A 57,671-nucleotide genomic window follows, 5' to 3' on the forward strand; every position below is an offset into this window, starting at 1 on the left:
CGAAGTTCTTCTTCCGTAATAAAATGAACAATCGTATCGTAATCTGCGAAGTAATCAGGCATCGTAACAATCGTTTCACGTACTTGATCTGCACTAGCTCCTTCTTCAAGAACGACATAACATTCACGTGTATGTTTATCTTTTGTCGAAAGCTCAGGGTGCTCACCGTTACGCACACGATTGATCGCATCTTCAGCTGGCAATGTGTACTGAACGCCTGCTTTCACGCCGTCAACACGACGCACTGCATCGGAGTGACCTTGACTTAATCCTTTACCCCAGAACGTATACGTTTCACCTTCTGGCAAAATGGATTCACCCATTAAACGATTGATCGAAAATAAACCCGGATCCCATCCGACAGAAATGATAGCTGTTGTTCCTGCCTCTTTAGCTACTTCATCAACTGCCGCGAAATACTCTGGAATCTTGGCATGCGTGTCGAAGCTATCTACCGTTGTAAAGTGTTTCGCAAGGGCTGGCCCTTGTTCTGGCAAATCATTTTTAGAACCACCGCATAAAATCAAGACATCAATATCATCTTTAAATGATTCTATTTCATCCAGCTTATGAACAGGTACTTGCTCTGAAAGTAATTGTACGTCTTTTGGCTCTCTGCGCGTGAATACACCAACTAATGTCATATCTTTATTTTGACTGATTGCTGACTCTACTCCACGCCCTAAATTACCGTAACCAGCGATACCTACTCGAATTTCTTTCGTCAAGATCACTCATCCCCTTATGCTTTGTTGTTTACGTTTTTCATTTTACCGTGAAGGATGATAGATTGCGAATATTTATCTTTGAGCAGTTCGGTTCTATTCGAAAAGTTTCATGTTAAAATAGATAGGAGTTGAATTTTTTGTAAAGTGAGGATCTTTTATGCGCTTTTTTGTCTATCTAATTGTTTTCTTCTCGTTCTTTGATTTATTTTCACAGTTACCGATCATGAGTCCGTTCGCTACAGGTCTCGGCGCTTCTGCTTTTATCGTCGGATTATCGGTCGGTATTTACTCGTTTGCGAATATTTTCGGTAATATCATTTCAGGTATTTTGACAGATCGTAGAGGACCATTCTATATTCTATTATTTGGTTTGTTCACATCCGCTTTGTCGTTGTTCTCATATGGATTGATTTCTGGTTCAGGATCATTAATTGGCATTCGTTTTGTGCACGGCTTAACGGAAGGTTTGATCATTCCAGCTGCCTTCACGTTTCTAGCTAACGGTTCCGAACGTTCCAAGCGTGGTAGAAATGCTGCGATCTCAGGTGCGTTTGTCGGACTTGCTGCCATTTTCGGACCTGCTTATAGTGGGATCGTTTCCGTTAAGACAAGCGTTGTGACCATCATGGCCATCAATGGGGTCTTCATGGTTCTGCTAACAATTGGCGCCGTTATTTTTTTACGTTCGTTTACATACGTAAGAAAAGTAAAGACAGCGAAACAAAAAGCAGTCAAGCCGTTAGCGTTTTTCCGCCACCCAGGTATCATACGAGCTTTTCTTGGGGCGTTCTTCCTGATGTTTTCACAAGGCGTGTTGGCCTTAGTACTCCCACTAAAGGTCGAGTACCTTCAGTTTGATGCAAAAACGACAGGCATGCTGCTAAGTGTTTTCGGTTTAGTTGCTGTGTTGATTTTCGTTTTGCCGATCAATCGTATTTTTGATATCGCTCGTCCGATGGTCACATTGGCAATCGGCTTGATTTTGATGAGTGGCAGTATGTTGTTCTTATCACTAGTTGACGAACTATCATTGATGATGTTGGCGATGGTCGTCTATGGAACCGGATTTGCATTCCTGTTCCCTTCTATTAACTCATTGCTTATTGATTCCACAGAACCCGAAACAAGAGGGAAAGCGTACGGATTCTTCTATGCATTCTTCTCGTTTGGCGTGGTAGTAGGATCTAGCGCTATTGGTATATTGGACTTGGAATTCCATCATGCCTTTATGCTTGCAAGTGCGATTTTGTTGATCGCAGCCATTTTTACATTAATCGGTTTGCGAAAAGATACTCGTCCATTCGAGGGTCAACGCTCTGCACAGTAAATAGGATAAAAAAGGTATGTCTGTTGAAGTCATTTGACTTTAATGGGCATACCTTTTTATATGGAGATTGTCGATTAATAAGTGATTTTTAAACTCGTTAAGTTCAAAAGCAAGCGCGGGGAAAAAGTGAGTTACTTAGTTAGTACGAAGGGATGGAAGCTCCAGTTGGGGGACGCTTTCCCATGGGCCCGCGGTGAGCCAACCAGTTCGCTTTGCTCTCTTTGGTTGTCTCACCTGATCGGGCTGATCCATCGGGAGTCGCCCCCAACTTCCGCTTCCATCCTACATTGATAGTGGAGATACTTGTATCACTCAATGAAGGTAGCGTGTGAATTATTATTTTATCTTAACTTATTTAAATTCAAATCTAGAAGTTCAAAATTCATTAAAACACTTATTTCAATATGCAATAAAAAGTATTATCTTCTTACACTGCAAGGGATTGGCGCTACGGAGTGGAGACTCCCGCGGGAATAGCATGAGCCTTGAGACCCCGCAGGAAAGCAGTCCTCCCTACCGCCAATCCCAAACCCAACACCACTCCTAGCCTTTTTACTTCATTATCATAGTCTTAAAATTAAAAAAGACATCACAAGGAGTCGAAAAGCAACGACTTCCTGTGATGTTTCCTATTTACGCTTGCTGCGTTGAAAATGAATCGATAATCTCAAGGAATACTTCCCCGTAACGTTCAAGCTTTGTTTCGCCTATCCCTTGCACGGTTAATAACTCTTCATTAGTAGCAGGCATTTTCGCTACCATATCTCGTAATGTCTTGTCCGAGAAAATAACGAATGGTGGGACACCAGCTTCTTGCGCCAGTTTCAAGCGCATCGCTCGTAGTTCGTTGAATAACGGATCGTCCTTAGCGACGATAGTTGTCACCATCTCGCCTTTACGCCAGACTTTTACTTTTCCTAGTAAGACATCTTTCCCATCTTCACTGACGAAAATAGTTGGATACGGTCCACTTTCAACTTGTAGGTAATTCTTTGAAATCAAAAATTCGATAAAATCTGCCACGTCTTTGGCATTGCGCCCTTTCATCAAACCATATGTCGAAAGCTCATCAAAGTTCAATTCTTTGAGCTTCTTATTTCTCGATCCTGTCAGCACTTGCGCTACCATCGTCTTACCGAAGCGTTGCCCCATACGAATAACACAGGAAAGCACTTTTTGCGTATCCACTGTTACATCAAACTGTTCGCGCGTGTCGGTACAGTTACCGCAACGACCACAATCTTCCACATCATCTTCGCCGAAATACTTGATGATATGTTTTTGCAGACAGCCTTCCGTATGGCAGTAATCTACCATCACTTGCATCTTCTTGATTTCATTCGATACACGGGAAGGTTCGGGAGACTGTTCGATGAGGAAGCGTTGTGTTAAGACGTCTTGCGAAGAGAATAACAAATAACAATCACTGTCGAGCCCGTCACGCCCTGCCCTTCCAGCTTCCTGATAATAACTCTCCATATTCTTCGGCATTTGATAATGAATGACGTAGCGAATATTGGATTTATCGATTCCCATACCGAACGCGTTAGTTGCGACCATCACGCGTGCATCTTCCATGATGAATCGGTCTTGTTGCTGTTGGCGTTCATCAATGGGTAACCCTGCATGATACTTTGCAGCTGGGATACCACTTTTTTCAAGTAATAAATAAACTTGCTCCACTGCTTTTCTAGTAGCGGCATAAATAATGCCCGATTCATTTTTGTTTTTCTGAACATATTCTTTAACGAATTGGTCTCGATTTTGACCTTTGACTACAGAGAACACCAAATTGCTTCTTTCGAAACCAGTTACGACGCGACTTACAGGCGGGATATGCAATTGTTGGCATATATCATCCTGTACTTCGGGTGTAGCCGTTGCGGTTAGTGCAAGAACAATGGGCCGGTTGTTTAAATAATCAAAGATACGATGGATATTTCGGTAACTCGGCCGGAAATCATGTCCCCATTGTGAAATACAATGCGCTTCGTCGATCGCAATTAGCGGAATCGTCATCCGCTGTAATTGATTAAGAAAGGATTCGGAATCCAATCGCTCTGGAGCCACATATAATAGTTTATATTTCCCTTCAAGCGCGTTATCCATCGTGCCAAAGTATTCTTCCGATGATAATGTACTGTTAATATATGCCGCTGGAATACCCAACTGATGCAATGCATCGACTTGGTCCTTCATCAAAGATATCAGCGGCGAAATGACAAGAACAGTTCCTTCCATCGCTAGCGCAGGTACTTGATAACAGACAGACTTACCACCACCTGTTGGCATGACGCAAAGTGAGTCATCACCTTGTAGTACTTGATCAATAACTCGCCGCTGCCCTTCTCGAAACGCTGAATAACCAAAATACTTTTCCAATATATCTAACGGATTTTGAATGATCGCCACCACCTTCCCTTAGTTACTAGTTTTGTTATTAAAATAATAAACGTTCTTCTTCTCTGCTATGTAATTCATTCACCACGATTAAGCCGTTGAATTTCTGCATAATTTCAGTTGTGACGGTTGGATCCTCCTCACGTAATGCCTCGATATCTGCAACGAGGATTCGCATCAAATCGTGGTCGCGTGTAAGCTGGATAATGTCTCGCGCAAGCTCTGGCTTCTCTTGCATTACCTGTTTATAAAAGCCTTCTTCTTCAGCATCCGCATGACTGATCACGCGCGTCTTCCAATAATCTAGTAAATGATCGCAAGCCTGCTGAACCATTTCCGTTTCACCTTGTTCTACATATTCTAGTAAATCATCTGTTTTCATTACGGCACCAGAAAGTCCACCTTCATGAATGGCTTTATGTGAATGAAGCTGTCTTAATGCGGGTCCTGACATACTGACCACTCCTTCTAGTTTTCCTTAAGCATAACAGAATTCCTGAGTCAGTGATAGCTTCCTACAATGAAAAGAGCCTTACAGAAAATTCTCTGCAAGACACTTTTCACACTTTCGCTATACGAATACGACTGACCATAAGCCATGCAAGTATACACATATAAATCACAAAGTAAGGTGCAATTAAATACGGAACTACGAAGTAACTCAATGTAAGCAAGACACCAGCTGCTGTTATAGGCATGCCATAATAGGAGCCATCGAATTCTTCGACGTTATAGCGAGCTAAACGGACTGCGCCTGCCAAAATATAAAAAATTACAGCGGACAAACCAATCCACATCGTATCAGACAACGCGGTGTCATAGAGTAGAATAGCAGGTGCTACACCGAATGAAACTAAATCGCTGAGTGAATCAAGTTCTTTACCAAATGCCGACTCTGCCTGATAATGCCTGGCCACCATTCCATCGAACCGATCAAATAATGCTGCGAAAAATATGAACATCAGACTCATATGTGCATGATCTTGAAGCACAAGTAATATCGCTATAATCCCTAAACTTAAATTAAAAAGTGTTATGATATTCGCCAACTGGGATTTTAGTTTAGTATAATTAAAATATCTAGATGAAAACAAGTTACGACCTCCTCGTACACTTCTTTAGTATATGCTTTAAATGAAAGGAAGAAAAGATGAAAACACGTATTTTTAAATCATTTGTTGAATTAACTGGGTCACCGGTCAGTTCGGCTTTGCTTAAACAAGTCACTACCTCACGTATTAGTAAACCGTTAATAAAGCCTTTTGCGTCATTCTATCATATTCAAGTAGACGAAGCGGAATACCCAATAGAACATTATAAAAGTCTCAATGACTTTTTCACCCGTTCATTACGGACTGGTAAGAGACCAATTGATAGTAATCAAAAGACTTTAATCTCTCCAGTTGACGGTGTTTTGAGCGACTCAGGCATTATAGATACACAACAACAATTTAGCGTGAAAGATAAAACATACAGTCTAGCTTCATTGCTTGGCGGCACAGAAAAAGCTGCCCGCTATACGAATGGCTATTATTATCTATTCTATCTTTCTCCTAGACATTATCATCATTTCCATTATCCTATTTCTGGAACGTTAATAAATCGCTATGCATTAGGTTCTACTTCATATCCAGTAAATGATTTAGGAATTCGTATGCGTAACGATGTATTTTCTTCTAACCATAGGGTCATTTCGGAACTCTTGACTGATTACGGACATGTAGCTGTCGTCAAAGTAGGCGCCTTAAATGTAAACAGTGTCCGCATTGCAAATTCTGAAACTACTTGTGAAAAAGGGCAAGATTTTGGTCATTTTGCATTTGGATCTACTGTTATTTTATTCATTGAACAAAATGATGTATTTAAGCCAGAAAAAATATCGTTTACGGAAGTTCAAGTTGGTGATAGGATCGGAGAATGGCAATCTTAAGTAGATGAGGTTTTCTGATGGAACATCTTCAAGAATATATAGTGCAGTATGGCTATCTTTCTATATTTTTATTTTTGGCTCTTGGTATTTTTGGACTTCCTTTGCCGGATGAAGTGCTTGTAGCATTCGCCGGTTATTTAACTTCAGCAGGTACGTTTCAATTTGCCTTCACAATCATTTTCACACTATCCGGAGTCATGGTCGGAACATTGTTCACCTATATGATTGGCAGAAAACTTGGTAAACCATTAATCCATCGTTTTGGAAATCACTTATTCCTTACGCCCCATCGTATGCACAAGATCGAGCGATGGTTTATGACTTACGGCTCGTGGACGGTGACATTTGGATACTTTGTTCCAGGTATGCGCCATTTCATTTGCTATATTTCGGGGATGAGCGGTATGAGTGTTAAACGATATGTGTTGTTTGCTACACCCGGTGTGATTGTTTCGACTACAGTTTGCTTGTTACTTGGCTATTTCATTCATCTACCTTTTTTCTAAGCGATAGTGAGATGAAAGCAAAAGGCATAGTTTATTAACAATGCCTTTTGCCTTCACGATATTAGAATTTAAAACGACGATGTCCTTTGTGTTACAGAAAGGACATCGTCGTTTTTTCACTTGTTCATGATAGTCACCGTAATTCAAGAAGTTTATATACCTTGATCTAATGCATATAGCTGCTGATATCTTTCATTTGTAGCTAATAATTCTTTATGTGTTCCGTTCATAATGACTTCCCCATCATCCATGAAAATAATACGATCCATTTTTTCCATGCCCATTAAGTGATGTGTGATCCATACGACCGTTTTATCTTCTAGAGAGTGATGAAGCGTTTCTACAAGAGAGTGCTCTGTCACCGGATCCAAACCGACAGTCGGCTCATCCAAAATGACAACTGGCGTTTGTTTCAATAAAATTCGTGCCAAAGCAATCCGTTGACGCTCTCCACCTGAGAATCGTTGCCCTGTTTCTTCCATTTGAGTTTTCAAGCCTTCTGGTAGTGATTGCAAATACTCAAATAAACCAACTTGTTCAGCTACCCGCTGCACATCTTCGAAAGTAGCAGATGCGTCACCAAGTTTTATATTATTTTGAACTGTTGTTGCGAAAAGGTATGGCTTTTGATTCAAAACGCTCATAATTTCAAATATAGAATCTCCATAGAGTGAAGCAGCTTGTTCATTGACATGTACCTGTCCGTCTGTCGGTTGAACGGTTCCAAGTAATAACTGGATAAGAGTGGACTTTCCTGCACCACTCTTACCAAGTACCGCAACTTTTTCTCCTGGTTGAATCGTCAGTGAGATATTCTGTACCGCATTTTCTTTCTGGCTTTCATAACGATAACTAACATTGTCGAGGACTATAGACACTTCATCTATATTACCTAGCTCTATTGCAATTTGTTCCTCAGCAGTGTTTTGCTGATGAATAGTATCAATCCTCTGCAAAGAAGCTTCATAAGCAGGTAAACGTTCGATCGCGAATGACACTGGGATCAGGCCTTCTAAAATCGGCAACGTAACCAATGTAAATGCAGCGATATACGTAGGTGCCAACGAACCTGCTGCGGCTTGCTGTCCTGCCCAAACTCCGACGACTAAGACCAGTAATCCCGAGAAAATTTGCAATTGCATCGTCCGAGATTGTTGCCAATACGCCAGCTTTTTATCAATGGCATGGCTTGCATGACTTTCTTCTTTAAATGACGCAAGGAATTGTTCTTTTCTGCCACTTATGATCCAATCACGTAAACCAAAAACACCTTCTGTCATCGTATTATACAATTGACTGTGAAGTTTTTTCGATTGCAGCTGGTTTTTCTTCATCATATAGAGTGAAAGCATAGGATACATAAACGTCACGATTGCTAGTAACACAGCCATAATAAGCGCAAATTTCCAGTCATAGACAGCTAGTACAATCACAGAGAAACTGAATAAGAATAATCCAATGACTGTCGGAAACAACGTACGGATATACACATCCTGTAAATGTTCAATATCATCCGCTAGTGCACCAAGTAAATCTCCCGTTTGAAAACGTGAACGAATGAATAATGCTTGCGGCTCCAGTACGTGATATAGCTGTACCCGCATATCGGCAATAATTTTCAATACGGCATTATGGCCAAGCAAACGCTCTACATATCGTAAGGCTGCACGCGAAATACCGAATGTCCGAACTGCCACGATCGGAATATAAACGAGTAATATCGTTTCAGGCCTTTCCGATGTACGGGATATTAAATATCCTGATGTGAAGGTCAACATCGCAGCCGAAAGAATAGTCAGTGTTCCGAGAAGTATAGTAGATAGTATGGTTTTGTTATATTTACGGGCATAGGGAAGTATATGTTGTTGGTACAAGTTCATACAGCATGCCCCCTTCCACGCGCTTCAAGTAAACGACAGTAGGCTCCATCTCGCTGCAATAATTGTTCGTGAGAGCCTGTTTCCACCACTTTACCATTTTCAAGTACTACAATGGTATCCATTTCCTGCATCCAATGAATCCGATGCGTAGCAAACACAACGAGTTTATCTTCGAGAAGCGGTAAGATCATTTGCTTTAATTCATGCTCTGTTTCAATATCCAAATGTGCAGTCGGCTCATCGAATAATAATATTTGACGACGTTGCAGTAACGAACGAGCTAGCGCAATCCGTTGTTCTTCTCCACCACTCAAAACTCTTCCACCTGCTCCGATCCGTTCTTCATAACCTGCCGGGAACGTTGCGATCAACTGATCCAGACCTACCCGCTCCGCCGCATCTTGTACTTCCTGCAATGTAGCATCTGGTTCATAGAAGCGAATATTTCCGATAACAGTATCCGGAAAAATCGTAGGATGTTGTGGAATATAAGCGATTTGTTTTTGCCAATCAGCAATAGCTAAGTGCGGTAATACTTGTCCGTCCAGTATGCAACTTCCATCAGTCGGAAGTGTGAAACCTGATAAGACATCAATAAGTGTTGATTTTCCTGCTCCCGAGTGACCAATGACGCCTACTTTTGTAAATCCTTGTAACTCTAAATCCAATCCTTCAAAAATCATTTGTTCATCGATTTTGACTTCGACATTTCGTAACTCCATCTTTGACTTGTCGTTCCAAGCAGCAATCGGCGAAACCATCACTGGCTGAACAACTGTTTCCTCTTCTAAGATACTGTGGATTTGTAAGCTTGCATCCTTGCCGTCAGCTGTCGCATGGAAGTCATTCCCTAACTCTCTAACAGGCGAGAAAAACTCTGGCGCCAAAATCAAAATAGCAAGTGACGGTTCAAGAAGAATCTGTCCATTAATCAATCGCAGACCCAGTTCAACCGCCACTACCGCTACGGAAAGACTCGCAAAGAAATCCAATGAAAATGAAGACAGAAACGCGTAGCGCAATGATCGATTCGTTGCAATACGATATTTATTACTGACTATAGCAATAGATTGCTCATGTGCTCGGCTACGCCCTAAGTATTTCAGTGTCACAATTCCCCGTAATGAATCGACAAAGTGCCGTGAAAGTAAGCGGTACGTATCCATCTGTTCATCAATTTTCTTCTTAGAAACCAATCCGATCAGTATTAAGAAAATGATCAGAATCGGCAAAACTATAATGAGTGTCACAGCAGACATGATATCTAAAGTAAAGACATATACCACAATGACAAAAGGAACAATAGCCATCGCTAACGTCCGTGGTATGAGCAATTCTAGATACTTTCTGAACTTCGGAACACCTTCCAAACCAAGTGTTACCAAGTGTCCAGAACCATATTTTCCAACTACTTGAGGACCAAGGTCAAAGATTTTCTTCAGTAATTGTTGCTCATAATCCTTTGCTGTTAGATCGGCAAAACGATACGAAATACGTTCCTTCGCCCATTGGATCACATGACGTACACTGTTTGCTACGACAAAAATCACAAATGACCGAAGTGCTTCACTCCAGTCTGCACCTTGGAACAATTGTGTAATCGCTTTTGCTAAATAGATCGCTTGAATAACAATGGCGATTGACTGAACTACAGTAAGTAGTCCAATCAATGCCATCACTTGTTTACTTCCTTTGTATTGAAGCAAGTATTTATCCATTAGTATTCTAGATGCTCCTTATCACCTGTCAACCGTTTACGGAACACGTAATAACTCCAAATTGTATACGCCAAAACGATTGGCACCATAGTAAACGCTACGATCGTCATGATTTTCAATGAATAGTCTCCTGAAGCCGCATCTGCAATCAACATATTAAATGCAGGATCCATTGAACTGATCATCACATTCGGGAATAGCGCGATGAAAAAATTAGCCATGATAATGATTAACACTAAACCAGTCATCGTAAAGCTCAGTCCTTCTCGTTTTGATTTCAAGAAGAAGAACAGTAAACCGTACAATATAACTGCCAGACCATACGTTGGAATCAAAATAGCGCCATGATCTGCAAAGGCATCTGTATCCAAATACGTAAAGATGATAAACAATATGAGGAATACACCAGTCAATGCATACACTTTACGTGCAGTTGCATTTGCTCGCTCACGTAACTCCCCTACAGTTTTTAAGCCGATGAACAGCAAACCATGCAGATACGATAACAGAACAAACGTCACACCGCCAATAACTGTGTAGACATTTACAAAATCAGTAAAGCTTGCATACATGTTCATATCTCCATCAATCGGTAATCCGCGAATTAAACTCGTGAAGAACACGCCAAATAGGAATGGCGGTAAAATACTACCGATGAATACTGCCCAGTCCCACGTCTTGACCCAAGCTTTCGAATCGACCTTATTACGAAACTCGAATGCTACGCCCCGTATGATGAAGGCTAGCAACAAAATAACAAACGGTAAGTAGAAACCACTAAATGCTGTTGCATACCAGTGTGGGAATGCAGCGAACATCGCACCACCCGCAGTAATCAGCCATACTTCATTAGCATCCCAAACGGGTCCAATTGTATTCATGACAACTCGTTTTTCCAAATCATTACGTGCTAAGAACTTCGTACTCATTCCGACACCGAAGTCAAATCCTTCTAAGAAGATAAACCCTATGAATAGGACAGCGATCAATATAAACCAAATATCACTTAATGGCATGTCCCGCACCTCCTGTTTCAAACGGATCTGTTGCTGATACATCCTCTTCCGGTTGTTCTTCCGGACCACGCTGGATGAATTTCACGAACAATACGACCATGATGATACCGAGGATCGTATAGATGGTAGAAAAGGAAATAAGTGAAAACAGAATCTGCCCTGCTGAAACGTTTGGTGAAATACCATCAGCCGTTTTCATCAAACCGTTGACTACCCATGGCTGTCGTCCCATTTCAGACATAATCCAACCAAATGAATTCCCTATAAACGGTAGGAAGATACCCACTACTAGAAGTCGTAAGAACCAAACGGACTCAACAATTTTCTTCCGGAACATTAGGAACAAACCAAGTGCACCTAACCCAAGTAGTGTACCGCCTGTGACCACCATTATACGGAAACTCCAGAAAGTCGTCTTAACAGGTGGAAGATATTCCCCTTCCCCATGCTGTTCAATCATTTGTTGTTCCAATGCGTTCATACCTTGTACTTTCCCTTTAAACTCACTGTATGTTAAATAGCTCAACATATAAGGTATATCAATTCGTTTCGTTGTCTCTCGATTTTCCACATCAATCTTTGCAAACAATGTCCATGCAGCCGGATCTCCACTATCTTCCCATAGCGCTTCTGCCGCGGCCATCTTCATTGGTTGTGCATGCATCAAGTACTGAGCTTGTGCGTGACCCGTAAATGCAATTCCGAGACCCGATAACATACCGATGACTAATGAAATTGCCAGAGACTTTTTAAAGAAGTCTACATTACGTTTTTTAATCAAATACCATGCGCTAACACCGACTACGAAAAATGCACCAGTAGCAAAACTTCCGAAAATCGTATGCGGGAACGCAACCCATAATTTTTCATTTGTCAGCAAGGCGACCACATCATTCATTTCCGCACGGCCATTTTGTAATACATAACCTGTTGGATTTTGCATAAATGAGTTAGCTGCCAAAATCCAAAATGCGGACATGACCGTTCCGATAGATACTAACCAAATACAAGCTAAATGTAATTTCTTCGGTAGCTTGTTCCAACCGAAGATCCAAATTCCGATAAACGTAGATTCTAAGAAAAATGCTAGTAAAGCTTCAACTGCTAGTGGAGCACCAAAGATGTCTCCAACAAATCTAGAGTAAGCCGACCAGTTCATCCCAAATTGAAACTCTTGAATGATTCCAGTCACTACGCCAATCGCGAAGTTGATCAGAAAGAAAACACTCCAGAACTTCGTCATTTTTAAGTAGATTTCATCTTTCTTCACTACATACATCGTTTGCATGATCGCTATAATCAGTGCTAGGCCGATGGACAAAGGGACGAAAATGAAATGGAACAATGTAGTAGATGCGAATTGGATTCTCGCTAATAAGACTTCTTCCAACATTTTGTTGATCTCCTTTCGAACTGTCTTTCTACTACCTAGAATAACGCAGAACGAAAATTAGTTCGTGAACTATGTACGATATTCCTGTTACAAATCTGCAAACTTATGACGAAATCGTCTAGAAGTTATGGCGGCTTTGTAACAACGCGTAAAAGATGGAGATTCGACCCGATTTCAGTGATTTTCCTCTTACAATCTACGGTTGTAAGCTGGGATTTCTGTTGTAGTTGCGAATGCTTTATATTCTATTATTAGGAAGAGGACTAAATTGAGCGGGTAACGAGTATTATAGAGCGGGTGTTTCGTAGGTATGAGCGGTTAGAACATGCCATAGAGCGGGTATGCAAGAACTATGAGCGATTGACGAAAGCTTTGAGCGGTTAAGACGTTACTATGATCATTTGTAAATTCACTATGCCTCCTTACAATACGATAATCCTCCAATGTAAAAAAACGACCAGCTCCCCCTTTAAAATAGGAAGCCAGTCGTTTTAATTAGATGTTATCTATTATTTTCATAATCTCATCATAATCAGGATGTCCTTTGTGGAGATATATAATGAAGTGATCTACATTCTTTACGGCCAACTGCTCGGTCTTACTGCCGATATACACAGGAAGATTGCCGGTTTCTTCAACTATATCAAGGCGCTTGTCAGAGGGATCTAGTTTATAGAGATGTAATGGAAGTAATGCGTCTCCATTGATCGTTAATACCATGCCACTTTCCGCTCTGAACATATCAATCGCAGCTTCATCTGGTTCGCTTACTGTTAAACCCACCTGTTCTAGCTGACTCACTACTTTTTGATATAACTCTTCATCATCCACTGCTGCAACGATGACTTCCTCTTCTTCTGGAGTTTCAGGAGTCAGTTCGGGTGTTTTCTCTGGTGGTGCTGTTTCTTCTTTATCATTGCATGCGACTAATACCACTGATAAACAGCTTAGTACAATGGCATAAAGAAACCATTTTTTCATAGTGCTCATATATCGATATCCTTTCTATGCGAAACATTTTCTATCATTATTATACATCATTCTACAATTATACTTAATATAAATCGTATTTCTAGACAATTAGTTGGCGACAAATTATGATAAATATACAGTACATAATAACCTGTACTTATTAGTAGTTATTATTAATTGATAATAATTATAAATAAGGCTTTATTTTTTGATTAAGCTTTGATATAATAGTATTCATAGGTTACTAACCAACAACTGAGGAGGAATGTATTTTGAATAACAATGATAATAATTCTCAAAAAAGAAAATTGACGACTGCTGCGGGTGCACCTGTAGTTGATAACCAAAACTCTATGTCAGCGGGTCCAAGAGGTCCACTTCTATTACAAGATGTATGGTTACTTGAAAAACTAGCGCACTTCGACCGTGAAGTGATTCCTGAACGTCGTATGCACGCAAAAGGATCTGGAGCCTACGGTACTTTCACTGTAACGCATGATATTACAAAGTATACGAAAGCAAAGTTATTTTCAGAGATTGGTAAACAGACTGAGATGTTCGCACGCTTCTCCACTGTTGCAGGCGAACGTGGTGCAGCAGATGCAGAGCGCGATATCCGCGGATTTTCTTTGAAGTTCTATACTGAAGAAGGTAACTGGGACATGGTCGGAAACAATACGCCTGTATTCTTCTTCCGTGATCCATTGCAATTCCCTGACTTGAATCATGCCGTAAAACGTGATCCACGTACAAACTTACGTAGCCCGAAAAACAACTGGGATTTCTGGACTGGACTTCCTGAAGCATTACACCAAATCACTATTGTCATGAGCGACCGTGGTATTCCTCGTTCATTCCGTGAAATGCACGGTTTCGGTAGCCATACATTCAGTATGATTAATGAAAACAATGAACGCCACTGGGTGAAGTTCCACTTCCGTTCCCAGCAAGGTATTGAAAACATGACAGATGAAGAGGCTGCAGCAACAGTTGCATCAGATCGTGAAAGTTCACAACGCGACTTGCTAACTAATATCGACAATGGCAATTTTCCTAAATGGAAAATGTACATTCAAGTGATGACAGAAGAACAAGCAATGGAAATGCCATACAATCCATTCGACTTAACAAAAGTTTGGTATAAAAAAGACTTCCCATTAATCGAAGTCGGTGAATTCGAATTAAATCGCAATCCTGAAAACTACTTTGCAGAAGTAGAACAAGCTGCCTTTACTCCAGCAGCAGTCGTTCCAGGCATTGGATTCTCACCTGATAAAATGTTACAAGCTCGTCTATTCTCTTATGGCGATGCGCAACGTTATCGTCTAGGTGTCAATCACCACCAGATTCCTGTTAACGCACCAAAATGTCCGTTCCATAGTTTCCACCGCGATGGTGCAATGCGTGTGGATGGCAATATGGGCTCTACTACTCACTACGAGCCAAACAGCTATGGTGAGTGGCAAGAACAACCAGACTTCAAAGAGCCACCGCTAAAAATTCACGGCGACGCAGATCACTGGGACTTCCGTGAAGATGACGATGATTACTTCACACAGCCTGGTAAGTTGTTCAATATTTTGAACTTAGAAGAGCAACAGCGTTTATTTGAGAACACTGCACGGAATATGGGTGACGCTCCGAAAGAGATCAAAATCAAGCATATTCGTCACTGTTACTTAGCAGACCCGAAATACGGTGAAGGTGTAGCGAAAGCATTGGATATTCCGATGGCGGACGTAGATATTGAAAATACAACAACAATTGTAGAACAATAAAATTATATGAAAAACCGCTTGGAGCAAATCTCCAAGCGGTTTTTGTATTTTACGCTTTATCCCCTACACCATTTAATATATTGGCAATTAAAAGGCCAAGGACGATGGCGATAACACTCATGACAAACGGCGTACCACTTTCAGGCATGCCAGGGTAAATCACAAAAATCGAACCGATGATTAATCCCATGATGATGGCAAACATTCCGGTATGGAAATTGGCAAGAAGGTAGCGTATTAATTTACTGCTAATTACAAACCCAAAGACTATTCCACAACCCGTCGCGATGATAATTGGTATGTTAAAGTCTGAAATTGCCGTAATGACTGAGGCATAAACGCCTAACAATAGTAGAATAAATGATCCACTGACACCTGGTAACAGCATCGCCATACTACCTGCCCAGCCCGATAGGAAAAGGATAACGGTATTTTTCACTGTTAAATGTGTAATCGTAATGGGATCAATAGGATTCATAAAAGCTGTAGAAGCTAATGCTGCTGCCACTACTACCATCAATAAAATATGATGAAATTTAAAGTTCTTTCTCAGTCCTGCTTGCTTTGAAACAAATGGAATGACACCAACAATTAATCCTAAAAAGAAGTATTGAGTTGGTTCATGATAATGCTTCAGTAAATAAGAGATCACTTTACTGAATAGAATGATCGTCGCTCCCATTCCGATACCAAGAGGAAGGAGAAACCCTATATGTTTCTTCCAGTCTTTACTAAAAAATCCACTTATCGAAATAAGCAATCGATCATAGATCCCTAATATAAATGCAATCGTTCCGCCACTTACTCCGGGAACCAGGTCACTGATGCCCATTAAAAAACCGCGGTATAAATTTCTCCATTCCATGCTAATTGTTCCCCCAATGATTTCATTCCGTTTAGTATATCATGCAGTGTTGTACTAATAATAGTTCACCACTACTTATTTTCTTCATATGTTACAGCTATTTGGACAGCATATGAACTTCTATACGTAAATAGGACTTTACAAAACAAAAGTTGTTCCATTGTTAGACAAAAACAATGAAACAACTTCACATTAATAATCGTCCATTTCAGATACTGTCACGAATTTATAACCTTGAGACTGCAGATTTTCGAGTACTGCGTCCAGTCCATCTGCTGTGGATTTATGAATATCATGCATTAAAATTATACTTCCTGCTCGGGTAGCTTCCATAACATGTTCTAATAACAGCTCTGGATCATGATGCTCCCAGTCTAATGTATCCACATTCCATAACACTACAGGTAATTTCGTACTTTCTCGTACTCGATCATCAACAGCCCCATATGGAGGTCTGAAAACAGTTGCAGGTTGTCCTGTTATCGCTTCAATGATATCGGATGTACCTTTCACTTCACTTTGAAGTGCAACATCAGTAACCCCTGTCAAGGAAGGATGATTCCAAGAATGGTTACCTATCTCATGTCCAGCTTCAGCTACCTTCTTGGCAATTGAAGGATATGAATGAACTCTATTGCCCAGCATAAAGAATGTAGCTTTTGCATTATATTTCTCGAGCGTCTCTAAAATCCTGACTGTATAGTTTGGATCCGGACCATCATCAAACGTCAAAGCGATGGTTTTTTCTTTCTTATTATCTTCTGTCGCCACTTGGAATTCCTTTGCTAAGAAGGAATTCAATTTTCGTAGTGGGATTTCTACTGTTGCCGGTCCAGCTTGCTTCTTTGTGAATTCACCAGTTCCAAAATAAAGAATTAACGAATCGTCTGTTAAAGCGAAGTTACGATAGTTTACCCACATTGGTTCAGTAGGTTGCCATACACTTTCCTTAATCACATCATCTTGCAGTGACGGACTATGATATATTTCGTTACGCACTACACTCGCAATTCGTTTTAGCTTTTCCAGATCATGATCTACAATATCTTCAATCGTTAGTTCGTCCCCTGTTTCAGGATTGATATGAAATGTTTGTATTTCCTTGTGACTATCTTGATCAGCAAAGTACGTAACAGCTTGCATAACAAAAGAATAATTTCCCGAAAGATGCTGGAGTGTTTCAAAAGATACATCTAACTTAGACACTCTATTTTTCTTTTGTTGTTTATTGGCATAAGCCGTTTTCAATTCATCTACAGAGTCTAACACTTGCTGATTAAAGCCATCGTACTCTGTTAGCGGATAACGAATGACAAAAGGATACTGTGATTCATTGGCTTTCTCAGATAAATTTTTTATACCTGGGTAGGGTGATGTACTCGACTCTACCGACACTTTCTGCTTCGGTGCAGGTATGACTTCATGTGTTACCTGTTTAGTAGAGCTAGTATCTTTAGTTTTCATTACATTCACTATTAATAATAGCGTAATAGACACCAATGTTATGATTGTGATAATTAACGCACTATCGATCCATACTGATCGACGTCTTTTATTTGAATCTTTCATGAAAGGACTCCTTTACTACTCACTGCCTAGCACTGATTGAACATCACAGTTTACTAGCGACAGAACTACTATACCCTTTACGATCAAAAAGTATTCTGTATTCAACTCATACATTTTACAATGAGCTATCTTTAATTATAATCGACATGTATGAAAGTATTTCCATCTCCTAGTATACAACAAATTAGTGATGATACAAAGCTGTGTTTAGTTGTGTTTAGTTGTGTTTCGCTTTCAAAAAGGGCATTTAGGTGAAATAACTTTTGAATCCTTTGCTCGAAAATGAAATTATGCTATACTATTCTGGGCCCGATTCTTGCAAATTCGGGTTCAAGGGACACACGATCCCTTTGTACACACCGATCTCGGCTGTTGTCTATTGCAAAGATCAAACAGAAGGCGGTAATTTACATGGAAAAGAAAGACTATCGAGTATTATTGTTTTATAAGTATGTAACAATTGAAGAGCCAGAAGAGTTTGCAGCTTCACATTTGGAATTCTGTAAAGAAACTGGTTTAAAAGGACGTATTCTTGTAGGAGTGGAAGGCATCAACGGTACTTGTTCCGGAACAATCGAACAAACGGATGCGTATATGGAGCATATGAAAGCTGATCCACGTTTTGCTGATGTATGGTTTAAAATTGATGAAACAGATGGCCACGCATTCAAGAAAATGCACGTTCGCTTCCGTCCAGAGATTGTCAATCTTAGCTTACCTGAAGATGTCAATCCGTTGGAAATTACGGGTGAATATTTAGAACCTGAAGAGTTCTTACAGCAAATGCAAGATGAAAACACCATTGTATTAGATGCTCGTAATGATTACGAGTATGACCTAGGTCATTTCCGTGGCGCAATCCGCCCGGATATCGAAAACTTCCGTGATCTTCCTGAATGGGTAATGGAAAACAAAGAACAACTTGAAGGCAAGAAAATTCTTGCGTATTGTACGGGTGGGATTCGTTGTGAGAAGTTCACTGGCTGGTTGAAACGTGAAGGATTCGAAGATGTAGCCCATTTGCACGGCGGTATCGTTTCTTACGGTAAAGACCCTAAAGCAAAAGGACAGTTATGGGACGGTCAATGCTACGTATTTGATGAGCGTATTGCAGTTCCAATTAACCAAGTAGAACATGTCATCGTAGGCCGCGATCATTTTGACGGCACACCATGTGAACGCTATGTAAACTGTGCAAACCCGGAGTGTAATGCGAAAATTCTATGCTCAGAAGAGAACGAGCACTTCTATATGCGCAGTTGTTCAGACGATTGCCGTACACATCCTCGTAACCGTTATTTTGTGGAACACGATATGACAGTGGATGAATACGACGCACGAATGGCAAAAATTGAAGCAGCACGCACGCACGAAACCATTTCTTAATACATGAACAGCCAGCATCCTCTTATAGGAGCTGGCTTTTTACTTTATTATGTAACGACTTACGCTAGTTTCCATTTGTTGCTCTGCAACCATTTAACCAAACTTGCCTGCAATATAATCTTTCGTCTCAGAATTTAATGGGTTATTAAATATTGCCGCTGTCTGTCCATACTCTTTTACTTCACCATTTAGAAAGAAAGCTGTGAAATCAGATATTCGTGCGGCTTGTTGCATATTATGCGTGACGATGATGATCGTATAGTGCTCTTTTAACGTTTGGATTAGTTCCTCCACTTTAGCAGTAGAGATTGGATCTAGAGCTGAAGTAGGTTCATCCATTAATAATATCTCCGGCTTGGTCGCTAAAGTTCGTGCGATCGTTAAGCGTTGCTGTTGCCCGCCTGAAAGTCCTGTAGCAGACTGATCTAAGTGATCTTTTACTTCGTCCCACAAAGCAGCTGCGCGCAGGTTCTCTTCCACAATTTCATCCAGTACTTTTTTATTTCTTTCTCCATGAATACGAGGCCCATACGCAATGTTTTCATAAATCGATACCGGAAAGACAGATGCATGTTGAAATACCATTCCAACCTTCTTTCGCAATTCTACTGGATCAATAGATGATTCTGTTATATTTTCTTTACCGATCCAAATTGCTCCTTCGGTCTTCACTCCAGGAATTAAATCGTTCATACGATTCATTGTCCGCAAAAAAGTTGATTTTCCACATCCTGATGGCCCTATAAGCGCAGTGATTTTCTTCTCTTCAAACTTCAGATTGATATCTTTTAGTGCATGGTGAGTATCATAATAGAATTGCAGATTTTCTGTTTGTATGACTGATTGTTCGATAGTTTCCACTACATTCATTTCAATCTCCCCTATCCAATGCGTCCGTTCATATAATGTGCGGTTTGTTCATGACGTGGATTAGTAAAAATTTGTTCAGTGGGTCCATGCTCAATGACTCGCCCCATATAAAAATATGCTACTTCATCCGAGATCCGTGCGGCTTGCTGCATATTATGTGTAACGATCACAATCGTATAGTCTTTTTTTAATTGTGAAATCAGTTCTTCGATTTTTGCTGTCGAGACTGGATCAAGTGCAGATGCAGGTTCATCTAGTAATAAAACGCTCGGCTGCAGTGCAAGTGCTCTAGCGATACAAAGACGTTGTTGCTGCCCACCTGAAAGGCGCAAAGCAGATGTATGTAATTGATCTTTTACTTCTTCCCATAGTGCCGCTTTTTTCAGATTCTCTTCTACAATTCTTTGTAATTCCTTCTTATCTTTCACTCCGTAGCGCATGGGTCCAGCTGCTACGTTTTTAAAAATAGATTTGGCAAACGGTACGGGTCTTTGAAATACCATTCCAATCTGTTTACGTATTTCATGTAAATTTACATGGGGTGAGTGCAGATCTACCCCTTCGTAATAGATCGCTCCTTTTGTACGACAGGAGTCGATATCATCATTCATCCGATTAATAGAACGCAGAAAAGTGGATTTCCCACAGCCCGACGGACCGATTAATGCCGTGACGGATTGTTTTGGAAATGATAGACTGACTTGATCCACAGCACAATGCCCACCATAATATACCGATAAATCAGTAGTTTGTAACACGGAACTGTGTTGTAAGTCGGGACTGTCAGCTAGTTTAATGCTATTCGTCCTCATTGTGACAGGCTGTAAAGCGACCGATTGCATAAAGATCCTCCTTTTAGTTAGCACCCATTTTTTTAAACAACAAGTTCCCGATAAAGCGTGATGTGAAATTAAAGAATAAAATCGAGATGATCAATAATGCCGCCGCGCCGTCAGAGATTGCCGCTGCGTCCGGCATAATTCCTTCACCATTAATTTTCCAAATGTGAACCGCCATGGTTTCAGCCGGTCTAAATGGATTTAAAGGAGATGTTGGTGACAACGGATTCCAATTGGTGAAATCTATAATTGGTGTGCTCATTCCCGCTGTATAAATCAAGGCGGCCGCCTCTCCGAATACTCTTCCTGATGCCAGTATGACACCGGTCACAATGCCAGGTAGTGCCGCCGGAAGTATGATGGTCGTAATGGTTTCCCATTTTGAAAAACCAAGCGCCCAGCCTGCTTCGCGCTGTGATTTCGGCACGTTATGAATAGACTGCTCAATGACTCGCACGAGTAATGGCAAATTGAATACCGAAAGTGCGAAGGCACCTGATAAAATGGAAAAACCCCATCCCATATACAAAACGAAGAAGAGAAATCCGAATAATCCTACCACTATGGAAGGTAATGAAGACAGCACTTCAATCAGTACGCGAATACAACGTATGACCCAGTGGTCTTTTGCATACTCCGCTAAATAAATACCAGCCCCAATTGCAATCGGCACCGAAATAATAAGTGTCAAAACTAGTAAGTAAAAGGAATTAAATAGTTGTGGTCCTACCCCCCCACCCTCTTTGAAAATCTGAGGTGGAGACGTGATGAATTGCCAACTAAGTTGAGGTATACCTTTTACAAAGACAAATCCAAGCAATCCTGCCAAAACTGTAATGATGATGCCTACAATGACATATAATCCAGCCGTGGCGAGTTGATCTTTCCTTTTAGCAGACATTAGCTACTTTTCCCCTTTCCAATCATTCGCACGGTGATCGTGAAGAAAAGCGACATCAGTAAAAGTACAAGCGCTAGTGACCAAAGTGCATTATTTTCTGCTTGTCCCATCACTGTATATCCCATGCCCATCGTTAAAATACTAGTGACTGTAGAGGCCGGTTCAAACAATGAATGCGGGATGACAGAAGCATTCCCAATGACCATCTGTACAGCTAGGGCTTCACCAAATGCTCGCGCCATTCCAAAAATGACAGCCATCATTAAGCCGGGTTTCGCTGTTTTCAATACCACTTTACAAATCATTTGCCATCTTGTTGAACCAAGCGCCAGTGACGCTTCGCGTAATGAACGTGGCACCGCCTGAATAGCATCCAGTGCTAAACTCGTAACTGTCGGTAAGATCATGACCGATAGCACAATAGTCCCCGCAGCAATACCAAATCCGCTACCTGGAAATAGACCGCGTAAAAAAGGAACGACGACAGTTAATCCGATAAATCCATAGACAACGGAAGGAATACCTACTAACAACTCGATCACTGGCTGCATGATTCTCTTGCCCGCATTTGGCGCAATCTCGCTCATGAAAATGGCTGCGCCAATGGCAAGCGGTCCCGCAATTAGGGCGGATATTCCTGTAACCGCTAATGAACCTGCTAAAAATGGTAAGGCCCCAATAATAGGCTGACCCAGGGAATTTACTTCCGCTGGGTTCCAAGTCGTACCTGTGAAAAAGTCTTTAACACTTCCATCATTTATGATGAACGTAGATACACCTTTCGAAAAAACTAGAAATAGAATCGCTGCAGTGATGGTTGCAGTCAAAGCCACTGAGAGAAAGGTAAGCCATTTACCAATTCGCTCCATACGCATTTTATTACTTTTTCTATACAATGGATGTTCCGTCTCTTTGATCATCTTCGCCATCATGTACGCTCCTTTCAAGAGTGGAGAGAAGTGCAAGTTTCTATCATTTTTTCGTGATAGTTCCTTCCGCATCTCGTTCTACTTGCATCCCCGTTACCGGTAAGTAGTCCATTTCAGGAAGGAGTGTTTCTTGTACATCATCCGAAAGCATATAATCGATCAAGTCCTTGGCGAGACCTGTTGCTTCTCCATTTGTATACATATGCTGGTAAGCCCAAATTTCCCATGTATTTGACTCCACGTTTTCTTGGTTTGGCGCAACACCATTAACCTGTAGAGCTGTAGTCGTTTGATCGAAATAAGAAAATGCTAAATAGCTGATTGCTCCCGGTGTTTCACTGACAATCTTTCGTACCGTCCCCGAAGAGTCTTGTTCTTGTGCCTCGATTGGTTGTTTTCCTTGCAACGCAATGGTTTCAAAAGTAGCCCGTGTCCCAGATCCTTTTGCACGGTTGATGACAATAATCTCTTGATCGATTCCACCAAGCTCTTTCCAGTTTTTGATTTCTCCTGTAAAGATTCCAAGTAGTTCTTCAGTGGTAACGTCTTCAACGCCTGTATCTGGATGACTTACTGGACCCATTCCAACAACCGCCACTTTATAATCGACTAAGTTCGTCGCGTCCACGCCTTCTTTTTCTTCTGCGAATATATCCGAGTTGCCAATATCTACTGCACCTTCGCTAATTTTACTTAAACCAGTTCCGCTCCCTCCACCTTGGACATTAATAACGGACCCTGGATTTTTTGCCGAATACTGCTGTGCTGCTGCTTCTACTAAAGGTTGTAGTGCACTTGACCCTACTGCCGTGATGGGTTCAGTTTCTTGTTTTGCTTCTTCTTTTTCACTATCGCTCGCTTTCGTACTACTACAAGCCGCGATTACCCACGTACAAATTAAAACAAATGCCAATACAGTTATTCGATTACGTTTCCTCATCACTGTGCCCCCTAGGATTTATCGTTTTAGTAATAACTCTCTACTGCTTCTTTACTATAAGCAATGGATATTAAAGAGTGATGGATGAAACGTAAAGGTTCTGTAAAGGTTCTGTATAAATAGATACTACTCTAGATTTTTAAAACCTAAGAGGGAATAATAAAAAGCCGAAGACGCAATCCTATATGGATTCGACTTCAGCCTACGTATGTATCTACAGTATTTAGTTTGTTACTTCTTCAAATTTATAACCAAATCCCCTGACAGTCTTAATATAGACTGGACTTTTTGTATCGGGTTCGATTTTTTCCCTCAGGTGACTGATATGAACATCTACGATCCTAGAATCTCCAGTGTAGTCATAGTTCCATATCGCATTTAACAACTGCTCGCGGTGTAGTACCTTTCCTGAATGTCGCATTAAGTATAAAAGGAGTTCAAATTCTTTTGGTGTTAATTCTAATGGGCTTCCATCTAAAAAGGCTTCAATTCTTTCTGGATGAACTAGTAAACTTCCATGACTAAGTTCAGCTTCCGATTCTTTTCCTTGAATAGAATCCTGTAACTCTATTCTGCGCAAGATCGCTTTCACACGGGCAAGTACTTCTCGTGGACTGAATGGTTTTGTTAAGTAGTCATCTGCTCCAAGTTCCAGTCCAAGGACTTTATCAAATTCATCGCCTTTTGCCGTCAACATTAAAATAGGTGTATGAATCTTTTCCTGGCGAAGTTTTTTGCATACATCCATGCCATCCATTCCGGGCAGCATAATATCGAGCAATAGTAAATCTGGTTCTTCAGAAAGAGTCATCGAAATTGCTGCATTACCATCTCGGGCTATGTAAACAGTGTATCCTGCCTGCTCCAAGTTGTATTGCAAAAGAGTAGCTATTGACTTTTCATCTTCTACAACCAAAACCTTTTTCATTTGGTTAGCTCCTTTACAGCTAGATCATTAATTTTTCTGAAAGTCTACGTCTCTACTCTACTTTGACGTCAAGAAAATGTCCACTCAAATCATTATTGAATATTCATTAATCGACTCATTTAAATGAATCCTGATGACCTTTTCATGTCAGTGCAATTAATTGACATCCATACTGCATGCTAGTAACCTTGTACTTAAGCTTACTATTAGTTAGTTGATAAGTTGAAATGTAGATAAAACTGGAGGAATTACTATGACACAAGAAATGCAAAGAGAAATTCATTTAGCAAACCGACCGAAAGGCTTGCCTACTATGGAAGCCTTCAATTTTGTAGAAAAACCTATGCCTGAGCTAAAAGACAATGAAGTTCTTGTTCGTACGCTATATGTATCTGTTGATCCGTACATGCGAGGAAGAATGATAGATGCAAAATCTTATATTCCGCCTTTTAAACTAGATGAAGTGATTACCGGTGGGGTTGTTGGTGAAGTTACAAAGTCTACTTCTGATTCATTCAAACCTGGAGATTTTGTTGTTGGGAACTTGAATTGGGCAGAATATACGGCAGCTGCTGAGAAAGAAGTACGTAAAATCGATCCAAATATCGCCCCTATCACTACACATTTAGGTATTCTTGGCATGACAGGCCTAACTGCATACTTCGGGTTACTCGATATAGGTAAGCCACAAGAAGGTGAAACAGTCGTCGTTTCTGGCGCTGCCGGAGCAGTTGGTTCAGTTGTGGGCCAAATCGCCAAAATGAAAGGTGCTAAAGTAATCGGAATTGCAGGCTCCCAGGAGAAGATCGAGTACTTGAAAAATGAACTCGGCTTTGATGAGGCAGTCAATTATAAACTAGATAGCTTCAAAGAAGACTTAGCTAAAGCTACAGCTGACGGTGTAGATGTCTATTTCGATAATGTAGGCGGTGAAGTGACGGATGCAGTCTTCACATTACTTAATAAACATGCACGAATTGCACTATGCGGCGCTATTTCCTCTTACAATAAAGAAGGACAAGACGTAGGTCCTCGTATTCAATCTACGATGATCAAAACAAGTGCTTTGATGAAAGGCTTTACCGTAGGAGATTATGCGGCAGACTTCGCTACTGCATCAACTGATTTAGGTACATGGCTTTCTGAAGGTAAATTGAAGTATGAAGAAACGATTGTTGAAGGCTTCGATAATATTCCAGATGCGTTTCTTGGTTTATTCGATGGAACAAATTTAGGTAAACAACTGGTCAAAGTCGCTGATTCTGAAACGACAAAGTGATCATCGACTCACAATGAAAAAGGCTATCTCGAGAATTATCTCGGGATAGCCTTTTATCGTCCTTGTAAAAAAACACCTTGTACAGTGAAAAACTCTCCATACAAGGTGCTTACTATTTTATTAACCGAATATGCTCGTGCTGTGCAACGGTTGTACTTTTGCCTTCGGATCTAGGAACGCTTTCGCGTGGCTAATTGCAACAGGTGCTTCGCCCATACCGACCGCAATCAATTTCACTTTGCCATCGTATGTTGTGACATCACCAGCTGCATAAATGCCTTCGATATTCGTCTCCATGCGAGAGTTAACCTTAATAGAATTACGATCCATTTCTAATCCCCAGTCTTTCAATGGGCCGAGTGAGGAAATATTGCCGTAGTTAACTACAACATGATCGAATTCAAGTTCTTTCACGCTACCGTCTTTTTCTTTCAGTACAACTTTATCCAATGTGTCTCCGTCGCCCTGTAACTCACTTACAGCATGCGAAGTTAAAACATTGACACTAGACGCGCGCAGTTGATTGACACTTGTTTCATGCGCAGTGAAACGTTCTCTACGGTGAACAAGTGTTACCTGACTTGCGATATCTTCAAGCATTAATGCCCAGTCCAGTGCAGAGTCTCCCCCACCACAAACACAAATATTTTGATCTTTAAACATAGACAAGTCTTTGATACCATAGTGTAATGTCTTGCCTTCAAAAGTAGGTTCTTCTTTCAATCCGATTTTACGCGGTTGAAAAGCTCCTATTCCTGCAGTCAATAAAATGGTACGTGTCAAATGCTGTCCTTTATCCGTCGTTAAAACAAAGTGATCGTCCTTCTTTTCGATGGACATCGCTGCTTCACCTAAACAAATCTCAGGCTTTGCATAGTGCGCTTGTGTCACTAAGTTTGCCACCAAATCCTTCGCCAAAATTTTAGGGAATCCGCCTACATCATAAATGTATTTATCAGGATATAGTTCGATCAATTGGCCGCCCAGCTGTGGCAAACTATCGATAATTTTGACAGACATCTCACGCATTCCCGCGTAGAATGAAGAAAATAATCCAGTTGGGCCTCCGCCGATAATCGTAATATCCACTATTTCTTGATTCATTTAAAACACTCCTATAATTAATTCTTTAATGAAAAGCTATTGGGGTGTACCACTTATATTTCTCTAGTCTATTATCCCCTATTCTAAAGAGAATAACATCTATTTTGTATTCAGATTTCAGGGAAATGTTCCATGCAGTATTGCTCTGCTGACGCTTGTTCTTCTTCGTCCCACTCAACGTCAAATGGACTTTCCGTTGCCAATTCATAAAATTGGTATGTTAACATCTTTCGCTGGCCATCCTTCACAGAATATAGCAAACGTAAGCCAGTACCCTCTTCATTGAACAGTTCATCTTCTTCATCGAACTTAACTGTCAATAGAAATTCGTAGCGCTGACCATCGATAATACCTGTTGGATCGACCAATTCTTGTACTTTACCATTTAAAATTTGCATTAAATTTCTCCTTCTTCCCGCTCACTTAGAGTTTACTCTCTCTATCCTACATCATTTCATAAGATTGTGGCAATTTATGAACGTCATTTTTGGTTAATTGTTTGCTTTTCTTTACTGGTTGCTAGAAAATGAAGGGATAGTCACACTATATACGAACTAGGAGGAGTACAATGCTTACTTTTGAAGATTACGAGTATACTCGCCCAGATATTGAAAAACTACAAATAGAATTTAAGACGGCACTTGAACAGTTTAAGCAGGCAAACTCATTCGAAGATCAAGCCAAAATTATGGAGCATATAAACATGTTGACGAGTGATTACAGTACGGCAGAAAACATCATGTATATACGTTCTTCGGTTGATACGAATGACAGCTTCTATCAAGATGAACGGGATTATTTTGATGAGATTGGACCACAATTCCAAGCTTTGCAAAGCGATTATTACCAAGCCGTCATCACCACACCCTTCCGAGCACAATTGGAAGAGAGATGGGGTCCACAGCTATTTAAACTTGCGGAGAATGCCGTTCATTCATATTCTGATGAAGTCTTGCCACTTTTACAACAAGAAAATAAACTAGTTTCTGAATACTCCACCCTTGTCGCTTCTGCACAAATCGAATTCCAAGGCGAAATGTTGACATTGGCACAACTTGGACCCTTTAAAGAGTCACTCGATCGTACGGTTAGAAAAGACGCTATGATTGCTACGGCTGATTTTTATGCGTCAAACGAAGATCATTTCGACAGGATTTTTGATCGACTCGTGGCAGTACGTCATGAAATTGCTACAAAGCTCGGATTTAAGAGCTTTACAGAACTCGGATACATACGTATGGATCGAATCGGCTATGATGCACATATGATGGAAAACTTCCGTAATCAGATTCGAACACATGTAGTGCCATTAGCCGAGAAGATTCGAGCTATGCAAAGTAGAAGAATAGGCATTTCTCAGATGAAGTTTTATGATGAACCATTGCATTACGCTGAGGGAAACCCTCAACCTAAAGGTTCTCCTGAATGGATTTTAGAAAATGGGCAAAAAATGTATCAGGAGTTATCGCGTGAAACCGGACGCTTTTTCGATTATATGAAACGAAAAAACTTATTGGATTTGGTAGCAAAAAAGGGCAAAGAAGCTGGCGGCTATTGTACATTTATAGAAAATTATGATTCACCGTTTATCTTCTCTAACTTTAATGGAACTTCAGGTGATATTGATGTTTTGACACATGAAGCAGGCCATGCGTTCCAAGTTTATTCTAGTCGTTCGATTGGCATCCCTGAATATATATGGCCAACGACTGAAGCAGCAGAAATTCATTCCATGAGTATGGAGTTTTTCACTTGGTTCTGGATGGATCACTTTTTTGGCAGTGATGCAGAACGTTATCGCTATGCGCACTTACTTGAAAGTGTATTGTTTTTACCTTATGGAGTGGCGGTGGATGAGTTTCAACAACGCATTTATGACCATCCTGAAATGACACCAAGTGAACGCAAAGCCGTATGGAAGGATCTTGAGAACTTGTATTTACCTAATCGGGATTATGATGGACATCCCTATTTGGAACACGGCGGTTTTTGGCAGAGACAAGGTCATATCTATGAAGTACCGTTTTATTATATTGATTATGCTTTGGCGCAAATCTGTGCTCTCCAATTTTGGCAACGCTCACTAAACGATTTTGACGAAGCATGGACAGACTATTTGGCACTATGTCAATTGGGCGGAAGTAAATCATTCTTGGAACTCGTTGCAACAGCCCACTTAAGATCACCATTTGAAGACGGGACTATTGAGTCGATCATGGATTTCGTTAGTGAATGGCTAGTTGATCATAAGATATTTTAATTATTGCGAATACAAAAAAGGATGTACAGAATGTCATGTTGACGACTTTCTGTACATCCTTTTTATGAATCAACTTTTGATAAAAAAAGCAAAAAGCCGTAATGGCTCTTTGCTAATTATTTTTTACTATGGGAAGAATATTACATTAACCCTTTCGCATTACCAGCCGAATCGACATCCATATTGAGTGCTGCCGGTTTTTTTGGTAAACCAGGCATAGTCATGATGTCGCCTGTTAGACAAACTAAGAATCCTGCACCAAGTTTCGGTAAAATATTGCGGATTGTAATTGAAAAGTCTGTCGGACGTCCTAACTTTTTTGGATCGTCGGAAAACGAGTACTGAGTCTTCGCCATACAGACCGGCAATAGATCCCAGCCATTCTTTTTGATTTCGGCTAAATCTTTCTTTGCTTGATCGGTCAATACGATGCCCGTGCCACCATATACTTTTTGAACAATCGCTGTAAGTTTTTCTTCTACTGATTGCTCTACTTCATAGATCGGTGCGAAATTATTTGGCTCTTCCATCACTTTTAGGACTTCTTTTGCCAATGCTTCCCCGCCTGCTCCACCGTCTTGCCAGACATCAGTTAAAGCCATTTTCACGTCATGATCCTGGCACCACTTCTGGACTTTCTGCAATTCATTATCGGAGTCCCCTACAAAACGATTAAGCGCGACGACAGGCTGCACTCCGAACGATAGAATCGTCTCAACATGCTTTTCCAAATTGACTAAACCATTTTCTACAGCTTGACTATTCTCAGCTTTTAATTCCTGCTTGGCTACTCCGCCATGCATTTTGAGCGCACGAATTGTTGTCACAAGAACGACTGCATCCGGTTGGAATTTACCGATGCGTGCTTTAATGTCCATAAACTTTTCTGCGCCTAAATCCGATCCGAATCCTGCTTCCGTCACGACATAGTCAGCCAGATTACGCGCTGTATTCGTTGCGATCAATGAATTACAACCATGCGCAATATTTGCAAACGGGCCACCGTGAATTAAAGCTGGCGTACCTTCGATCGTTTGGACGAGATTGGGTTTGAATGCATCTTTAAGCAGAAGCGTCAACGCACCCTCTACACCTAAATCACGCACAGTCACAGCTTCTTTTTCATACGTATAGCCAATCACAATATCGGACAAGCGCTCTTTCAAGTCTTGCAAACTAGTCGCCAGACAGAATACAGCCATGATTTCAGATGCAACTGTAATATCGAAGCCATCTTCGCGTGGCACGCCTTGTGATGGCCCACCTAAACCAATTGTCACATGACGAAGCGCACGGTCATTCATATCCATGACGCGTTTCCAAGTAATGCGGCGAGGATCAATGTGTAACACATTCCCCTGATGCAAATGGTTATCAATCATAGCGCTCAACGCATTATTAACCGTTGTAATGGCATGAAGGTCTCCAGTGAAGTGCAGATTGATGTCTTCCATAGGCAGTACTTGTGAGAAGCCACCGCCCGTTGCTCCACCTTTGACACCCATTACCGGTCCTAATGAAGGTTCACGTAATGCAACCACTGTTTTCTTACCTAAACGGGAAAGTGCGTCACCAAGACCAACAGTCACTGTCGATTTTCCTTCTCCAGCCGGTGTTGGACTTGTAGCAGTTACGAGTATAACTTTGGCTTGTGAAGTTTGTTTTGGAATGAGGTCTACATTGATTTTCGCTTTGTATTTACCATATAGCTCTAGCGCATCCAATGGAATTCCTGCTTTGTCTGCAATGTCTTCAATTGGTTGCATAGTTGCTTTTGAAGCAATTTCCAAATCTGTCAGTGTCTTTACTTCTTTCGTCACTACTTCCACTGCCTTTCTATACCGGTTATATTGTTTAATTCGAAATGGCCAAAACGATTTTACCGAATTGTACACTGTCATCTAGCTTAGTAAATGCCTCATTTGCTTTTTTAAGAGGGATCACTGAATCAATCACAGGATGAATTTGATGTTCTTCAACTAATGCTAACATATCCCGTAATTCTTCACGACTTCCCATCGTAGTGCCTAGTAACGAATACTGACCATAAAAGAATTCGCGTAAGTTCAGTTCGACGGTATCTTCTGTCGTTGCACCAAACACTACGATCCGACCACCTTTTTTAAGAATTTCAAGAGAACGATTGAATGTTGCTCTTCCCACACTCTCAATCACAAGATCCACACGTTCATCTTTTAGTTCTGTTGGCCAATCACTATTCGTATCAAGCGCTACATCTGCACCAATTTTTATTGCGTGTTTTCTTTTATCTTCACTTCTTGAAGATACGATAACACGCGCTCCCATTTTCTTCGCAAATTGAATCATATAGGTCGCGACTCCACTTCCTGCTCCAGGAATAAAGACGGTTTGTCCTTCTTCTATACGGCCCCTCGTCACCAATGCTCGATAACCTGTAAGCCCTGCTAGAGCGATGACTGCAGATTCATTCCATGTAAGATGTGATGGCTTTTTCTCTAGCTGTTCTGAGGAAATGCAAATCTTCTCAGCAAACGTACCATGATCCGGCATACCTAGAATATCAAATTCAGCCGGTGGCGCATCGCTTTCTTCGAACCATCGAAGTGATGGATTGATAATGACTTCATCTCCAACATTCCAACCGGTTACACCTTCTCCGATTGATTCGATCGTACCTGCGCCGTCTGAGCCTAATGCCAATGGTTCTTTAGCGTCTCCACGTCGTTTAGGTATAGCAGTATCACGCCGATTGAGTCCTGCCGTTTTCAATGCGACAATTACTTCACCGTTTCCAGCTGAGGGATCGGCGATATCTGTATAGTGCAACTCACCATTTTCATGAACGAATGCTTTCAATCAATTCATCCTCCTTGGGTTTATCTACGATTCTATCATAACGCATTTCTTTCTATTTTCCTATATTTCACGCTATTTGATTATTAATTATTTGGGAATAATGGGGGTGGTTGACGAGGTGTTAGGGGTGGGGATTTGCGCTTCGGAGGGGACGCTTTCTGGAGGGTGGGCGGTGAACCACACCCCTTCGCTTCGCTCGCTGGGTGTTTCACCTGTCCCACTGATCCTCCCAGAGCCCCTCCTACGAGCCAATCCCTTGCAATGTGAGTAAGTGATACTTTTTGTTGTGCATTAAAATAAGTGTTGTAATGAGTTTTGAACTGTACAACTTGAAACTAAAGAGGTTAAGACAAAACAATAACTCACCACTTACAGTGAGTGATCTAAGTACTAGCACTATCAAAGTAGGATGGAAGCGGGAGTTGGCGGTGAGGTGCAAAGATGTGCTCCTAACGCTTCGCTTTTACTCGCAAAAGCCGTTCTTCGTTTCAGCTCTTCCCGCAGGCGCATGGGAAAGCGTCCGCCAACTGGAACTTCAATCCCTTCGTACCCTCTATGCTTATCCCACTTATATTTTTAAACGTCAGGTCTATGTAAAAACGATGCCCCTCGAAGTGTAATTACTTCAAGGGACATCGTTTTATAGTGTACGTCTTTTATATTTAGCAAGCTCTAGTAGTTCTAGTACATCTTTCTTAGGAAGACGGATAGCTAACTCCATCAGCTCTTTTTCAGCCGAACGACGTCCTTTTCCGCTGCGATACTTCTCTTTATTCACCGCGTCGATTTCTGCATATAGCTCATCAATTTCTGTTGGCCATTTACCAGAGGTTTCGACATTCATCGTTTCACGAAGACGATCATAGAGTGATTCTACTGTATTACCTGTTGCTTTGAAGTATGGAGTAAATGTTACCTCACCCATAATTAACTCATCGGTAGAAACAGAAAAACGCTCTGAAATTTTAGCGATCCATGCAGCGGACGGTGCGTTCTTACCACGCTCCCAATCTTTAATTCGGCTAGCCGATGTGCCGATTGCCGCGCCAAATGCCATCATCGATAGTCCTCGACGTTCTCTCAGTGCCTTTAAACGCAATCCAAAATCATCCTTACTCCATTCGTTCAACGAAATACCCCCTGTATGACCTGTATTATATTAATTTTATTATCAAAACAGTCTTTTTGTCAATTTATTTATTTATGAAATTCTTACTATAGTTAAAATTACGATGAAGTGAATGGTACTGTTTAATATCCACTTCTTTGGCGTGCGTAGTTCTCTTCATTTTTATCAATATATGCTTGAATAATTTGTTCTTCAGTAAATCCGAGCGTATTCGCAAGCACACCGTAGTTCACCCAGATTTTTTTATAATCATCAAATGTTAATGAATCCAAAAATGCATAAATAGATTGGCCTGTTTGAATGAATTGTTGTGTCAGATTTTGATCTGTAGCCTCACCTGCTGGCCATTCTTCCAATCCGTCAAAGCTTTTTTCGATTCCTAAAGACAATAAGAAATGAATAGAATCTACATATTCTTCTAAAATGACGTCATCTGCTGAAGGACCTTTTGTGCTCCAGAATTTAAAACAACGTGTTTCGTTAGCTAACTCCGAAAGTTCGACTACTAATGCCAAACCTCTTTCAGTAAACGTCTCATTCGTTTGATGATTTTTTTGAATATATGTATCGAGCGCTCTTTGCATTTCAAATAGTTGATGTAATTTCATTCAAATTCCCTCCACCATTTTATTATAAAATGAATCCTTTTCTCATGCTCATCCGTATAGTAAAGTACTATATCGTTTGCAGGAGCTGATTTCATGGTTTTATTGATCCGCGTCTTTATTATAGCACTTGTGATTTATTTATTTTATGCCGGAATTCGCTATTTGACAGACGCTAAGCGAAAGCTGGATGAAGCGTATGAAAAAGAACAATATTATTTTTATGATGACGTTAAAAACATCCGTAAAAACTTCTTTATTACGTATAAAGGTGCGATGTTTGAAGGTGAGAAATATCTAGGCACCACGACTGATTCCTTTGATGTTGTTTCCATTTTCATTTGGGTGAAAAATGAAGCAAAGTTACAAGGTATGACGAAAGAGGACTTTCATTTCCTTGAATCCGAAGTACGGACGAATTATCCTCATGCCGAGATCAATTGGAAGAACCCCATTGAACAATTAATGAAATCTTGAGTTGACGGAAATAGCTTAGAAAAGCTATTTCCGCTTTTTTATATCAAAATGTCATTGTTGTTGGCAATTTCACACCATATATAGCAAGTAGCAACACGATATCAATCATCATTAGAAGTAGAAATCCAATACGGAAATTGGTCTTTCTTGTTTTGTGATGAAAGAATTGCATGCCAAAGTACGCACCCACTCCACCGCCAAGCAATGCTAGTAGCCATAAGTTTCGTTCTGGCACACGTTGCTTTTTCTTTTGAGCTTGTCTTTTATCGTATCCCATTGCCCCAAATGCCCAGAGTGACAGGATGACCATATAAATCAATAGAGTTTGCGCCATTTCAGCCATTCCTCCATACGAAAAAATCCACCTTCATTTCCATATAAGAATGAAAACGAAAGTGGATTTTGGTTCATCTTATTTTGCTACAGATTTTTTTGCTGTTTCTGCAAGTTGTGCAAATGCTGGTGCATCTGTCACTGCAAGTTCTGCAAGCATCTTACGGTTAACATCGATGCCAGCTACTTTCAAGCCGTGCATTAATGTGCTGTATGAAATACCATTCACACGAGCAGCCGCGTTGATACGTGTAATCCATAGTCTACGGAAATCACGTTTTTTGTTACGACGGTCACGGTAAGCATAGTTATAAGATTTCATTACCTGTTGGTTTGCTACCTTATAAAGTCTATGTTTTGAACCAAAATAACCTTTTGCTAATTTCAATACTTTTTTATGACGCTTGCGCGTTACTGTTCCACCTTTTACGCGTGGCATAGTGCATTACCTCCTGCTTATCCTATAAGTGTGTGTTCGGTCTTACTTCATGTTTGTTAGCATTTCGCGAATACGCTTGTAATCGCCTGAAGAAACTAGTGAAGACTTACGTAAGTGACGCTTAGCCTTCGTAGATTTGTTAGCAAATAGGTGACTTGTGTAAGCACGGCCACGTTTTAATTTACCAGATCCAGTTCTTTTGAAACGTTTCGCGGAACCGCGGTGAGTTTTCATTTTTGGCATGTTCTGTTCCTCCTAAATTGTTCGTGTTACTGTTACTCTTACTGTTTCTCGGCAAGTGGGGCAAGTATTAAGAACATGCTCCGACCTTCCATTTTTGGTTTAACTTCAACAGTTGCAACTTCTTTGCAAGCTTCTGCAAAGCGATCAAGTACTCGTTGGCCAATTTCTTTGTGCGTAATCGCACGACCGCGGAAACGAATCGAAGCTTTTACCTTATCCCCATTTTCAAGGAACTTGATTCCGTTACGAAGTTTCGTTTGGAAATCATGCTCATCAATTGTAGGGCTAAGTCGAACTTCTTTTACGTTGATGATCTTTTGATTCTTACGTACTTCACGCTCTTTCTTTTGCTGTTCGAACTTGAACTTTCCATGGTCCATAACACGAGCTACTGGGGGCTTCGCTTGTGGAGCAACAAGAACTAAGTCCAGGTTTGCTTGAGCAGCAATATCTAAAGCTTCATTACGTGTTTTGATACCGAGTTGTTCGCCGTTGTGATCAATTAATCGCAACTCACGTGCTCTGATACCATCATTTACGTACATGTCTTTGCTAATAGTAATCCACCTCCGAATATTGTCTCGTGAATACATGTTTTGGTATATCGGACATTCCGATTTCAAAGTCCCATAGGTCTATTCATTTTACAAAATAAAAAAAGTAGACAAATATGATTTGTCTACCCGCGTAAGTATACTATGCTAGTACGCATAGATATAAACTTATTGTGCTAACCTGGCAACAACTTCATTGCGTCGATCAGGTGAGAAGCGGGTAGCCTCTTCTTATACCACAAACTGTATTCAGTTAACCTTATTAATAATAACATCTTTAGTATCAAGTGTCAATAACTCTGCAGATCTCATTGTCGGATGCACAGGTTATGTTTGAATTAATTCAACTTTTTAAGTATAGCTTATTATACATTGGATTGCAACTACTATTTTCAAAACTTTAGAAAAGCGGAATAAATAACAGCTATAACCCCACTTCAACGCTTGCGGCTGGTTAACGCGATTGAACCCAGACAAGATGAACCCTTGTCTGGCACATCGCTACGCCTACCGCATAAAGCCTTGTGTAATAAGTGGAAAGCATTCCTAAAAAACAGATCCAAGGTGCTTATTTCTTCTTTTAGTCTTTCTTCACGTCTTCTTTGATTAGCTCAAGGAACGCGTCGAATGACATACTTTCAGAATTTTGTTCACCGTATTTACGAACGTTGACTTCGCCGGCTTCCATTTCACGATCTCCTAGTACAAGCATATACGGAACCTTTTGTACTTGCGCTTCACGGATTTTATAGCCAATCTTCTCGTCACGGCTGTCTACGTCTACTCGGAACCCTGCCAATATCAGTTTCTCTTTAACGTCCTCGGCATAATCAAAGTGAACGTCAGGTGATACTGGGATGAGTTCTACTTGGATTGGCGCTAACCATGTTGGGAAAGCTCCTTTGTATTCTTCAATTAAGAAGGCAACAAAACGTTCCATTGTAGAAACGACACCTCTATGAATGACGACTGGACGATGTTGCTTCCCGTCTTCCCCGATGTACGTAAGGTCGAAGCGTTCAGGTAATAAGAAGTCCAGTTGTGCAGTGGAAAGTGTTTCTTCCATGCCAATTGCTGTTTTAACTTGTACATCCAGTTTCGGACCGTAGAATGCTGCTTCGCCTTCTTCTTCTGTATACGGAAGCTCCATCTCATCCATTGCTTCTTTTAACATCGTTTGTGCGCGTTCCCACATTTCATCGTCATCAAAATATTTCGTTGTATCTTCAGGATCGCGATACGATAGACGGAATGAATAATCTTTGATGTTGAAGTCTTTATATACTTCGATGATCAACATGACAACACGTTTAAACTCTTCTTTAATCTGATCTGGACGCACGAAGATATGCGCATCATTCAATGTCATTCCGCGAACACGCTGAAGACCTGAAAGTGCTCCTGACATTTCATAACGGTGCATTGTGCCGAGTTCTGCCAAACGTAGTGGCAAGTTACGATACGAATGAATACCATTTTTATAAATCATCATATGGTGAGGACAGTTCATTGGACGTAAAACAAGATCTTCGTTATCCATGCTCATAATTGGGAACATGCTATCTTGATAATGATCCAAGTGACCTGAAGTTTTGTAGAGATCTAAACTTCCAAGTACCGGTGTATACACGTGCTGATAGCCTAGTCTTTCTTCTTTATCTACAATATAACGCTCTACTACACGTCGAATTGTTGCGCCTTTTGGCAACCATAATGGTAGACCTTGTCCAACTTTTTGTGAATTCGTGAAGAGATTCAATTCTTTACCGATTTTACGGTGATCACGCTCTTTCGCTTCTTCGAGCATACGCAAGTGTTCTTTCAGCTCGTCTTTTTTGAAGAAAGCTGTTCCGTAGATACGCTGTAGCATTTTGTTATCAGAGTTTCCTCTCCAATAAGCTCCTGCAATGCTTAACAATTTAAATTCTTTTAGTTTACCTGTAGACGGGACGTGAATACCACGGCATAGGTCGAAGAATTCTCCTTGTTCATAAATGGACACTTGTTGATCTTCAGGAATTGCTTCAAGAAGTTCCAATTTGTATTCATCATCTATTTCTTTAAAACGTTTTTCGGCTTCAGCGCGGGATACATCGTGACGAATGACCGGCAAGTTTTCACCGATGATGCGTTTCATTTCTTTTTCTAATTCAGGTAAGTCTTCAGCTGTAATTGGTGTAGGTGAATCAATATCATAATAGAATCCATTTTCGATAGTAGGTCCTATTCCAAGTTTAGCATCAGGGAATTTACGTTTGACGGCTTGTGCCAAAAGGTGAGCCGTACTATGGCGCAGAATTTCCAATGCTTCATCTGATGTTGGCGTAATGATACTAATATCTCCATCTGTATGGATTGGTGATTTCAAATCGATCAGCTGATCTCCAATTTTCCCTGCCAATGCGCTTTTACGCAATCCAGGACTAATGGAGCCTGCAATTTCTTCTGTTGTGACGCCATCCTCGAATTCTTTTACTGCTCCATCTGGAAATGTTAAATGAATATTTTCTGGCATGTGTATGACTTCCTTTCTTTTTTTGAACGCAAAAAAGCCCCATCCCTAAAGGGACGAGGCTTGAGCTCGTGGTTCCACCCTTCTTCCTTCCATTCGCAAAAACGCGAAAAGACCGAAGCTTTCGATCGGCTAACGGGCCGCTACCGTCATCAGCTACTTCATTTCACTGATGCTGCTTGGAGGTGGTAAATTTATCTTCTGCCTACAAGGGTTTCAGCCGTGCCCTTGTTCTCTGGATAGGTGAAAAATAAATTATTGTCCTCTTCGATGCATTTTAACATTTTATGAATGTTGAACTGTGTAATAGTATAGAAAAGTCTGAGCGTAATTGCAAGTGTAATTGAATAATTCTTTCAACAAAGCATTTTTTTTAGGAGAAATTAATCCCGCCAGTTCTCCCCACCCAGTTTAAATGGCTGGCTGACCATGCGAATTCTTTCCATAATACGTGCAGCTTTAATAGGCTCTTTTTCTCCACGTTGACTCGTTGTAAGATGATGTTCTAATTCATCATAATTAAAGTTGGACGTAAAGAATACGGGTAGCTTTTCCGCCATACGGTACTGTAGGATTGTGCCAAGCACTTCGTCCCGTGTCCACGTCGACATCGTTTCTGCCCCTATATCATCGAGCATCAAGACAGGAGCTCGCTTCACAAATTCCACTTTTTCGTCCAATGTTTGGTTTTGAATAGATTGCTTCATCTCACGCAGGAATTCCGGCACATAGACGACAACAGTCTGTATACGTCGAGTGGCTAATTCATTCGCCAACGCACCTAAAATGAAGGACTTACCAATACCAAAATTACCGAATAGATAGAATCCCCTTTCAGGAACCTTACCGGCAGAATCGATTTGATTCAAGAAATCTTTAGCAGCCCGCATCACGACAACGCGACTATCCTCCGACAGGAAATTCACATCAGCTAGACGTGCTTCCATCACTTCTTTAGGCATGTACATACTATTCACCATTCTCGAGATGTTTTTACGCTCGTCTTCCAACTGTTTAGTAGGACAGACTATGTAATCAATATCAATTAGGCGCTGTGCGATGACTAATTTCGGCTCAAAGCCTTTCATGACATTAATACACCCTTCGAGATTCGGACAGCGCTCACAAGCGTGGGAAGCTGTTGTGAATTCATATAATTTCCCTAGGCTGCGATTGACCACTTCTGTATTGACCTCATCGGAATGATCGTTAATAAATTGTTGTACAGACGGATCTTCCATAACTTCCGTTTTAAGCTCGTCGTATTTTTGGGCTAATGAAGGAGCATTCACTACGCGTTTCATCGCATCCCCAATTCGTTCCATATTACTTCACCTCTGATTCTTGAATCCCCAATTCTTTCAATAACTTCTGGCGTTCTTCCTCCACATTAAAGTCATCAAGTTTTTCGGATTTCTTATTCTTTTTATCACGCTTTGAAAACCATTCCGGAACTTTTTCTTCTCTCGTTGGCTTTCGATTTCTAGGCGTCGACTGCTTTCCTTCTTTGAGCCATTTCATGTATTGATCATGTTCTTCTCTTGATAGCTTCAAAGCGGTTTTCGCATCGTTTACTTGTTTATTCGCCCAATGAGAAGCGATTCGTTCCACAAAACTGCTCGTGATTTTGCCATCATTACGTAGCATTACATATTGTAGCAAAACATTGACGACACCAACTGGAAATTTATGCAGATTGATTAATCGTTCTGCAAGTTGAATATCTACAAGGAATGGTTCTTTTTTGCTGACTTTGCGTAACATCTCTTTCGGTGGTGTATGTTCCAAATAGAATAGCAATTCTTCGTCACGACTCATATTCTCTTTTGGCACTTCATCAACGATCGGCTGTGTAAACACCGACTGTAATTTAGGTGGTTGCTTTGACGTATTCATCTTATAAAACTCCGCAGCCGCCTTACGAACTTTTTCTTCTGTTAGCTGATGATTTTCATCCATTGCAATCATCACGACCTTTTGCATATCAAGCGGACTCAGTGAATACAAGAAAGCTAGCATCGCAATCATTTCCTGAGAAATAGATCGTAACGAAGCTTTAGGGATCATTTGTTCTGAAAGTCCGTTATAAAATAAATCAAAATTAAAATTCGCTACATAAAATGGTATGCCTGGAGGTTCACTCTTTCCTTGAAAGTGCATTCCTGCAGTCAATTCCATCGCTTGATCGCCTCTTGCTGGTTTATAGACATCTAAAAATGTCCGTGATATATCTTGATACTCCTCTTTCGCAATAGGCTCCTCTAAAAATCGGCCACGCAACTGACGATAGGGTTGCTCTCCGATTTTACTGAATAAAAATGTAGATAGGAGCGGATCACTGAAAAAAGAAGGTGCATCGAGAGGCGGTAATAATTCGTAAAGGAAAGACCGCTTATCTATTTCTTGTTTCTTCTTATAGGTACGTAATAACCCAATAGCTTCCAATGAAATCCTTGCTTCAAAAATGGCTTGAAGTGGGAAAGAAGACATATTCATTAAATAATAGTGGGTATGTTCTTGCGGTTCTCTGCTCTCCGCATCTGTCCAAAGTGTCATAAACAAACTGACCGCTTCAGGACCGATAAGTGGCTGGTAAAATAGCGTGAGCATCTGTCGGTCATACGCAGAGAACGGATGTGCTAATTTCACTTCGAAGGAATCGACAGGCTGCAACTCTGTATAAAGCATTTTAACAATCGCCTCCCCTTCTAGATCAACATCTTACTCTTGTTCATCTTTCCTGTTTTGCAATTGTTGCAACTCGTCAATAAAGACTGTGATGTCTTTGTAATGTCGGTAGACAGACGCAAATCGTACATACGCCACTTCATCTACATCCACTAGTCGTTCCATCACCATTTCTCCTACTTGTTCAGAATCTATTTCGACATTTCCTGAGCTTCTTAGTTCTTTTTCGATAGAACTGACGATATCTTTTAATTGTTCGATCGGAACCGCACGTTTTTCACACGCGCGAATTAATCCTCTTAGCAATTTTTCACTGCTGAACTCTTCTCGTGTCTTATCTTTCTTTACGACAACTAGCGGAGAATGCTCTACTTTTTCAAATGTCGTGAAACGAAAACTGCATTTTTCGCATTCACGTCTTCGTCGAATGGAGCGGTTTTCTTCCGCTGGCCGCGAATCAATTACACGTGTTCCGTTATAGTGACAAGCTGGACATAACATAGTTAGTTCCTCCGCATTTTCATTAGTACTTTTCATTATAACAGAAACTATCCATACAACAACAAACGGATATAGAAAAGCACTTCATCCCGTAAGATGAAGTGCTGATTCGTTCATTAAGAAGTTACTTTGTCCGTTAATGCAGCAGCGACTTTTTTCGCCAATTGCACAACACGTGCTGAATAACCCCACTCATTATCATACCAAGCAAGCACTTTGATTTTACGATCGCCCATGACCATGGTAGAAAGTCCATCAAGTGTTGCAGATTCTGTAGTCGTATTGAAGTCAATTGATACAAGAGGTTCTGTAGTAAAGCGAAGAATGCCTTTCATCGGGCCTTCTGCTGCTTTACGGAACGCGTTGTTCACTTCTTCAACCGTCACATCTTTTTCTACGTCCACTACCAAGTCCACAAGGGAAACATTCGGTGTCGGGATACGCAATGCCAAACCATGAATCTTTCCTTCAAGCTCAGGAAGTACAAGAGACAACGCTTTTGCAGCACCTGTTGAAGTAGGAATGATGGACTCTCCACAAGAACGCGCGCGGCGTAAATCTTTATGAGGGTTGTCCAGGTTCTTCTGATCATTCGTATATGCGTGTACAGTTGTCATTAAGCCGTTTACAATACCGAATTCATCATTCAATACTTTTGCAACTGGCGCTAAACAGTTGGTTGTACAACTAGCATTAGAAATTACACTATGTTTGTTCACATCTAATTTGTCGTCATTCACTCCGATTACAACGGTTACGTCTTCATTTTTACCTGGAGCTGTTAAAATTACTTTCTTTGCTCCGGATTCCAAGTGAAGTGCTGCTTTGTCACGAGAGTTGAATACACCTGTTGATTCTATAACGATATCTACGCCAAGTTCTTTCCAAGGCAATTTCGAAGGGTCACGCTCAGTAATTAATTGTACACGTTTGCCGTTAACAATGATCGCGTTTTCTTCCGCTACGATTTCACCATCGAACACTCCGTGTGTGGAGTCGTATTTCAAGAGATGTGCAATCGTTTCAGCTGGATATGTCGCATTGACAGCAACTAGATTAACATCGTCTTCCTTGATAATCTGGCGGAATACCATCCGTCCAATACGGCCGAGTCCGTTAATTGCAATTTTTGTAGTCATTAAAGGGATCCTCCTGCATGTATGTTATACTTTATATCCTTAATCGTTCATTAGTATAACACATTTTATCATTATGCCAACACTATTACACATTAAATTTACAAATTATTTCTCCACGCTCATGATCTCGGTACAGCTTGCCAGTTTTCAAGGATTGTATCTAGCTGCTTTTCGGTTTCTTCCACTCTATCGTTATTGTGAATAACCGCGTCAGCGCCTTGTTCTTTGATATCCATATCCAGCTGCGATGCAATTCTGACATCTGCTTCTGCTTCCGTCAATTCATTGCGTGCCATTAGTCTCTGCTTTTGAATTTCCTTCGTAACAGAAACTACGACAATCTTCTCCACATAGTCCTGAAGTTTACTTTCAAACAGTAAAGGGATGTCCATGATGATCGTTTCATAGCCTTGCGTTAAATAATCTTCTTTCTGACTGACCATTCGCCCTCTGATTGCAGGATGCATCAATTCATTTAACTGTTGTCGCTTCACTTCATCGCCAAAAATAACCGCACCGAGCTGTTCGCGATTGAGTGTACCATCTTCCCGTAACACCTCTTCACCGAATGTCTGTTGGATTTTATCAAGCAATGGACTGCCTGGCTCCACCACTTCTCTCGCGATTACATCCGCATCGACAATAGGGTAACCTTTTTCACGCAACATATTGGCTACAGTACTTTTCCCACTTGCAATACTTCCTGTTAATCCGATAATCACGTTCATCACTCCTTATTTTTGGCAAGCTGGACAATAGACAGACGTTCTACCTGCAATCTGCTTACTCTTAGTCGGTGTGTCACATGCTAAACATGTTTTTTTACCGTACATATGCAGTCGATCTTGCATCGTGCCCGCGTTGCCGTTAACTGAACGATAATCGGATATTGTACTACCACCCGCATCGATACTTTCTTGCAAAACACGTACAATTTCTTCAAACAATAAAACTTTGCGCTTCTTGCTGATCCGCTCCGCTGAGCGCCCCGGATGGATCTTCATATGAAACAGCGCTTCTGTAGCATAAATATTGCCGCATCCCGAAATCACTTTGCCATCCATGATGACTTCTTTGATCGGTTTTCTTTTATACTTCGGAGTTTCTGCCATCGATAAAAAATGGTTCAGGGCTTCATCAGAAAAAGGTTCTGGTGCCATCTCTAACAAAGGAGGAAAATCTTCTTCCGCCTGCAGTAGACGCATTTCGCCAAATCTTCGTATATCCGAGTAGACTAGTAATCCGCCATCTTCCATTTCTAAAAAGACATGCGCATGCTTGCGAAATTTCTCTTCTGTAATTTCGTCAGGAGAATCTACGACAAACCAAGCGCCCGTCATGCCAAGATGGCTGACGAGCAAGTATGGTTGATTTTCTTTCATTAAATGAAAATAAATATATTTACTGCGACGCACAATTTTCTCGACTTGCATATTTTCCATGCCGTGGAGAAAGTCGTCTACAGATTTCCCTTTAATAATCGTTTCTTTTCCAGCTGTTTTAGAAATGACGACGGTATCCGATACAGATAGTTGCTTCACCGTCCGCCCTTCCACGAGCGGTGCAAGGTCTCGCACCACTCCTTCTACTTCCGGTAGTTCTGGCATCTATATTCACTCACTTCGTTTCGTACCAAGACTTGCCATAATTCCAATCGACTTTCAAAGGAACATCCAGTTGAATCGTTTGTTCCATGACTTCCGGTACGATTTCTTTTAGTTTCTCCAACTCTTCCATAGGCGCCTCAAAGATCAACTCATCATGCACTTGTAGTAGCATACGCGCTTGCATATTTTCTTTTTCAAGTCTGGCATCCATATCAATCATCGCTTGTTTAATGATGTCTGCAGCAGTTCCTTGGATCGGTGTATTCATCGCTGTACGCTCTGCGAACCCGCGCAAGTTAAAATTCGAACTCGTAATATCCGGCAAATACCGTCTACGTTTCAATAGTGTCGTCACATAGCCTTTTTGCTTGGCGTCAATAATACTGTCATCCATATACTGTTTGACGCCTGGGAAACTCGCTAAATACGTATCGATAAATTCCCCTGCTTCTTTACGGGTAATATTTAAACTTTGTGATAATCCATAATCACTGATGCCATAGACGATACCAAAGTTGACTGCTTTTGCAGCGCGACGCATATTGCTATCGACTTCTTCTTGCTTCACACCAAAAACATCCATGGCGGTTTTCGTATGAATATCCGCGCCCTGCCGGAATGCTTCTATCAATTTTTCATCTTGCGAAATATGTGCAAGTACACGCAATTCAATTTGTGAATAGTCGGCCGCAAACATAATCCATTCTGTTTCAGATGGAATGAATGCTGCACGTATTTTGCGTCCTTCTTCCAAACGAATCGGGATATTTTGCAAGTTCGGATTGATCGAGCTCAATCTTCCTGTCTGTGTTAAGGCTTGCTGGAAACGTGTATGGATTTTTCCGTCTTCATGAATTTCTTTCGTTAGTCCTTCAATATATGTGGAATTTAATTTACCAAGCTGTCTGTATAGTAAAATGTGTTGAATGATTTCATGTTCGCTTTCGAGCTTCTCTAACACATCCGCAGCTGTCGAGTAGCCTGTCTTTGTTTTCTTGATAGGAGTTAATCCGATTTTCTCAAATAAAATGACGCCGAGTTGTTTAGGCGAATTAATATTAAATTTCTCGCCAGCCATTTCATAGATCGTCTTCTCGATGACCGCCAGACGTTCCGATAACTGCTCGCCTATCGTTTTCAGCACGTCTACGTCCGTTTTCACACCGGTTACTTCCATTTTCCCGAGAATCTTTGCTAACGGTAATTCTAGGTCATGGAACAAGTCTTGCTGTTCATTGTCCTCCAACTGTTTTGTAACAACTGGATGCAACTCCCACACCGCATGTGCTTTTCTCGCAGTATGGTTAGCAAGTTGTTCAGGTGCCGGTACAGTCCGTTTAGCTCCTTTGCCATAGACTGCTTCATCACTTTCTACACCATGATAGCCAAATGAACGAGCAATTTCTGAAACTTCATTTGTTGAGAATGAAGGGTTGACGATGTACGCCGCCAGCATAAGATCGAATTCTGCACCATTTAGCTCCATACCTAATCGCGCAATTGCTGCATAGGCTGATTTAGAATCTGAAACATATTTACGCGTTGCATGGTCCGCAATCCAGTTTTTAAAGAGATCAGACGATGTAGCTAATTCCGTAGAAATGAAATACGTATCTGTTTCATTCGACAGACCTATACCTAAAATATCTTGAGATAAATAATTATCACCATCGATTTCGACATGCACAGACATCGTATCCGTCAGCATCTCGGAAGTAATCTCTTCTACAGTGTGAACAGCGATTTCTTCTAGTGGTTGAACTTCGACAGATACATCCATCTTTTCAAGCAATGATTTAAATTGTAATTCTTTATATAGTTGTATAACTTCTTCTTCGTTACGTCCAACAAAGTCCAAATCATTCAATGACACCGTAATCGGTGCGTGAACTTCAATTGTCGCGAGTTCTTTACTCATGAACGCTTGGTCTTTATTGTTCACAAGATTTTCTTTCATTTTCTTTGCCGTGATTTGATCGATCGATTCATAGACCGCTTCTACAGAACCATATTCCTTCAATAATTTCAGTGCTGTTTTTTCACCAATTCCAGGTACACCTGGGATATTGTCGGATGCATCGCCCATCAAACCTTTCATGTCGATGATCTGCAATGGTGCAATACCATATTTCTCTTCGATATGGGCTGGTGTGTATTTTTCAAGATCGGTAATGCCTTTTCTTGTGATGCATACGGTCGTCTGATCATTCGCAAGTTGTGTTAAATCTTTATCTCCCGAAATGATGACGACTTCTGCTTCCGCATCACTGCACTCTCTGCTTAATGTCCCGATAATATCATCGGCTTCATATAAATCGAGTTCATACTGCGTAATGCCGAATGCTTCAATTAGTTTACGAATATACGGGAACTGCTCCGATAGCTCTGGTGGAGTTTTTTGACGTCCGCCTTTGTATTCTGTATACGTACTGTGGCGGAATGTTGTTTTGCCTGCATCCCAAGCTACGATCACATGCGTCGGTTTTTCATTCGCTAAGATGGTCTCTAACATCATCGTAAAACCATATACCGCGTTTGTATGAACACCTTTTTCGTTCGTTAATAAAGGTAAAGCGAAAAATGCACGATAGGCTAAGCTGTTACCATCCAATAAGACGACTTTCTTTTTCGTCAAAATTCATCCCACTCCTTCATGTTCGTCACTATAAAAAAACGTCATTTTCATCTAGTTTACCACGTTTGGCAACTCGAATGAAAATGACGCACTTATGATTACTCGATATTGCCGGTTAATAGCTTGGCATATGGAGAATCTGCTGGAAGGATGATCATCGTTTCGTCATCCACGACTTTCGTATAAGACTGAAGTGTTCTATACAGTTTGTAGAATTCAGGATCTTTTGCATACGCATTATTATAGATTTTTGCAGCTTCTGCCTCACCTTGAGCAGTGACAATCGCTGCTTCTTTTTTCGCTTTCGCTAACATTTCCTGCACTTCACGATCTGTTTCCGCTTCAATCTTCTGCTTTTCTGCGTCACCTTCTGAAAGGTATGATTGCGCAGTCGAATCACGTTCTGAAATCATCCGTGTGTAGATAGATTGTTCGTTTTCTTCAGGTAAATCAATACGCTTCATACGGACATCCACTACTTTGATTCCATAATTACCATCGTCCAAGAACTTATTTACTTTGGCCGTGACATCATCATTCAAGCTTCCGCGAGAAGAATCTTCGTCATTGACGACATTGACATAATCGAGACGTCCCATTTCATTACGGACAACAGAATAAATAAATTCTTCCATTCTTGCTTCCGCATTGACGATATTACGTGCGTTAGAAATCATTTTCGCAGGATCAGTAATATGCCATATTGCATAGTTATCAATGATGATCCGCTTCTTATCTTTTGTATTGATTTCAGCTTCTGACACGTTAGAAGTCATTCGGTTTTTTGGCAATGTACTAACACTTTGAATGAATGGTATTTTCATATTCATACCAGGTTTTTCGATAATTCGTGTAATCTCACCAAACTGACGAACGACACGGTACTCATTCTCTTTTACAATAAATAGGTTAGATAACAGAATAACGAGAATCGCAAAAACAACTGTTAGCGAGATAATGAGTTTCGTATACTTTTTCATATCAAACGCTTTTTTCGGTCGCATCTGTGTAACTTTAGGATCTGATTCCGGTCCTGGCTTCTGTGCACTTCTTTTTTGATCAGTTTCCCCCATCTTCTTGAGGGCCTCTTCTATCTTCTTGAAAGGGTTTTGTTCGTTACTCATGAAGCTTTCCCTCCTTTTTCAGCTGACTTATCCTTTTCTTCCGTTACAGGCGGCTGATCTTTTTGCAATTGTTGGAGTGGTAAATACTTCATCGTTTCTCCGCTATCGTTCATGATGTAAAGGTTTGCTTTAGGTAATACTTGCTCTAGCGTCTCAATGATCAAACGCTCGCGAGTGATATCTTTACTTTTTGCGTATTCATTATATAAATCGCTGAATACCGCCACGTCACCACGTGCTTGTTCTATACGTGCGGTCTTTTTCCCTTGTGCTTGGGATTTGATCGCGTCACGTTCACCAATCGCTTCTTTCGTTCTCTGGTTTTCATACTTTTTCGCTTCGTTAATCTTCGTGTTTTTTGTTTCACGCGCATCCGTTACAGCGGTAAATGCTGCACGTACTTCTGCGTTCGGTAATTCAACGTCTTGTAGCTTTACGCCTTGTACCGCGACACCGATATCATATTTTTCTACTAAGCTAGTCAATAAATCACGTGTCTTTGCTTCAATTTCAGCTTTTCCATCCGTTAAAGCCGCATCGATTGTGGAACTACCGATGACAGATCGAATAGAAGCTGACGCCGCATCCCTTAAGATCTCGATAGGATCTTCTGCATTGAATAAATACTTCTTCGGATCAACAATACGCCACTGCACTGTCAAATCGGTCAGAACGATGTATTCATCCCCTGTAATCATCTTCGTTTCCTTATCTACGATTTCACCCGACTTATCTTGCTTGTAACCGAAATGGATACTATACGTTTCCTTGGATAAAATCTCTGTCTTCTGAATCGGCCAAGGTAATTTAAAATGTAGACCTGAGTCCGTCACAGGTGCGCCAGCTTGCCCGAACGAAATGACGACAGCTTGTTCAGATTCGTCTACTGTGTACCACGTGGTAAAGACGATCAATAAAAGTACTAATCCGGTGATAAACAAACCGAATGTCACCAGGAGTCTTTTTGTGCTCATAACTGTTCCCCCTTTTCTATGTATGACTACTGTACGGAACAGTAGTCTAGTAAGTTTCAAATTCTTTACTACATTTATTCATGTGTAGGTAGCTGAATACGGAAAACTGTACCAACACCCACTTCACTGTCCACTGTGACAGTGCCTTGATGCGCTTCAGCAATGTGTTTCACAATCGCAAGACCTAATCCTGTGCCGCCTGACTCCCTGCTTCTGGCACGATCTACACGGTAAAAACGTTCAAAGAGACGCGGTAGCTCTGAAGACATAATACCAATCCCTTGGTCACGAACCGTAATTTCTACGTACTCTTCAATTTCTTCTACAGAAACCGTCACAATCGTTTTTTCTTGCGAGTAGGCAATGGCATTATTCAATAAGTTCACCATCACTTGCACTAAACGATCATGATCTGCAGGAATGACTAATTGGTCTGGCATTTGCAAATCGATTCGCATATCTTTTTCCTGAACTCTTGCTTGAACGATTTTGATGGACTGTTCGACTACCTCCACCACATCAACCGGTTTTCGTATAATTTCAAAACTTCCACGTTCCATACTGGATAAGCGCAATAAATCCTCAATCAATAATTGCAGACGATTACTTTCTTTATACATAATCCCCAGGAATTCACGTTTCATCACAGGATCTTCTACCGCGCCATCCAGCAACATTTCTGAAAAACCTTTAATTGACGTCACAGGTGTTTTTAATTCATGAGACACATTCGCCACGAAATCCTTCCGTATTTGTTCAAGACGAACCAACTCTGTAATGTCGTGCATAATGATAACGATTCCAAGCCAGTTACCGTTTTCACCTATTACAGGAGCACCGTACACTTCTAAATGGCAAATGCCTTCTGCAAGTAATACCTCAGATTGGAATGTACGCACTTCTTCAGTTAAAAATATCGTTTCAATTTCTTTTTCAATATCTGAAGGCAAACCGATATCTTTAAACGTTTTCCCCATCAACTCTTCTCCATTGCGATCGAATGTTTCTTCAAAGACGCGGTTGACCAAATTCACTGCACCTTGTCTTCCAAACATTAATAGACTGCTACCAATGCTACTGACCAATGTTTTTAAACGCTCTTGTTCCATTGCGCGAAGTGCAGAGTTCCCTTGTAATTTTTGTGCGACTTGATTAATGGAATTCGTTAGTTGATGATTGATTTCACTGTCTTCATTATGCGCACGCGCCAAATAATTCCCTCGTGCCAATTGATGCACAACACCTGTGAAGTGATCAATCGGCTTAATATACTGTTGAAGAATTTTTGCCATAACAAACATCATGACAACAAATACTAAAACTAGCGTAAACAGTAAGTAGACCCAATAAGTTTGTTGTATGGTCGCATCCACATTTTCTCCAAATAAATGAAAAAATTGTCCTAAGATAATTCCTAGCACAATTAGTAAAATAGATAAAATGACTGCAGATGCTGTTAAAATTCTTCCGTAATAGTACTTCATCTAGTTTTGCTCCCCGAACTTGTAACCGACGCCTCTCATCGTTTTAATATAGCGCGGCTTCCTCGTATTTTCTTCGATTTTATCGCGCAGATGACTCACGTGCACATCCACAATTCTTGAATCTCCTGCAAATTCGTAATTCCACACCGCTTGCAGCAACTGATCACGAGAGAACACTCGATTCGGATGCTTCATGAAATAAACAAGCAACTCAAATTCTTTCGGTGTAAATTCTAGTGGTTTCTCGTCTAAATAGACTTCTAAGCGCTCAGGATACACCGTCAGCTGCCCGGCAACCAATTTCTTTTCCTTCATATGGTTGCGCTCACCTGTACGCCTAAGAACCGCACGAACTCTTGCCGCCACTTCACGTGGACTAAAAGGCTTGGTCATATAATCATCGGCACCCATTTCTAGTCCGACGATTTTATCCATCTCTTCTCCTTTAGCAGTCAACATGATAATAGGTGTTTCAATATCCTCTTTTCTCAGCATACGGCAGACTTCTAATCCGTCTATTTTGGGCAACATTAAATCCAGGATAATCAAATCAGGCTGTTCATCTAAAACTTTCTCCACGGCTTCTTCTCCATCATTTGCGAGTACCGTTTTATAGTCCGCTTGTTGCAATGTGAATTCAAGCAGTTTTTGTATAGACAGTTCATCTTCCACAATCAAAATCTTTTGCTGTTTAATTCCCATCCGCGGCTTCCTTCGTTTGCGCAAGTTTGACAGGCAACTTTTGTGGAGCGATAACCACAACTTCCCCACTCATAATTCGTTCTCCTTCTTGATCCGTCGCATGTACTTGGATGGTTACTTGGTTCGACTGAATTTCAAGCTTTGTCACTTCCAGAACGAACTCAACAATTGAGTAATGATAGACAGGTTTAGGAAAATGCAGTTGCTGATTAATTATGTGCGCGCCTGGTCCAGGCATATGTTTTGAAATAGCTGCTGTCACGATCCCCGTCAACATGATGGGTGGAACAATGGGCTGTCCATATATCGTCTCCGCTGCGTAATCATGTTGTAGATAAAGCGGATTGGCATCATTCGTCAATCCTAGATAGAGCATTAAGTCTTTATCTTCAATTTTCTCGGTCAAGTGTAGCCTCTCGCCGATTTCTAATTCTGTAATATCTTTTCCTATCAATTTCCGTCTACTTTTCAACAAATAAATCCCTCCTATATTTCTACAGTCATCAATGAAAAAGCTGAAAATTACTTCAATAATTAAATTATAACAATCCGTGCATGAAAAATCGAGCTAACAAGAAAAAAGATCGGACGGCTAGATAGCTGTCCGATCTTTAACCTATAATTTTACGCTAGAACACTCATTACTGTACGGACAGAGTCAGCGGACTTTTGAAGCCCCATTTTCTCATCGTCCGTTAATTCGAGCTCTATAATTCTTTCGATACCGCCTGCACCTAAAACCGTCGGCACTCCTAAATAAATCCCGTTCATACCGTATTCGCCTTCTAAAAACGCAATAGATGGTAATACACGTTTTTGGTCTTTCAAAATAGCTTCTGTCATTTCAACCAATGCAGCAGCTGGCGCATAATATGCAGATCCATTGCCTAGCAGATTGACGATTTCAGCTCCACCTTTACGTGTACGTTCTACAATTTCTTCTAGACGACCAGCAGAGATCAAGTTTTCTAAAGGTACACCGCCAGCAGTCGAGTAACGAACTAGAGGCACCATATCATCTCCATGACCACCCAGAACGAATCCTGTTACATCTTTCACTGATAGATTCAATTCTTGTGCGACAAACGTCCGGAAACGAGCTGTATCCAGCACACCTGACTGACCGATAACACGTTCTTTAGGAAATCCGGATGCTTTGTATACCGTATACGTCATGGCGTCCACTGGATTTGTCAGAACGATAATCTTCGTATCAGGAGAATACTTTATAATTTCAGCTGTTACGGATTTCATTACTTTTTGATTTGTCTGTACTAAGTCGTCGCGGCTCATTCCAGGTTTACGCGCAATACCCGCGGTAATGACAACTACATCAGAATCTTTTGTATCCTCGTAATTGGATGTACCGATGATGTTGGCATCAAACCCTTGAACCGGACCAGCTTCCAACATGTCTAACGCTTTGCCCTTCGTCGGATTTTCCATTGGTGGAATATCTACGATGACGACATCACATAATTCTTTTTGAGCTAAAAGGAATGCAGTTGTTGCTCCAGTAAAACCAGATCCGATAACCGATACTTTTTTACGCTTCAATGACATGCAAAACTCTCCTTTTTCAGAACAAATTAGTAGAAAAGAGGGGGATTCACATCCCCCTCTTTCGTTAATGCTTATAGGTTTTTGATTAGTGCATCTGCGAATCCAGAAGTGCTTACTTCTTCTGCATTGTCCATTAGACGTGCGAAGTCGTATGTCACTACTTTAGATGCGATAGACTTTTCGATAGAAGCAGTGATTAGATCTGCCGCTTCAGTCCAGCCAAGGTGTTGAAGCATCATAGTACCTGATAGCAATAGGGATGAAGGGTTAACTTTATCCAATCCTGCATACTTAGGTGCTGTACCATGAGTAGCTTCAAAGATAGCATGTCCTGTTTCGTAGTTAATGTTCGCTCCCGGAGCAATTCCGATTCCGCCTACTTGTGCAGCAAGTGCATCAGAAATATAGTCTCCGTTCAAGTTCATTGTAGCTACTACGTCGAACTCTTTAGGACGTGTAAGGATTTGTTGCAAGAAGATATCAGCAATTGCATCTTTAACGATGATTTTGCCAGCTGCTTCTGCATCAGATTGTGCTTTGTTTGCAGCATCTGTTCCTTCAGCGTCTTTAATACGATCATATTGTCTCCATGTGAATACTTTGTCGCCGAATTCTTCTTCAGCTAACTCGTAAGCCCAGCTTGCGAATGCGCCTTCTGTGAACTTCATGATGTTACCTTTGTGTACAATTGTTAGAGACTTGCGTCCTTCTTCAATTGTATAGTTCAATGCAGAACGTACTAAACGCTTCGTACCGTCTTCTGAAATTGGTTTGATTCCAAGACCGGAAGTTTCAGGGAAACGAATATTTTTAACACCTAATTCAGTTTGAAGGAAGTTAACTAATTTTTTCGCTTCGTCAGAACCTTTTTGGTACTCGATCCCAGCATAGATATCTTCAGTGTTCTCACGGAAAATAACCATGTCACAATCCTCAGGACGTTTCACGGGTGAAGGTACTCCTTCGAAATAACGAACCGGACGCAAGCAAGTGTAAAGATCTAGTTCTTGACGTAGTGCTACGTTCAATGAACGGAATCCTCCACCGATCGGCGTAGTAAGTGGCCCTTTAATCGCAATTAGATATTCTTCAATTGTGTCTAGAGTTTCTTTTGGAAGCCAGTCACCAGTTTCGTTGAATGCCTTTTCTCCTGCAAGAACTTCTAACCAATTAATCTTCTTTTTTCCGTCATAAGCTTTTTCAACAGCTGCTTCAATTACGCGTGAAGCTGCATGCCAAATATCCGGACCTGTGCCATCGCCTATAATGAAAGGAATCGTTGCGTGATCTGGGACGTTTAAAACACCGTTAGTTACTGTAATCTTTCCATCATTAGCCATTATTGATATCCTCCTGAGTTCAAAATCAGTGGGCCGGTATACGAGATACCGCCCCACGAATTTACTTTTTTTTATCGTTCATTGATTGGAACATACTTCTGCATGCCTGGTCCAACGTACTCTGCACGTGGGCGGATCAAGCGGTTGTTTTCGTATTGTTCCAGGATATGAGCAATCCATCCTGAAAAACGAGAAACAGCAAAAATAGGTGTGAAAATATCATGATCGATGTCTAATGAATGATATACCGAAGCGGAGTAGAAATCAACATTTGGAGGCAATTTCTTTTCTCCAGTGACAATTGCTTCGATTTGTTCAGACATATTGTACCACTTTTCTTCACCGCGAAGAGTAGTCAATCGCTTAGACATTTCACGTAAGTGCTTCGCACGTGGATCACCTTGACGGTATACACGGTGTCCGAAGCCCATGATTTTTTCTTTGTTAGCTAACTTTTCACGAATATATGAATCGACCTTATCTTCATCGCCGATTTCCATTAGCATATTCATAACCGCTTCGTTTGCACCGCCGTGTAATGGGCCTTTTAGAGCGCCGATTGCTGCAGTAACACCAGAATACATATCAGATAGAGTAGCTACACATACGCGTGCTGTGAACGTAGATGCGTTCAATTCATGGTCTGCATGTAGTACAAGTGCTTTGTTGAATGCTTCTTCAGCAATATCAGCAGGCTCTTCCCCAGAAAGCATGTAAAGGAAGTTTGCCGCATAGCTTAAACCTTTTTTAGGTGCTACTGGCTCTTGTCCTTTTCTGATACGAGCAAATGCAGTAACTACAGTTGCAACTTTAGCTTGAAGCTTCACTGCTTTATTGTAGTTTTCTTCTGGTGACATATCTTCCGCTTTTTCATCGTATAATCCAAGAAGCGAGATAGCTGTACGAAGTGCCGCCATTGGATGCACTTTGTCGATTGGGTACGTTTTGAAGTGATCAAGAACCCCTTGTGGAATTTCTGCGTTATCTTCTAACTGCTGTTTCAATTCAGCTAGTTCCTTTTCGTTTGGCAAACGTTTGTGCCAAAGTAGGTAAACTACTTCTTCAAAACTAGCATTTTCTGCTAAATCATCGATGCCGTATCCTACATATGTAAGAGTGTCATCGATAATGGAACTGATTTGAGTTTGTGCTGCCACGATACCTTCCAAACCTTTTGTTGCTGTCATGATATTCGCTCCTTCTTCCCAGTTTGGTCATCTCCCTGAAGCGGAGTGCAGAACGATGACCACCTGCTAATTATATTTTTATCTAAAACGCTTACAAAGTCCATTATAAGCAACTTGAACGGTTTTGTGAATGGTTAAGATGTTTTTTATTTATTATTACCCGAAAGGAATGGACAAATTCGCATGATATCCTTTGACTCCAAGCGCTTCGAAACCTATGCCCGTCAATGGTTACCAGCTATATTAATCGTGATTTTCCTTATCGTGATCCCACCTGTAGGATTTGCGATAGTTTTCGCTTTCTTCACTGCTCCGCTCATGAATTCCTTAATTGCTCTTACAAAACTGCCGGCTTTTTTAGCTGCTTTACTCATAATGGGGGTGCTTACTTCTTTAGTATACACCTTCCTATTCCTATCAATCAATGGATTGATTTCTGTCATTTGGACAATGGAAGATCAATTAGGTGTAATTATCGAAATGATGGATAGTAAAGGCTGGAATTTACACGCGGCCGCAGAACAATTTATTCAAGTAAGTCATGAAGCGATGGAAGGGATTATTAGTTTACTGCAAAAAACTTTCCAGCAGATTTTCAGTACATTTTTATTTATTATCGCGTATTTCTTCGCTTTACGAGAAAGTGCTACCAATCGCTTTTGGTTTTTAGTATACTTCCCTAAAAACTTCAGACAGGTAGCACGCAGGATTTTTGATAGGTCAAGCCATTTGATGGGACATTTCTTTTCTGTTCAGATTCGACTATTTTTCATGACGTTTATTCTAATGGCAGCCGGTTTTTGGTTGCTTGATTTCGAGTCCTTCTTAACTAAAGCGTTTTTAATTTCATTGGTCGATAGTATTCCGTTCCTTGGCATCGGTCTGGTGTTTTTACCGATGATTGCCTTTTCCTTCTATATTGATGACATGCAATCGGCTATTGGCATATTAGTTTTGTACATCATTTTACTAGTGTGCAGGCAGATGATTGAATCCATTCTGTGGGCACATGCGTTTAAATTACGTACCGTACATTCCTTTGTTATTACCGCTTGCGCTGTCTATTTATTCGGATTATACGGCATTATGTTTTTACCATTCTTCCTATTTATCGCGTTGAAAGTCAAGGAAAATCCTACATTTACATAACTCGGATTTGACCATTACGGATTTTATTGTAAATCCACTTGACGATAAATGGGTACAATAGTTTACGCGGACCGCTGAACAGCAATAATAACCCTACTATGTCTGTAATAAAACCAGGCATGAGTAATAATAACCCACCTAGTAAAATACAGACGCTATCTACTAAAGCTTTACCGGGGGTTTCTCTATTAGCCATACGGTACTGTAAATCACGCCATGCACGAAGTCCTTGTTTCTTCGCAAGATAAGCACCACCAATTCCTGTTGCGATAATAATCAAAATTGTAGGCATGATACCGAGTGTTTTACCTGAAACCATTAATACAGCCAGTTCCGCAGTCGGTACAATAATAAATAATGCTGCTAACCACTTCATATAGTAACCTCCAAAAAAGACCGCTATCTCTTAATGAGAAGCGGTCTGTATGTTTTTACAATACTTTTGCGTGACCGTTGTAGATTACGCCACTCGCTGCGTCCATTGTAATGTCACTGCCATTTTTAATAACAGATGTAATATTTTCAGCACCGACGATCACAGGTATACCGAGACTTAAACCAACCACTGCTGCGTGACTAGTCAGTCCGCCTGTTTCAGTAATGATCCCTGCACATCGCTCAAGCGCTGCAAACATATCACGGTCTGTAGAATGCGTAACCATGATGTCGCCTTCTTTAATTTGTGTCAATGCTTCTTGTGAATTCTTGATGATTTTCGCTTTACCAAAGGCAATGTTTTTGCCGATGCCTTGTCCACGACCGATTAAATCACCGATTACATGTAATTTCATCAAGTTCGTTGTACCTGCTTTACCAACCGGTACACCCGCCGTAATGATGACTACATCACCGTGCGTTACGTATTGATGCTTGACACTTTCTTCGACGGATTCTTGAAGAATTCCATCGATGTCGAGTGCTTTCTTCCCA

Annotated in this window: 54 protein-coding genes and 1 other annotated feature (2 of these 55 only partly in view); of the genes, 9 read left to right on the plus strand and 45 right to left on the minus strand. The window is 40.8% G+C overall.

Going from position 1 to position 57,671, the window contains the following annotated elements; genetic code table 11:
• On the minus strand, positions 1 to 728 hold the 5' portion of the coding sequence (locus CSV72_RS05105; RefSeq protein WP_099677413.1) for a diaminopimelate dehydrogenase. The gene continues 259 nt to the left of window position 1, outside the view; the window shows 728 of its 987 coding nt (coding positions 1-728); its start codon is at positions 726 to 728; the stop codon falls past the left edge of the window.
• A 157-nt stretch (positions 729 to 885) separates the two neighbouring features.
• On the opposite strand from CSV72_RS05105, the gene CSV72_RS05110 reads away from it, so the two are divergent.
• A complete protein-coding gene (locus CSV72_RS05110; protein WP_099677414.1) occupies positions 886 to 2,055 on the plus strand; it encodes an MFS transporter in 1,170 nt (389 codons plus the stop codon).
• Between the two features lie 633 nt (positions 2,056 to 2,688).
• On the opposite strand, the gene recQ is transcribed toward CSV72_RS05110, so the two are convergent.
• From recQ to pssA, 3 genes are all read right to left on the minus strand, one after another.
• Complete coding sequence (gene recQ, locus CSV72_RS05115; RefSeq protein WP_099677505.1) at positions 2,689 to 4,461, minus strand: DNA helicase RecQ; 1,773 nt, start codon at positions 4,459 to 4,461, stop codon at positions 2,689 to 2,691.
• 34 nt (positions 4,462 to 4,495) lie between these two features.
• Complete coding sequence (locus CSV72_RS05120) at positions 4,496 to 4,909, minus strand: hemerythrin domain-containing protein (RefSeq protein WP_099677415.1); 414 nt, start codon at positions 4,907 to 4,909, stop codon at positions 4,496 to 4,498.
• A gap of 106 nt (positions 4,910 to 5,015) precedes the next feature.
• Positions 5,016 to 5,549: a CDP-diacylglycerol--serine O-phosphatidyltransferase gene (gene pssA, locus CSV72_RS05125; RefSeq protein ID WP_099677416.1), complete on the minus strand. Its 534-nt coding sequence runs from the start codon at positions 5,547 to 5,549 to the stop codon at positions 5,016 to 5,018.
• A 56-nt stretch (positions 5,550 to 5,605) separates the two neighbouring features.
• Between pssA and asd the strand changes: the two genes are divergently transcribed.
• Positions 5,606 to 6,385, plus strand: a complete 780-nt coding sequence (gene asd / locus CSV72_RS05130) for an archaetidylserine decarboxylase (RefSeq protein ID WP_099677417.1) — start codon at positions 5,606 to 5,608, stop codon at positions 6,383 to 6,385.
• Positions 6,386 to 6,402: 17 nt separating this feature from the next.
• The gene (locus CSV72_RS05135) at positions 6,403 to 6,891 is read left to right on the plus strand and encodes a DedA family protein (protein WP_099677418.1); all 489 of its coding nucleotides are present in this window, start codon (positions 6,403 to 6,405) and stop codon (positions 6,889 to 6,891) included.
• A 152-nt stretch (positions 6,892 to 7,043) separates the two neighbouring features.
• Here the strand turns inward: CSV72_RS05135 and cydC are convergent, their stop codons facing one another.
• The 5 genes from cydC to CSV72_RS05160 form a co-directional block, all read right to left on the minus strand.
• Positions 7,044 to 8,771, minus strand: coding sequence for a thiol reductant ABC exporter subunit CydC (gene cydC / locus CSV72_RS05140; RefSeq protein ID WP_099677419.1), 1,728 nt, complete (start codon positions 8,769 to 8,771; stop codon positions 7,044 to 7,046).
• The gene (cydD, locus tag CSV72_RS05145) at positions 8,768 to 10,489 is read right to left on the minus strand and encodes a thiol reductant ABC exporter subunit CydD (RefSeq protein ID WP_099677420.1); all 1,722 of its coding nucleotides are present in this window, start codon (positions 10,487 to 10,489) and stop codon (positions 8,768 to 8,770) included. Before cydD ends, cydC begins: the two co-directional genes overlap by 4 nt.
• Positions 10,489 to 11,505: a cytochrome d ubiquinol oxidase subunit II gene (gene cydB, locus CSV72_RS05150; RefSeq protein WP_099677421.1), complete on the minus strand. Its 1,017-nt coding sequence runs from the start codon at positions 11,503 to 11,505 to the stop codon at positions 10,489 to 10,491. The genes cydD and cydB overlap by 1 nt, the downstream gene beginning before the upstream one ends.
• On the minus strand, positions 11,492 to 12,895 hold the full coding sequence (locus CSV72_RS05155; protein WP_099677506.1) for a cytochrome ubiquinol oxidase subunit I: 1,404 nt from the start codon (positions 12,893 to 12,895) through the stop codon (positions 11,492 to 11,494). Before CSV72_RS05155 ends, cydB begins: the two co-directional genes overlap by 14 nt.
• Positions 12,896 to 13,393: 498 nt before the next feature.
• Entirely contained in the window at positions 13,394 to 13,888 is a 495-nt protein-coding gene (locus tag CSV72_RS05160) for a hypothetical protein (protein ID WP_099677422.1), read from the minus strand.
• 335 nt (positions 13,889 to 14,223) lie between these two features.
• On the opposite strand from CSV72_RS05160, the gene CSV72_RS05165 reads away from it, so the two are divergent.
• Entirely contained in the window at positions 14,224 to 15,648 is a 1,425-nt protein-coding gene (locus CSV72_RS05165; RefSeq protein WP_233191091.1) for a catalase, read from the plus strand.
• Positions 15,649 to 15,697: 49 nt separating this feature from the next.
• On the opposite strand, the gene CSV72_RS05170 is transcribed toward CSV72_RS05165, so the two are convergent.
• Together CSV72_RS05170 and CSV72_RS05175 are read right to left on the minus strand one after the other, a co-directional pair.
• Positions 15,698 to 16,513 carry a DUF368 domain-containing protein gene (locus CSV72_RS05170; protein WP_099677424.1) on the minus strand — a complete coding sequence of 272 codons (816 nt, stop codon included), beginning with the start codon at positions 16,511 to 16,513 and terminating at the stop codon, positions 15,698 to 15,700.
• A 192-nt stretch (positions 16,514 to 16,705) separates the two neighbouring features.
• Positions 16,706 to 18,082: a polysaccharide deacetylase family protein gene (locus CSV72_RS05175; RefSeq protein WP_099677425.1), complete on the minus strand. Its 1,377-nt coding sequence runs from the start codon at positions 18,080 to 18,082 to the stop codon at positions 16,706 to 16,708.
• Positions 18,083 to 18,493: 411 nt separating this feature from the next.
• Between CSV72_RS05175 and trhO the strand changes: the two genes are divergently transcribed.
• On the plus strand, positions 18,494 to 19,468 hold the full coding sequence (gene trhO / locus CSV72_RS05180) for an oxygen-dependent tRNA uridine(34) hydroxylase TrhO (protein WP_099677426.1): 975 nt from the start codon (positions 18,494 to 18,496) through the stop codon (positions 19,466 to 19,468).
• 93 nt (positions 19,469 to 19,561) lie between these two features.
• Here the strand turns inward: trhO and pstB (CSV72_RS05185) are convergent, their stop codons facing one another.
• From pstB (CSV72_RS05185) to CSV72_RS05210, 6 genes are all read right to left on the minus strand, one after another.
• On the minus strand, positions 19,562 to 20,338 hold the full coding sequence (gene pstB, locus CSV72_RS05185) for a phosphate ABC transporter ATP-binding protein PstB (RefSeq protein WP_099677427.1): 777 nt from the start codon (positions 20,336 to 20,338) through the stop codon (positions 19,562 to 19,564).
• A gap of 11 nt (positions 20,339 to 20,349) precedes the next feature.
• Positions 20,350 to 21,150: a phosphate ABC transporter ATP-binding protein PstB gene (pstB, locus tag CSV72_RS05190; RefSeq protein ID WP_199170061.1), complete on the minus strand. Its 801-nt coding sequence runs from the start codon at positions 21,148 to 21,150 to the stop codon at positions 20,350 to 20,352.
• Between the two features lie 43 nt (positions 21,151 to 21,193).
• Entirely contained in the window at positions 21,194 to 22,078 is an 885-nt protein-coding gene (gene pstA, locus CSV72_RS05195) for a phosphate ABC transporter permease PstA (protein ID WP_099677429.1), read from the minus strand.
• A complete protein-coding gene (gene pstC / locus CSV72_RS05200; protein ID WP_199170062.1) occupies positions 22,078 to 23,010 on the minus strand; it encodes a phosphate ABC transporter permease subunit PstC in 933 nt (310 codons plus the stop codon). The genes pstA and pstC overlap by 1 nt, the downstream gene beginning before the upstream one ends.
• 40 nt (positions 23,011 to 23,050) lie before the next feature.
• Positions 23,051 to 23,947 (minus strand): phosphate ABC transporter substrate-binding protein PstS family protein, encoded by an 897-nt coding sequence (locus tag CSV72_RS05205; protein WP_099677431.1) that lies wholly within the window; start codon positions 23,945 to 23,947, stop codon positions 23,051 to 23,053.
• 223 nt (positions 23,948 to 24,170) lie between these two features.
• Positions 24,171 to 24,875 (minus strand): response regulator transcription factor, encoded by a 705-nt coding sequence (locus tag CSV72_RS05210; RefSeq protein WP_099677432.1) that lies wholly within the window; start codon positions 24,873 to 24,875, stop codon positions 24,171 to 24,173.
• 253 nt (positions 24,876 to 25,128) lie between these two features.
• On the opposite strand from CSV72_RS05210, the gene CSV72_RS05215 reads away from it, so the two are divergent.
• On the plus strand, positions 25,129 to 26,154 hold the full coding sequence (locus CSV72_RS05215) for an NADP-dependent oxidoreductase (RefSeq protein WP_233191081.1): 1,026 nt from the start codon (positions 25,129 to 25,131) through the stop codon (positions 26,152 to 26,154).
• A 120-nt stretch (positions 26,155 to 26,274) separates the two neighbouring features.
• Here the strand turns inward: CSV72_RS05215 and CSV72_RS05220 are convergent, their stop codons facing one another.
• Positions 26,275 to 27,258, minus strand: a complete 984-nt coding sequence (locus CSV72_RS05220; RefSeq protein ID WP_099677433.1) for an NAD(P)/FAD-dependent oxidoreductase — start codon at positions 27,256 to 27,258, stop codon at positions 26,275 to 26,277.
• Positions 27,259 to 27,368: 110 nt separating this feature from the next.
• Complete coding sequence (locus tag CSV72_RS05225; protein WP_099677434.1) at positions 27,369 to 27,656, minus strand: DUF6509 family protein; 288 nt, start codon at positions 27,654 to 27,656, stop codon at positions 27,369 to 27,371.
• Positions 27,657 to 27,826: 170 nt separating this feature from the next.
• On the opposite strand from CSV72_RS05225, the gene CSV72_RS05230 reads away from it, so the two are divergent.
• A complete protein-coding gene (locus tag CSV72_RS05230; RefSeq protein WP_099677435.1) occupies positions 27,827 to 29,518 on the plus strand; it encodes a M3 family oligoendopeptidase in 1,692 nt (563 codons plus the stop codon).
• A 140-nt stretch (positions 29,519 to 29,658) separates the two neighbouring features.
• Here CSV72_RS05230 and CSV72_RS05235 read toward each other — a convergent pair whose 3' ends face one another.
• The 4 genes from CSV72_RS05235 to CSV72_RS05255 form a co-directional block, all read right to left on the minus strand.
• On the minus strand, positions 29,659 to 31,338 hold the full coding sequence (locus tag CSV72_RS05235; protein WP_255407582.1) for a formate--tetrahydrofolate ligase: 1,680 nt from the start codon (positions 31,336 to 31,338) through the stop codon (positions 29,659 to 29,661).
• Positions 31,339 to 31,372: 34 nt separating this feature from the next.
• Positions 31,373 to 32,356: a zinc-binding dehydrogenase gene (locus CSV72_RS05240; protein ID WP_099677437.1), complete on the minus strand. Its 984-nt coding sequence runs from the start codon at positions 32,354 to 32,356 to the stop codon at positions 31,373 to 31,375.
• Between the two features lie 640 nt (positions 32,357 to 32,996).
• Positions 32,997 to 33,485, minus strand: a complete 489-nt coding sequence (locus CSV72_RS05250) for a helix-turn-helix domain-containing protein (protein ID WP_158232157.1) — start codon at positions 33,483 to 33,485, stop codon at positions 32,997 to 32,999.
• Positions 33,486 to 33,607: 122 nt separating this feature from the next.
• Positions 33,608 to 34,093 (minus strand): dUTP diphosphatase, encoded by a 486-nt coding sequence (locus tag CSV72_RS05255; protein WP_099677440.1) that lies wholly within the window; start codon positions 34,091 to 34,093, stop codon positions 33,608 to 33,610.
• 93 nt (positions 34,094 to 34,186) lie between these two features.
• Here CSV72_RS05255 and CSV72_RS05260 point away from each other — a divergent pair, with 93 nt between their 5' ends.
• The gene (locus CSV72_RS05260; protein ID WP_099677441.1) at positions 34,187 to 34,567 is read left to right on the plus strand and encodes a sigma-w pathway protein ysdB; all 381 of its coding nucleotides are present in this window, start codon (positions 34,187 to 34,189) and stop codon (positions 34,565 to 34,567) included.
• Between the two features lie 43 nt (positions 34,568 to 34,610).
• On the opposite strand, the gene CSV72_RS05265 is transcribed toward CSV72_RS05260, so the two are convergent.
• From CSV72_RS05265 to citZ, 20 genes are all read right to left on the minus strand, one after another.
• Positions 34,611 to 34,910 (minus strand): DUF1294 domain-containing protein, encoded by a 300-nt coding sequence (locus tag CSV72_RS05265; RefSeq protein WP_369802879.1) that lies wholly within the window; start codon positions 34,908 to 34,910, stop codon positions 34,611 to 34,613.
• A gap of 69 nt (positions 34,911 to 34,979) precedes the next feature.
• On the minus strand, positions 34,980 to 35,339 hold the full coding sequence (gene rplT / locus CSV72_RS05270) for a 50S ribosomal protein L20 (RefSeq protein WP_029052910.1): 360 nt from the start codon (positions 35,337 to 35,339) through the stop codon (positions 34,980 to 34,982).
• A 42-nt stretch (positions 35,340 to 35,381) separates the two neighbouring features.
• Positions 35,382 to 35,582, minus strand: coding sequence for a 50S ribosomal protein L35 (gene rpmI, locus CSV72_RS05275; RefSeq protein WP_085131191.1), 201 nt, complete (start codon positions 35,580 to 35,582; stop codon positions 35,382 to 35,384).
• Between the two features lie 38 nt (positions 35,583 to 35,620).
• Positions 35,621 to 36,127, minus strand: coding sequence for a translation initiation factor IF-3 (gene infC / locus CSV72_RS05280; RefSeq protein WP_143561153.1), 507 nt, complete (start codon positions 36,125 to 36,127; stop codon positions 35,621 to 35,623).
• A gap of 589 nt (positions 36,128 to 36,716) precedes the next feature.
• Positions 36,717 to 38,651 carry a threonine--tRNA ligase gene (gene thrS, locus CSV72_RS05285; protein ID WP_099677444.1) on the minus strand — a complete coding sequence of 645 codons (1,935 nt, stop codon included), beginning with the start codon at positions 38,649 to 38,651 and terminating at the stop codon, positions 36,717 to 36,719.
• Between the two features lie 46 nt (positions 38,652 to 38,697).
• Positions 38,698 to 38,928 (minus strand) — a binding site (T-box leader).
• A 103-nt stretch (positions 38,929 to 39,031) separates the two neighbouring features.
• Positions 39,032 to 39,973: a primosomal protein DnaI gene (dnaI, locus tag CSV72_RS05290; protein ID WP_099677445.1), complete on the minus strand. Its 942-nt coding sequence runs from the start codon at positions 39,971 to 39,973 to the stop codon at positions 39,032 to 39,034.
• Position 39,974: 1 nt separating this feature from the next.
• Positions 39,975 to 41,336, minus strand: a complete 1,362-nt coding sequence (locus CSV72_RS05295) for a replication initiation and membrane attachment family protein (RefSeq protein WP_099677446.1) — start codon at positions 41,334 to 41,336, stop codon at positions 39,975 to 39,977.
• A gap of 33 nt (positions 41,337 to 41,369) precedes the next feature.
• A complete protein-coding gene (gene nrdR, locus CSV72_RS05300) occupies positions 41,370 to 41,837 on the minus strand; it encodes a transcriptional regulator NrdR (RefSeq protein WP_099632831.1) in 468 nt (155 codons plus the stop codon).
• A gap of 116 nt (positions 41,838 to 41,953) precedes the next feature.
• On the minus strand, positions 41,954 to 42,976 hold the full coding sequence (locus tag CSV72_RS05305) for a glyceraldehyde-3-phosphate dehydrogenase (protein ID WP_099677447.1): 1,023 nt from the start codon (positions 42,974 to 42,976) through the stop codon (positions 41,954 to 41,956).
• A 119-nt stretch (positions 42,977 to 43,095) separates the two neighbouring features.
• A complete protein-coding gene (coaE, locus tag CSV72_RS05310) occupies positions 43,096 to 43,698 on the minus strand; it encodes a dephospho-CoA kinase (RefSeq protein WP_099677448.1) in 603 nt (200 codons plus the stop codon).
• Positions 43,699 to 43,710: 12 nt separating this feature from the next.
• Entirely contained in the window at positions 43,711 to 44,583 is an 873-nt protein-coding gene (gene mutM, locus CSV72_RS05315; protein WP_099677449.1) for a bifunctional DNA-formamidopyrimidine glycosylase/DNA-(apurinic or apyrimidinic site) lyase, read from the minus strand.
• A gap of 10 nt (positions 44,584 to 44,593) precedes the next feature.
• Entirely contained in the window at positions 44,594 to 47,218 is a 2,625-nt protein-coding gene (polA, locus tag CSV72_RS05320; RefSeq protein ID WP_099677450.1) for a DNA polymerase I, read from the minus strand.
• 98 nt (positions 47,219 to 47,316) lie between these two features.
• On the minus strand, positions 47,317 to 48,342 hold the full coding sequence (hflC, locus tag CSV72_RS05325) for a protease modulator HflC (RefSeq protein ID WP_099677451.1): 1,026 nt from the start codon (positions 48,340 to 48,342) through the stop codon (positions 47,317 to 47,319).
• Complete coding sequence (gene hflK / locus CSV72_RS05330) at positions 48,339 to 49,316, minus strand: FtsH protease activity modulator HflK (protein WP_099677452.1); 978 nt, start codon at positions 49,314 to 49,316, stop codon at positions 48,339 to 48,341. Before hflK ends, hflC begins: the two co-directional genes overlap by 4 nt.
• 74 nt (positions 49,317 to 49,390) lie before the next feature.
• Positions 49,391 to 50,800, minus strand: a complete 1,410-nt coding sequence (pnpS, locus tag CSV72_RS05335; protein ID WP_099677453.1) for a two-component system histidine kinase PnpS — start codon at positions 50,798 to 50,800, stop codon at positions 49,391 to 49,393.
• Positions 50,801 to 51,502 (minus strand): response regulator transcription factor, encoded by a 702-nt coding sequence (locus CSV72_RS05340; protein ID WP_099677454.1) that lies wholly within the window; start codon positions 51,500 to 51,502, stop codon positions 50,801 to 50,803. It lies immediately after the preceding gene.
• Entirely contained in the window at positions 51,492 to 51,977 is a 486-nt protein-coding gene (locus CSV72_RS05345; protein ID WP_099677455.1) for a MaoC/PaaZ C-terminal domain-containing protein, read from the minus strand. Before CSV72_RS05345 ends, CSV72_RS05340 begins: the two co-directional genes overlap by 11 nt.
• A gap of 149 nt (positions 51,978 to 52,126) precedes the next feature.
• On the minus strand, positions 52,127 to 53,065 hold the full coding sequence (gene mdh, locus CSV72_RS05350) for a malate dehydrogenase (RefSeq protein ID WP_099661233.1): 939 nt from the start codon (positions 53,063 to 53,065) through the stop codon (positions 52,127 to 52,129).
• A gap of 71 nt (positions 53,066 to 53,136) precedes the next feature.
• Positions 53,137 to 54,405, minus strand: coding sequence for an NADP-dependent isocitrate dehydrogenase (icd, locus tag CSV72_RS05355; protein ID WP_099677456.1), 1,269 nt, complete (start codon positions 54,403 to 54,405; stop codon positions 53,137 to 53,139).
• A 71-nt stretch (positions 54,406 to 54,476) separates the two neighbouring features.
• Positions 54,477 to 55,592 (minus strand): citrate synthase, encoded by a 1,116-nt coding sequence (citZ, locus tag CSV72_RS05360; protein WP_099677457.1) that lies wholly within the window; start codon positions 55,590 to 55,592, stop codon positions 54,477 to 54,479.
• 183 nt (positions 55,593 to 55,775) lie between these two features.
• Between citZ and CSV72_RS05365 the strand changes: the two genes are divergently transcribed.
• A complete protein-coding gene (locus CSV72_RS05365) occupies positions 55,776 to 56,741 on the plus strand; it encodes an AI-2E family transporter (protein WP_099677458.1) in 966 nt (321 codons plus the stop codon).
• Here the strand turns inward: CSV72_RS05365 and CSV72_RS05370 are convergent.
• Together CSV72_RS05370 and pyk are read right to left on the minus strand one after the other, a co-directional pair.
• Positions 56,734 to 57,117: an FxsA family protein gene (locus CSV72_RS05370; protein ID WP_099661234.1), complete on the minus strand. Its 384-nt coding sequence runs from the start codon at positions 57,115 to 57,117 to the stop codon at positions 56,734 to 56,736. The genes CSV72_RS05365 and CSV72_RS05370 overlap by 8 nt on opposite strands.
• 55 nt (positions 57,118 to 57,172) lie before the next feature.
• A protein-coding gene (gene pyk, locus CSV72_RS05375; RefSeq protein ID WP_099677459.1) for a pyruvate kinase crosses the window boundary here: on the minus strand, positions 57,173 to 57,671 show its 3' end. The gene runs 1,262 nt beyond the window's last position; the window shows 499 of its 1,761 coding nt (coding positions 1,263-1,761); the start codon falls outside the window, past its right edge; its stop codon occupies positions 57,173 to 57,175.

This window comes from Sporosarcina sp. P20a (assembly GCF_002743175.1).
Classification (GTDB): Bacteria; Bacillota; Bacilli; order Bacillales_A; family Planococcaceae; genus Sporosarcina.

Excerpts from the sequence above, each read along its gene's own strand:
- CSV72_RS05110 (WP_099677414.1), top strand. The coding sequence starts at position 886 with ATGCGCTTTTTTGTCTATCTAATTGTTTTCTTCTCGTTCTTTGATTTA.
- CSV72_RS05120 (WP_099677415.1), bottom strand. The coding sequence starts at position 4,909 with ATGTCAGGACCCGCATTAAGACAGCTTCATTCACATAAAGCCATTCAT.
- asd (WP_099677417.1), top strand. The coding sequence starts at position 5,606 with ATGAAAACACGTATTTTTAAATCATTTGTTGAATTAACTGGGTCACCG.
- CSV72_RS05135 (WP_099677418.1), top strand. The coding sequence starts at position 6,403 with ATGGAACATCTTCAAGAATATATAGTGCAGTATGGCTATCTTTCTATA.
- cydC (WP_099677419.1), bottom strand. The coding sequence starts at position 8,771 with ATGAACTTGTACCAACAACATATACTTCCCTATGCCCGTAAATATAAC.
- cydD (WP_099677420.1), bottom strand. The coding sequence starts at position 10,489 with ATGGATAAATACTTGCTTCAATACAAAGGAAGTAAACAAGTGATGGCA.
- cydB (WP_099677421.1), bottom strand. The coding sequence starts at position 11,505 with ATGCCATTAAGTGATATTTGGTTTATATTGATCGCTGTCCTATTCATA.
- CSV72_RS05160 (WP_099677422.1), bottom strand. The coding sequence starts at position 13,888 with ATGAGCACTATGAAAAAATGGTTTCTTTATGCCATTGTACTAAGCTGT.
- CSV72_RS05165 (WP_233191091.1), top strand. The coding sequence starts at position 14,224 with ATGTCAGCGGGTCCAAGAGGTCCACTTCTATTACAAGATGTATGGTTA.
- CSV72_RS05170 (WP_099677424.1), bottom strand. The coding sequence starts at position 16,513 with ATGGAATGGAGAAATTTATACCGCGGTTTTTTAATGGGCATCAGTGAC.
- CSV72_RS05175 (WP_099677425.1), bottom strand. The coding sequence starts at position 18,082 with ATGAAAGATTCAAATAAAAGACGTCGATCAGTATGGATCGATAGTGCG.
- trhO (WP_099677426.1), top strand. The coding sequence starts at position 18,494 with ATGGAAAAGAAAGACTATCGAGTATTATTGTTTTATAAGTATGTAACA.
- pstB (WP_099677427.1), bottom strand. The coding sequence starts at position 20,338 with ATGAATGTAGTGGAAACTATCGAACAATCAGTCATACAAACAGAAAAT.
- pstB (WP_199170061.1), bottom strand. The coding sequence starts at position 21,150 with ATGAGGACGAATAGCATTAAACTAGCTGACAGTCCCGACTTACAACAC.
- pstA (WP_099677429.1), bottom strand. The coding sequence starts at position 22,078 with ATGTCTGCTAAAAGGAAAGATCAACTCGCCACGGCTGGATTATATGTC.
- pstC (WP_199170062.1), bottom strand. The coding sequence starts at position 23,010 with ATGATGGCGAAGATGATCAAAGAGACGGAACATCCATTGTATAGAAAA.
- CSV72_RS05205 (WP_099677431.1), bottom strand. The coding sequence starts at position 23,947 with ATGAGGAAACGTAATCGAATAACTGTATTGGCATTTGTTTTAATTTGT.
- CSV72_RS05210 (WP_099677432.1), bottom strand. The coding sequence starts at position 24,875 with ATGAAAAAGGTTTTGGTTGTAGAAGATGAAAAGTCAATAGCTACTCTT.
- CSV72_RS05215 (WP_233191081.1), top strand. The coding sequence starts at position 25,129 with ATGACACAAGAAATGCAAAGAGAAATTCATTTAGCAAACCGACCGAAA.
- CSV72_RS05220 (WP_099677433.1), bottom strand. The coding sequence starts at position 27,258 with ATGAATCAAGAAATAGTGGATATTACGATTATCGGCGGAGGCCCAACT.
- CSV72_RS05225 (WP_099677434.1), bottom strand. The coding sequence starts at position 27,656 with ATGCAAATTTTAAATGGTAAAGTACAAGAATTGGTCGATCCAACAGGT.
- CSV72_RS05230 (WP_099677435.1), top strand. The coding sequence starts at position 27,827 with ATGCTTACTTTTGAAGATTACGAGTATACTCGCCCAGATATTGAAAAA.
- CSV72_RS05255 (WP_099677440.1), bottom strand. The coding sequence starts at position 34,093 with ATGAAATTACATCAACTATTTGAAATGCAAAGAGCGCTCGATACATAT.
- CSV72_RS05260 (WP_099677441.1), top strand. The coding sequence starts at position 34,187 with ATGGTTTTATTGATCCGCGTCTTTATTATAGCACTTGTGATTTATTTA.
- CSV72_RS05265 (WP_369802879.1), bottom strand. The coding sequence starts at position 34,910 with ATGGCTGAAATGGCGCAAACTCTATTGATTTATATGGTCATCCTGTCA.
- rplT (WP_029052910.1), bottom strand. The coding sequence starts at position 35,339 with ATGCCACGCGTAAAAGGTGGAACAGTAACGCGCAAGCGTCATAAAAAA.
- rpmI (WP_085131191.1), bottom strand. The coding sequence starts at position 35,582 with ATGCCAAAAATGAAAACTCACCGCGGTTCCGCGAAACGTTTCAAAAGA.
- infC (WP_143561153.1), bottom strand. The coding sequence starts at position 36,127 with ATGTACGTAAATGATGGTATCAGAGCACGTGAGTTGCGATTAATTGAT.
- thrS (WP_099677444.1), bottom strand. The coding sequence starts at position 38,651 with ATGCCAGAAAATATTCATTTAACATTTCCAGATGGAGCAGTAAAAGAA.
- dnaI (WP_099677445.1), bottom strand. The coding sequence starts at position 39,973 with ATGGAACGAATTGGGGATGCGATGAAACGCGTAGTGAATGCTCCTTCA.
- CSV72_RS05295 (WP_099677446.1), bottom strand. The coding sequence starts at position 41,336 with ATGCTTTATACAGAGTTGCAGCCTGTCGATTCCTTCGAAGTGAAATTA.
- nrdR (WP_099632831.1), bottom strand. The coding sequence starts at position 41,837 with ATGTTATGTCCAGCTTGTCACTATAACGGAACACGTGTAATTGATTCG.
- CSV72_RS05305 (WP_099677447.1), bottom strand. The coding sequence starts at position 42,976 with ATGACTACAAAAATTGCAATTAACGGACTCGGCCGTATTGGACGGATG.
- mutM (WP_099677449.1), bottom strand. The coding sequence starts at position 44,583 with ATGCCAGAACTACCGGAAGTAGAAGGAGTGGTGCGAGACCTTGCACCG.
- hflC (WP_099677451.1), bottom strand. The coding sequence starts at position 48,342 with ATGAGTAACGAACAAAACCCTTTCAAGAAGATAGAAGAGGCCCTCAAG.
- hflK (WP_099677452.1), bottom strand. The coding sequence starts at position 49,316 with ATGAGCACAAAAAGACTCCTGGTGACATTCGGTTTGTTTATCACCGGA.
- pnpS (WP_099677453.1), bottom strand. The coding sequence starts at position 50,800 with ATGAAGTACTATTACGGAAGAATTTTAACAGCATCTGCAGTCATTTTA.
- CSV72_RS05340 (WP_099677454.1), bottom strand. The coding sequence starts at position 51,502 with ATGGGAATTAAACAGCAAAAGATTTTGATTGTGGAAGATGAACTGTCT.
- mdh (WP_099661233.1), bottom strand. The coding sequence starts at position 53,065 with ATGTCATTGAAGCGTAAAAAAGTATCGGTTATCGGATCTGGTTTTACT.
- icd (WP_099677456.1), bottom strand. The coding sequence starts at position 54,405 with ATGGCTAATGATGGAAAGATTACAGTAACTAACGGTGTTTTAAACGTC.
- citZ (WP_099677457.1), bottom strand. The coding sequence starts at position 55,592 with ATGACAGCAACAAAAGGTTTGGAAGGTATCGTGGCAGCACAAACTCAA.
- CSV72_RS05365 (WP_099677458.1), top strand. The coding sequence starts at position 55,776 with ATGATATCCTTTGACTCCAAGCGCTTCGAAACCTATGCCCGTCAATGG.
- CSV72_RS05370 (WP_099661234.1), bottom strand. The coding sequence starts at position 57,117 with ATGAAGTGGTTAGCAGCATTATTTATTATTGTACCGACTGCGGAACTG.